Source organism: Methanoregula sp. (genome assembly GCF_050010295.1).
Classification (GTDB): Archaea; Halobacteriota; Methanomicrobia; order Methanomicrobiales; family Methanospirillaceae; genus Methanoregula.
The window spans coordinates 340417-398087 of sequence record NZ_JBEKLH010000002.1; the positions used below are offsets into that span (position 1 = coordinate 340417).

A 57671-nucleotide genomic window follows, 5' to 3' on the forward strand; every position below is an offset into this window, starting at 1 on the left:
ACTGGGCCACGCATCCCGTGACGTACCGATCATCAGGGAACTGCTCTCCCACGGGCATGATGTCACCATTGGAACCAGCGGGAACGCCCTTGCGTTTCTGAAAAAAGAATGCCCTGAATGCGGGTTTATCCCGTTCGAGGATTACCCCATTCCCCACAACAACGGCAGGATCTTCCTCCCGACGTATACGGCGTATATACCCCGTCTTATCGAAGCGTACCTGTCGGAACGGAAAAGAGCAGAGAAGATATTCTCGGAAAATGCGTTCGATCTCATTATCAGTGATTCCCGTTCCGGCGTCTTTTCGCGGCAGGTGCCTTCGATCCAGATCACCCACCAGTTGCAGCAGAGCCTTCCCCTGATCGCGTGGCCGCTCGAACTCCTCGGCGTCTGCGTTCAGGCCGATGCCTTTTCCCGGTTCACTACGATTGTCGTGCCTGACAACACCCCGGACCGGGGCGCTCTTGCAGGAAAACTTTCCCGGACCTGTGTTCCTGCACTCAGCGATCGGATGTATTATTGTGGAATCCTCGCCAGCGTCCGGAAAGAACCGGTGAAAAAAGATATCGATTACCTGATCATCATATCGGGGATGGAACCCCAGCGTACGGCCCTTGAGAAGATCCTCCTTCCTCAGATCCCGCACCTTCCCGGCAGGAAAGTTGTTTTGCTAGGTAAACCCGCAACCGACCGGGTTACCACGCTGGATGACGGAACCGTACTGTACTCCTATATTTCCAGCCGGGAAAAATCGTCGCTCATGTCGCGGGCGCGGTTCATCATCAGCCGTTCCGGGTATACAACCATGATGGATGTTGCTGAAGCCGGACTGGGAAGCGGGCTCTTTATTCCGACGCCGGGGCAGTGGGAACAGGAATATCTCTCAAGGTATTACCGGAACGAAGGATGGTTTCTCTCCCAGAGCCAGTACCGTCTCCGGCTTCTCCGGGATATCCGTCGGGCTGCCAATTTCTCCGGGTTTCCTTCGATGACAACGACTGAAGAGAATGTCCACCGGCTCTATCAGGACGTGTTATCAGAGCATCTCTGATCAGGATGTGCAGGAACTATGCAGAAAAGGTTCGGAAAGAGCAGCATCCAGGATCCGAGCGGGGAAGAACCCGTGGCGCTGGGCTGTCATACCATGGACAGGCTCGCGGTCACGTGGTGCATCGGGATTGGCATCGGGTACGCTTTCCTTGTCTCTTTTATTGTCTGGATCGCGTACCGGTGTCTCCTCGTCTATGGTGCATACCGTGCCGGCAACTACCCGTTCATCCTGACCGAAATGAAAACCGATCTTCTCATCAGTGCAGGATATTTCGGTATTGCGGCAATTCTCCGGAAAGCAGGATACATCTGAAGGCATGGGAAAATCTGTGAATTTGTGTGAAGGAAATCATACCCTGATGTGCGATTGTTGTGGATTATAACGTGCGGATAAGTATACCGGATCCCCCCTACGCGGATCCTGACCGTTGGCGGCTGACAAGGATATGGTAATGAGCTGAAAGATCAGTCGCCCGCTGCTACCTTAACAAAACCAAAATCCCCAGCATTTATCAGGTACCGCCGCCCGATGTACGTGTATGAAGTGGCCGGCATGGCTGAACCGGACGGTCTTTGGCGCCGGGATAGCGAGTTTCTTTGGCGATCTCGGGTACGAGTCGGTGACCGTCCTCCTCCCCTCGTTCCTGATCATCCTCGGTGCGCCGGTCTTTGCCCTCGGTATCATCGAGGGCCTGAGTGACGGGGCATCCAGTTTCGTCAAGCTCTTCTCGGGATATTTCGCCGACAAGCTGGGCAGGCGGCGGGAGTTTGCCCTCGGAGGTTCGGTCGCGACCGCCGTCTTCCCCGCGATCATTGCTATCGCCGGCTCGTGGTACGTCGTGCTCGCGGGGAGGCTCGTCGGGTGGATCGGCAAAGGGATCCGCAGCCCTTCCCGGGACGCGATCCTCTCGAAATCGGTGGAGAAGAAGGATCTCGGCAAGGCCTTCGGGTTTCACCGGGCCGGGGACACGCTCGGGGCGGTCGCCGGGCCGGCCATCGCCCTTGTCCTCGTCTCATCGATAGGTGTCCGGGAGATCCTCTGGCTGGCGGTCATTCCCGGGATCCTTGCGTTCGTCGCAATCTGGCTCTTCCTGCGCGAGCGGGACACTGCCCCGCACCCGCGGCCCCTTCCCCTTGTTGCCTCCCTGAAGGGACTCCCGTCACGGTTCAGGGCGTTCCTCTCCGCGGTGCTGGTCTTCGGGATTGCGGACTTCTCCCAGACCCTGCTCATCGCATTTGCCATCGTCAGTCTCACCCCCTCGCTCGGGTTCATGACGGCGACCGCGGCGGGTGCAGGCCTGTACCTCGTCCGGAATATCGTCTATGCCGGGGCATCGTACCCCCTCGGATCGCTTGGCGATCGGGTTGGGCGGAGGCCGATGCTCATCCTCGGGTATGCCATCGCAGTCGCGACCTTCATCGGTTTCGTTCTCGCCCCGGTGAATCTGGTTGCGTACGGGGTTCTCTTCGCGATGTGCGGGCTCTTCATAGCGGCCGAGGACACCCTCGAAAGCGCCCTCGCCGGCGAGATGGTGGAGGAAGATTCCCGGGCTCTCGGTTTCGGGGCGCTCGCCACCATGAACGGGGTCGGCGATCTCGTATCCAGCGTGATGATCGGGTTCATCTGGACCTTCGTGGGGTACAGCGCCGGGTTCATGGTCGCCGCTGTCATCGCTGCGGCGGGAACGCTCCTCCTTGTCTGGACCACCAGGAACCCGCACGGCAGCGGGCCATCGGGTCACTGACGCGGAGGTCCTGAGAAGGTGATGGTTGACAGGCACGTTTTACTGAGGTGAAACTTTACTGAGGTGAAACTGGAGTCACCAGCCGTAATCCCGGCAGCACCGTTTTTCGATACGACGCTTTTTCCGGTAAAAAAGTGGAAATGATCCGGAATCCGGATCCTGCGAACGGTTACCCTGCCGTCACGTTCTTCTGCTCACCCCTCACCATTAGCCCGATGACGATGCTCAGGATGCCGTAGATGATCGCAAATATACCGAGATAGACGGCAACAAGCACCAGCGCCCCGAGCACTGGCAGGAAGAAGAATACCCCCCCGAGAATTACTGAAAGCGCCCCGGAAAAGCCGAGCATCAGCCGGTGCTTCGTGAATACGGGATGGAAGATTGCGATCGAGAGATCGATAAACCCGAAGAAGAGCATAAGGAGGGCAATGATAACTGTAAGCCCCGCAGCAGCAACCCACGGGTACAGGACGGCCGCGATTCCGACGAGCAGGCCCAGGACTCCCACCACGAGGAGCACGGTCGATTGCGAAGCACCGGCCGGCGTCTTGAGGGCAAGGACCAGCGCGAGGATCGCAGCAATGACGATCAGGATCCCGATGAGGGTTACCACAGCCTGTACCGCAACACCGGTCCAGATCAGGACAAAAACCCCGATGATGAGGGCAATCAGTCCACGGACAATGAAAGAACCCCATTTCACCGGGTGGAATGTGGTTTCAACAATGACGACTTCCTCTGGCATACATTACACCACAAATGTTTCTTTTTTCCTTCCCGGATACATATAACCAGTGCATATGTCTCCAGGCAGGGATAACCGACAGACCCGGTCTCATGCGGATCCCCTTCCCACGGCTTTCCCGACAAGGGCGAGCAGCTCCTCGTCAACGAACGGTTTGTTGAGAACCCCGTCCGGTGCAACTTCGCGTATCCGTTCGAGCATACGCTCCGAGGTATAGGCAGTGACGAAGATCAGGGGGATCGAAAACCGCTTCCGGATCTGCCGGGCAGTCTCGATCCCGTCGAGTGTTCCAGCAAGCCCGATATCCATGAGGATGAGATCGGGTACCGGGGACGTTTCGAGCGCCCGGAGCGCCATCTCCCCGGAGTAAGCCGGGTCGGTGACCCGGTATCCCGCTTTTTCCAGTACTTCAGTCATGTGGAGGGCGATCAGCCCTTCGTCTTCCACTACCAGAATGGTCTCTCCGCTCATGGGTTACCTTCCGTATTGTCCAGCCGGAAAATAAACTCAGTACATTTGTCTGCCCGTATACCGATCTCTGCCCGGAACGGGTGGCGGGCGAAGAAGTTCACCGGATTGAAGCCGGGCGATTGCAGAGTGCCGGTGTCGAATGGTGCCGGGAGCCTGAGACTGCTGTCTGGAATCGTGGGAAGATGGTATCCGTCACTGAGCGTAAGGAAATTCCAGAAAGTATCGTCTTTGTTCCAGGCTGCCACAAGGTTCTCTCGTCGAGGGGCGGATCCCAGTATCGTACCGATATCGGGAAATTCCCCCACCGCAGAACCGGGCTGTTTGTGTTGCACGGGTACTGGACAACCGGAAACAAATCCCCTGTCCGATACCCTCGATGGGGACGAGAATCCGGTGAATTCTGCTCATCCCGCTGCGGGATCCCGGAATGCCCCGGCCGGCACCATGATCTCGAACCGTGCACCGCTGCCAAACGTGCCAGTCTCCCGGATCGTAATGCCGGTCAGGCTGAGGATCTCCCGGGCAAGGAAGAGACCGAGACCGGTATTTTTCCCATAGCCCCTTTCGAAGATCCTCTCCTTCTCCGCATCGGGAACCCCGGTGCCATCATCCTCCCATCGGATCACAAGGCCGGTGGGCGCTGTCCCGGCTGCCACCGTGATCGTCTTCACATGCTCTCCATGGCGAAAAGCATTGTCCAGCAGGTTGTTGAAGACCCGTTCGAGGAGCGGGTCGGCATAGAGCTCCAGATCCCCCAGCCGGAGATCGAGCGCAACACCCGGGAGATTTGCGGTTTTTGCCAGCTGGCGGATGATCGCCTCCACCCGGTGCCAGCCGGGCCGCTGCTGCCCGATCTCCTCGTAATCCTTCGTGAAACTGATCATACGCCGGATCGCTTCTGCAGCCTTCTTCTCTTTCTTCACATACTCTTCCAACCGGGTGCCGGCAACGTCGGGCCCGGACAGTTCGAGGAACCCGTACAGCACGGTGAGCTGGTTGAGGATATCGTGACGGGTGACACTCGAAAGGAGGTTGAGTTTCCGGTGCGCTTCCCGCAGCGCTGCTTCCGAACGTTTCAGGTCCGTTACATCGTGGGCCATTATGCAGGATAACTCAGGGGCTCCCTCCCGGCGGATGATACGGGAGGTGAGTTCAACGTCCCGCAGCGAGCCGTCCCGGCACCGCAACTGCACCTCTCCCGACCAGATTTCCTGCCTGCAGACGGACTCCTCCCATACTCCGGCCCGTTCGTCACGGGTCGCGACGAGTTCGCCAACGGTCATGCCAGAGAGTTCCCCGGGGGTATACCCGAGCAGCCGGATAGACGCCGGGTTGGCTTCGAGGATCGCCCCGGTCCCGCAGGTGACCAGGAGGATGCCCTCCGCAGCACTGTCGACGATGGCCCGATAGTGCTGCATGCTCTCCCGGAACTGCTGGTCGACCTTATGCCGGTGGATCGCCATGTCCACCGCGGCGAGCAGCTCCCGGTCTTTGAACGGCTTAACAATATACCCGTACGACACGGTATCCTTTACCCGGGCGAGCCGCTGGTTGTCGGAATACGCAGTCAGATAAATGATCGGGATATCGGAGTACTCGTGGATCTTCCGGGCTGCCTCAATCCCGTCGATCTTTCCCATCAACTCGATGTCCATGCAGACGAGATCCGGGGGGTCCTTCTCTGTCAGCACCACGGCGTCCTCCCCGTACGCGAGGGTACCGGAAACCCGGTACCCGTTCTTCTCCAGCAGTTCCTTGATCTGGAGCGCGATGAATCCTTCATCTTCTACAATCAGAATCGATTCCCCGGTCATAACGATCTCCACAGGATCCGGGATATGTGTCCACCCGTGCTGCCGGGTCCGAAGCAGTCCTTTCTGCACAAGGTGGAACCATCCGGTGCCGGATTTATGGCCATGCGCGGTTTTTTGATATAAACTTTTCACGAGTTTTCAAATTTTATTACGTAATGCGAGGAGGAAGGATGCGAAAAGAAGGCTGCAGAAAAACGCGGTGCGAACGTCATACCGGTAGCCAACGGCGACGAGGTACTGGCCAGTTATGAGAGGATCCTCCCATCAATGCCGGAGTCAAGAGCGTTACTCGGCAGCACTCATCGGGATAGGATCCGGGGAGTACGTTGCAGGATGAAAGACCGGATGGAAACTCCTGCATGCTGAAATCAATGCTGAAATTGATCCGGCAAAGTGGACGGAGTTGCGCAGGAAATCCGTCCTGCTGATATGGTATCATGGGCGCAGACACAATCGCCAGGACCGGTGAGATAGTCGCATGTGACGCGGAAGTCGCGCCGGCCATGGTCTTTTATAGGCGGGAGCCATGGAAGAAGATGACACGGGCGGATGAAATCCTGAGGCATCCCATGGACCGGGTGCGGCAGGGAGACTTGGTGTCCCGAACTGTATTCTCCCCGCTTCATCCGAGACGGAGGAGCTGGTAGCGATACATATTTTCTTTGGTACCACCGGTTCCAGTGCATATTTGGAGCATCATAGTTTCTGAAAAACGTCAGGTCCGGAGCTGGCAATAAAAAATAATTGCCGGGTCCGGATGTGATAATAAATAATAATTGCCGGGTCGGTTAGTGGGAATTTTGAAAAATTGCCGGGTTGGTCTGGATGAATTGTGCCGGAAAAACCCGGAAATTTCTGTCATTTTATGACGATGGAATGGTCAGACCGTACTGCGGACTTTCAAAAATTGTCAGATCCGGAGCTGGCAATAGATAATAATTGCCAGATCGGTTAGTGGCAATTTTAAAAAATTGCCGGGTCCGGAAGCGGCAATAAAACATAATTGCCGGATCGGTTTGTGGAAATTTTTAAAATTGCTAGGTCCGGAAAAAATTTGTGCGATTTCCTGCGTATAAAACAACTCGAAGCCTGATGACTTCTCTGCTTCGTGGTTCTGGCAGACCACTCAGCTCCCGAAGGTTTGACCTTCCCGGATCAGTTCCCGCTGATGCGACGACTGGTACCTGTCGGGTTTTGCGTAACCCGGTACGTTGTCCGGGAAAATTTCGCGGAAACATTCTGAAATCTGATTTTTGAGAATGATCGCAATGAATATATAGAGTATGCTCGTGTTATTGGCAATCAAATACCATCATGACCCTCAAGACCATTCTGGATTGCACGCGATGCCGGCATATGACCCGATGTGACGCTCATATTACGGGAGGCATTCACAAACACAGGGAAGGACCTGAATCCTGTGAACTGGATCTTCGTCAAAAGCAACGGACTTTGTGAGGCTGTAAAAGTTCCGGCATCTGGTGGTGATGCTGCCGGCCTAGGGGCTGAGGATTGAATTATTTTTTTAAATCCAATAAAAAATGATATTCGGATCCTGCCATCACCCCACCTTTGCGATCTTTCCGCATCCCGGTATTACTTTCCCAGCCACTTCAGGAAATTATCAAGACCGGGCACCAGCGGATGCCCGCCAGTACTTGGCGCCCGCTGGGTCTCGATGATGTAGTTGAGTTCGTTTCCGGGAGTCGTATTGACCGTCTGGTTCGTGTACACAAGATCGGGGACATGCTGGAGTCCCTCGTAATCATAGACCCGCGGGCCGTACTGGTACCTGGTCTCGTTGAGCCACCAGTCCGGGTAGCCGGGGGTCTGGCTGGATCCATTTACAGCATCAGTTACCATCTGGTTGCTGTACTTGACCACAAGGCTGTCAGAGAACTGCCACCACGCGTTCACGGTGTCATCTGCGTTCGTGGTACTATAGCCGGTCAGGTACTTCCGGGCGGCAGCATCGCCATCCGTTGCGAGGATCGCGAGCGCTTTGCTCTCTGTTGCCCGCTGGCTGCCCAGTTCCTTCAGTTCGATCTGCTGCTGCTGTGCACGGATATCCCCGCTCATCAGGTTGTAGTTGATCGTAGCCCAGTTGGCGACAAAATTGAACGCCCAGTATGCCGAATTATGGTCAAACACCGACCGGTTGGTGTTCGAGAACTCTTCCGGTACCGAGGTCACTCCCGCATAGAACGGCATGTAGACGGTCTCTGACGGCGGTGCAAACCCGAACCATGCAAGACCGCCAACCGGGTCCGGCAGCCAGCTGCGGCCCTGCACGATGTAACTGTACCCGCAGAACATCTCCGAGACAGCCCGTGGCCATGCACCGGGTTTTATCTCGCCGGGAGTAAGGAGATCGTGCTTGTCGAACGGGCCTCTCCAGCGGTACGGGTTGCCGAACGGCCCTGCAGCCGGACCGGTCGTCAGGTCAAAGACCGTTCCCTCATAGTGGTCGCGGAAGAGGGCGAATGTGTCGGCTGTGCTGAGTTTCTGGTCGGGTCTGACCGAAAACGGGTAGTCCCGCGAGTAGGTATCATTGACAAACGGGCTGAAATTTTCTGAAGGGGCGATCCGGTGGTACAGGCTCCAGACCCTGGCCAGCGAATAATACGGGTGCGAATATTCGCCGCCGCTGACGGTCTTTAACCAGTCCAGTTTTCCCTGCGAGGGATCCCACCAGCCGTTTGCCTGTGCCGCAGAGAAGAGATTCTTTGAGTACAGAATATTGGGATCGTTCGGGTCGATATCCCGGATACGGAACGTGTTGGCAGCTACGAAGACTTCGCCATCGGGCACTTTCTCCGCAACCCAGAGCCCTCCCGTGCCATCGGGGGTACCTCCCGCCATCTCGATCACCCAGGATTCGTTCGGGTCGGAGACCGGAAGCGTCTCGCCTGTCCCATAGTAGCCGTATTTGTCGATGAGGCTCCCGATAAGCTCGACCGCTTCCCGTGCAGTCGTGGTCCGCTCAAGGGCGATGTTGGAGAGTTCCGAGCTGTACATGATGCGTTTTTTGGCATCGAATGAAGGCTGGACTTTGGTATAATCCGTGCATTCGCCGAACATCAGCTGGTGTTCGTTGATGATGCCGTACGCACCCGTCAGGTACCCGTAGGTATGGTTTACCTGGGGTATGTAGGCGACTGCAGCGTCAGCGTCGGTCTTTGCAGCAGCAGGTTCATCCGATCCGGAGTTCGGGTCGAAACGGACCGCACGCAGTGCGCCGGGCGGGTGATCCGCGGGCGGCACGTAGATGAGCTGGCTCATCTCGTTCTGCACGGAGGGTCCGACGACAGCGGCACCAAAGCCATCGTTGGTGTGCCCCACGTATGCCGAACCGTCCGCCGACGCTCCTTTGGTCACAATGAACGTAGTGCATGCGAAGACCGGCGGGCAGATCATCAGCAGCACGAAGAGGACCGCAGCACCGGTCCACATCTTTTTCTGCACCATGCAACGGGAATTGGAGGGAACTCTGATAACTCTTCTGATCTTTCATCGCAGCCGGAAGCCCGGTACAATCCTGCGAAAACGGGATTATGGTGGCTCACTGGTTTTTTAAAAAACAGCCGGGTCCGGATGTGGCAATAAAAAATAATTACCGGATCGGATTGTGGGAATTCTCACGCGAGCTCTGGCTGCGCTTTAGGCACGGCATCTGGAGGTTCTTCCGGGTGACTGCTGCTCGTCTCGCTGAACCGGGCCGGAACGGGCAGGGGCTTCGGGGAGCCGCAGACACCCATCCGGTGCTTTTGAAAGCGGGACATACATCATGTCACTATTGAGGACAGAAACTTTGGCAAGGAACAGCTCGTCGGACACGCTCGATCCGTCAAACACAAAATATAAGCATAGTAAAACACTATGAGGGGGTAACGGCATTCAATGCCAGTAGGAAGGGGAGGAAGACGATGGTGACACTCACTGCGGAGATGAAAGAAGTATTTGCGAAGAACAAGCCCTATGCCATTGCCACGGCATCCAAGAACGGAATCCCCAATGTTACGCCGATGAGCACGGTGCAGGTTGTGGCTGACGACACGATCTGGATCGGGGACAACTACATGGTAAAGACGCTCGCAAATGTGAGGGAAAATCCCCATCTGGCACTCTATATATGGGACCCTGAAAAGAAGCGTTGTTTCCAGATCAAGGGAACCGTAACGGTGAAAACCAGCGGTCCGGAGTATGAAAAGATCAAGGCGCAGATAAAAGCAAAAGGCCCACAGTACCCTGCAAAGGGATTGCTGATCCTGAAGATCACGGAAGTATTCGATTGTACGCCCGGACCAGATGCCGGGAAAAAAGTTGAATAATTTTTTTATTTTTCAGTTGTACTTATTCAGCCAGATCCTAGCCTCACCAGTTTACATCATCGAAGGCAATATTCAACTCGAACAGGGAATAAGCTTTAATAAAATTTTCGTTTAATGTCCATTAATGGAAGAATGTGGTTCTGTTGCGTCTGTGGTTGACAGGTAAATTTCTTTCGAAATGAAAAATCCGCCACCTGCCGCCAACGCATCAGCACCTCGTGTCCTTACATTTAATAAGGTGATCCACAAAGGGAATTGTAATCGACAGACCTGCGTGTCAGGAAAGAGCATCCACATGATCCCCTTGGAGCCTATAAATCCCAAAAAAGGAGGAGGATTCAGCCTGGTGCTGTGCCTCGTCCCCCTCGTTATAATCGCTCTTATTCTCGGCACCGTTGCTGTCACAGGCTGCGTGCGCCAAACAGTTCCCTCATCCCAACCGGTTAGTGCGGTCACGCCAGAACCTAAGGGTACACCGGCACCAGTCCCAGCATTGTACCAAGGGATGTATGACAGCCTCAAAACTGACATGGACAAGTACGACACAACCCTCGCAACGCGAGACACAGGCGTTAGCTACCCGGTAGTCTTTGGGGCGGAACTCTTGCAGGCGAATGTCAACCGGGGCGACGCCCTCCTCCAGCCGCAAGTGATGGATAGCGTGAGGCTGATGCTGGACCGGTATAAGGCAATGGGGATACAGGGAGTAACCATCCCGATTCATTACCCGGTTTACACTCCCGGCTATCCGCGCTATAATGAATACGCTGAGTTTTACCGGCAAGTCGCAACCGAAGTCCACAAACGCGGGATGGTCCTCGATGTTGAGAACCACATCCTCTTCGCCAACACGGAGTTCTCTCCGGTAAAATGGGACTATTCCGGGGTTACGGCCGACCAGTACAAAGCCGAGAAGCGGGCGATGGTGGAGGCGATCATCAACGACACGCATCCGGAATTCCTTGACATCAGCGCAGAACCCGATACCGAGTATGCCCTCACGCGGTGGAGCTTTATGCAGGGGCCAGCACAGCATACCGAGCTTGTAAATTACGTTCTTGCCGGCCTCGACCGTAAAGGGACGAAGATCGGCGCTGGTGTCGGGACATGGGATTCGGTTGATTACGCGAGAAGCTATGCCGCAAACACGGATCTCGATTTCATCACCATCCACGTGTACCCTGTCTACGGAACCGGGCTTTCCAATATCGACACTATCAGCGCCATCGCCAGGCAGTACAACAAATCGATCGTGATCGATGAGGCATGGCTTCACAAGCAGGCCGCTCCAGTGTCAACTTTCAACGGGATGACCACCTCATCGCAGGCATTCGGCCTCGATATCTTCAGCTTCTGGTCCCCGCTCGACCAACAGTTCCTGTCGACACTCGCCCAATCAGCCAGGGTGAATCACATCGAGTATATCTCACCATTCTGGGGTACGTACTTCTTTGGATATGCCGATTATTCACCGGCTCTCGATGTTATGAGCTACAGTGACAGGGCAAACGCAGTAAATACGATCGCATCGGCAAATATCCGCGACGGCATTCTCTCGCCGACTGGGACATTTTACCATAATCTGATTGAAAATACTACATGAACCGCGATTCTGATACGTTGATGATTGGTAGGGAATTTTAAAAAATTGCCGGTCTCCGGAAAAAATTTGTTGCGATTCCTTACGTGCCAAACGCTTTGAAAAGGTTAACCTTCCCGAATCAGTTCCTGCTGATGCGACGACTTATACACGTCGGGTCTTGCTTCCGTACTTTCGTAGTCTTGCTAAAAAAAATGCTGAGGTTTCTGAGGGTGCCTGAACGTGTTCTGATAAGTTGATGGCAGGTCGGGATTTTTAACGAGGTGAAAAACCGGTAACCGGCCGCTACCTTATCAGAACCGTTTATGAAAAAAATCAATGCCAACAAGACCAGAAAACCTATTAAAAGCGGACAAAAACCCTGTCAACAAAACGGACAATAATCGTGCCACTCTGCAGATACCTAATGAATCACCACCTGAGACCGATCACCGGAACGGTAAAAAAAGGGACATGAAAACCTGATCCGGCCCGGAGAGAAATATCGGCAATCCCCTGTCATCACTCGTGAAGACAACACGGTATAATTCCAACTGGCCGCTCCCCGGTTTATCCCTCCGCATCCACATCGATGACCTGATCCACAAAGGTCGTCAGTTGGATGAGCAGGTCCGGGTCAAGCCCTTTCTCTACGGCAAGAAAGATCCCGGAAAAATTCATCAACCGCAGTTTATTCGTCACAAAGTGGATGAACCGGGTCGTATTCTGCGATGAGATATAGATCAGCATGGCATTGATCGAATCAAAGAGCAGGGAGATCTTCTTCTCCTTGTTACTGCTTAAGAGATCCGTTATTGCAATCCCCAGATCCGTAAGATCTGAAGGGTTGCTGACGAACCGGCAGTTTGGCACCGGCTCGTGATCGTGCCCCATCGCGTATTTCGTGACAGTATCCACCACAAATATCTTTTCCATCGGGATCCCCTTCCGCTCATAATTCTGTTTGAGGATCTCGTAGGGCTGGTTTGCCGAGACCACAAGAATGTAATAATCCCGTGCCTGCAGCATCCGGATCAGCTCGATATTCTCCTCCCGCAGCTGGGCAGCAGAGGCCATGATCAGATACAGGGCATTGTCCTTTAGTTCAATCCGGGAAATCACCACGTATAGTCCCCCTATTCCGTCAAAAATTTCTTGGAGGCATTCGAGATCTCGCCGGAACGATCAACAATCGCCGTGTTCAACTCGATGATATTATTCCGGATCTGCTCCAGGTTCTTTATCTGGAGCCTGAGCTGGAGGGCAATATTCGGGCCGACCACCTCGCCCCGATCGATATCGCTCACCACAGACCCAAGATTTCCTTCCACTATCTCTAGGGGATTTTTCAGCCGCATTGCCGCCTCCTTGATAAACGCGAGGAACCGTGCCTCGCTTTCCTTGAGGGCCTCTTCTGCTTTCTTTAATTCGGTTATTTCCACAACGATAATCCCGATCCCGATGATGGTTCCATCCCCGGTGCGGACCGGGTACAGGTTCGAAAGCCAGTGGCGGATGACCCCGGGACGATCAGGGGATGGGCCCTGCCGTTCGATACCGGCGACCGGTTGTCCGGTCTCGAGCACGCTGGTATACTTGGAACTGACCTTTGACCAGAGAGACGGGACTATCTCTTCGAGGGTCTTTCCCGTACTTCCGTTGAGCGGGATATCGCGAAACTCCGAAAACGGCCTGTTTATAAGGACGACGCGGAAGTCCGTGTCGACAAAACCAAATCCGACCGGTATATTCTCATACAGTGTCGTAAACAACGCATTGGACTTCTCGGCTGCTCTCCTGGCCTCGTCAAGGGCGATCTCTGCCTGCCGGCGCTCGGTGATATCCTGGTTTGCACCGTTGCACCGGCTCGTGCGACCCGTTTCGTCCCGGACTATGCGGATACAGACATTGATGTACCGGATCTCCCCGTCCCTTCGGATAATCCGGTGCTCCAGTTCAGAATGTGTTCCCGGACCCTGGGTCCCCCCGGAAACACCAGCGATCACTGCCTGCACACGCCCGATATCTTCCATGTAAACAAAATTTTTGATATAGTATAGGCATCCCCGGGCATGCGGTATCCTCCTTCCCTCTCTGCGGTTGTTCCATAGAGGGCATAGAACCGATCATTGAAGGTGAACATGTCCGAGGCAACGTCATATTCCCAGTACGCCATATGCGCCAGTTCCATCGAATCTTCCAGCAGGAACCGGTTCGCCTCAAGGGCCGCTTCAATACGCTTGCGCCCGGTCACATCCATCAATGTCTCAACCGCCCCGAGAAGAACGCCGTTGTCATCCCGTACGGGTATTGCGGTAACGTGGAACCAGGTACCGTTTTTTCCGGTATCCGGAAAAAAGTCGACCGCTTCATACGATTCATCCATTATCTGCGATCTGCTGTACCGCCCTTTGTACAATTCAGGATGTTTTTCAATCATCCCGTCTACGAGAAGATCTGCAAGGGTGGGGTGTGATGCGGCATAGAATGCACGCCAGGGTTCCGTGGTGCCGTGCACCTCTGATGCCTTGATCCCGCTTGAGATCTCCAGAGCCCGGTTCCAGAAGATGATCCGGTGATCCGCATCGATCACAAACTGCGGGGTCGGGGAACCATTCAGGAGGGTATCCAGCTGGGCTCTCGTGGTTCTGAGAGTCCGGATCGGGAAAAACGCGATGAACGCTGCGCTGGCACTCACCACCATGATCGTGAGAAGCGATGTCTGCCATAGCCCCCCATAGGGGAAGAAAAGATCCCGGCCAAGTTCAAACGCACCGGTTATGGCGAACATTCCCATAAAGACGAGAATCAGATCCAGGCGGGGATCAAGCCCCGGGGCTTTCCTCCATATACTCTTGCCGTCCATCATTCACACTACCGTTGTACCACGGATACTGCTACAGGTGATACAAATTTCATGGGGAACCTCTGTGTAGCCAAACAGAATCCGGAAGTACTGAACAGAGTCTGCACAGCAGGATATGATAAAATTATGGTTTTACCACCTCACTACCGATGAAGATGCAAGAGGCAGTACGTTTTCCTCCCATTCCCCTCATCCGGGCATGGCTCCGGGCTCCCCTCCGGACCGGCTTGAACCTTCCGGCACCAGGCTCCCGAACCGTGCGCCTTTTCCGGGTTCACCGGTCTCACGACCGTGATTCCGGTGATCGCGGGGATCTCCTGTACCAAAAACAGGCCGGGACCAGTTTGTTTTCCTGCATCCCGTTCGAAGATACACTCGTTATCCTGCGCCGGCACGCCGATGCCGTCGTCTTCCGGTACGATGGGGCAGCCATCGTTTGAAAACAGGCCAGTGACGTAGATCCCGGTAACCTGCTCACCGTGCCGGATCGGATTGTCGTACAGGCTGAAGACCATGTTTTCAAAGAGGGGCCGCTTTACAAAAAATTGGGGCAAAAATAAATACTATTACTAAAATCAATTCGATACCCAATTATTTCATATCGTGCAAGATCATTTTTCATCCCCAAATTTTGTTTTTACTCTCTTTATTCATAGTTCATTTTGTATTCACATTAGAAAATTTTCGAATTAGGTACAATCCCCCCTCTCACCAACAGTTTTCACGTCTTCCTCCTCCCCCACACCCGCTCCGCCAGCTCCACCAGCTCCCCGTACCCTTCCAGATCATGAACCCACCGGGAAGGTATAGCCGGCAATCCCCACCACGCCCCGGCCAGCGCTCCAGTACAGGCACCGACGGTATCCGCATCCCCGCCTAAGTTAATAGCAGACAGCACCGCTTGCTCGAACGTCCGGGCGTTCATGAAGCACGAGAGGGCTGCATGCGAGCACTCGACCGCGTCAAGCCCGGGTACTCTACTATAATGATCGTAACTGCCCAGCACGGTGCGGACCTCAGGATTCGTACAGAGTGAACGGGCGTGCCGGAACGCCTTCGTCCGCGAGACCCCCCGGCACATATCGCTCACCATCACGTTCAGGAATGCAGAGCAGTGGCCGGCCACGGGATCGAAATGCGTGAGCCGCGAGCAGGCGACGCTCACCCAGTACACTTCCGGGGTGGGGTAGAAGATCCCGAGGGGGAACCCCCGCATCACGCTCCCGTTGGTCCGGCTGCCGCCACGGCGCCAGTGGACCAGCCATGCGGCCTGGTGCGGCAGGGTTCCGGATCGCACCAGATTAAAGAACAAAGTTGATGTAGGACCGAACCATTCCGGCCGTACTATATAGCTCTCAGATAATTTTCTGACAAGGTCATTTTCCGAATAGCCCCCGCATGCAACCAGCGATTCCGCGACCGCGATTGCCTGCAGGGTGTCGTCCGTGACTTCCCCTTTTTTCCGGGAATGACGCCCGCCGGGACGCATTAATGTCACCCACGCTTCAGGCTGGGGAGATCCTTCAAGGGGCGCACCCAACGCGTCCCCAATTGCGAGCGCAACAAGGGATCCCACGTGCCGCATCGTTCCTGATATAAATCTCACCAATAAGGTATATGTGTGCAATAAAAAATAGGATCATCTTGGAAAAGGTGATTGTGTGCAAAAGGAAGAGCTGCTTCATTTACATATGCTGATGATTCACATCAAGAAGTACTACGAAGGCGTCACCAACGACGAGATCCAGACCGATCGCTACAACTCCCTGGAGATCTCTCCTGTCCACATCCACAAGGACAAGAAAGCCCACAAGGATGCCCTCCTTACGCTTGGTGACGAGATCGTTTCCCATATCCACCACCGCCCCCTGCCCGTGGTGAACTATTCTCATGAGACTGCATCCCAGACCGTTGCAGCCGAACATTAATTGTCATGGATGAGGTGCTGGCGCTCCGGGAGATGATCTCCCGCATCCTCACCCTGCAGCCCGGTGACGAAGCGGTCGTTGCGGCAAAGATCGCTGTCTGCCGGAAATATGCGCTCGCCGCGGTACCGAAAAATTCCGCCATCCTTGCGGCTGCCCGGCCGGATGAACGGGAGGCCCTGCGGAGGATCCTGCTCGTGAAGCCCACCCGCACCCTCTCGGGGGTTGCGCCGGTCGCGGTGATGACCTCGCCCTGGCCCTGCCCGCACGGGAAATGTCTCCCCTGCCCGGGAGGGCCGGAGCACCCGTTCAGGTCCCCGCAGAGCTACACGGGGGAAGAACCGGCGGCGAAACGGGCGAGGGAGCACGGCTACGACCCGTTCCGGCAGGTCCACGCCCGGCTGGAGCAGTTCGAGATCCTCGGCCACCGGGTGGACAAGGTGGAACTGATCGTGATGGGCGGCACGATGACCGCCCGCCCGGTGGAGTACCAGGAGGAGTTCGTCTCCCGCTGCATCGAGGCGATGAACACCTATCCCCGGGGGACGCCGGCGGAGCTCCCCCCGGATATCCGAACCGTCCAGGCAGGGAACGAGACCTCTGCCACCCGCTGCGTTGCCATCACGTTCGAGACCCGCCCGGACTGGTGCCGGCGGGAGCACATCGGGCGGATGCTGGAGCTCGGGGTGACGAAAGTAGAGCTCGGCGTCCAGCACACGGACGATTCTGTCCTCGCCTTCAACCGGCGGGGCTGCACGGTGGAGGACACCGTGCTCGCCAACACGCTTCTCCGGGACGCCGGGCTCAAGGTGGGGTTCCACATGATGCCGAACCTCCCCGGCTCCACGATCGATGCCGACAAAAAGATGTTCGACACGATCTTTGCCGACCCCAGATTCCGCCCGGACTTCCTCAAGATCTACCCCACGCTGGTCACCCCGGGCTCCGAGATCGAGGACCTCTGGAGGAGGGGGGGGTATGCCCCCTACCCCGAGCCGGAGCTCATCGGGCTGATCGCGTACGCCAAGTCCGTCATCCCCGAGTACACCCGGATCCAGCGGATCCAGCGGGACATCCCGGCAAAACTGATTGTCGCCGGTTCACGGCACTCCAACTTCCGCCAGCTGGCCCAGGACCACCTGAGGGCAACGGGAATGCGCTGCCGCTGCATCCGCTGCCGGGAGATCGGGAGGCTCCCCTCGCTCGCTGAAGCGGAGGTACAGGTGCTGGAGTACGAGGTGTGCGGCGGGAAGGAGCACTTCATCTCCGCGGTCTCCGGTGACTCCCTCATCGGGTTTGCCCGCCTCCGCTTCCCGTCCACGGTCTTCCGCCCGGAGCTGGACGGGGCCGCACTTATGCGGGAGCTCCACGTCTACGGCCCCCTCGTGCCGGTGGGAAAAGACGCCGAGGCCGAGGAGTGGCAGCACCGCAGGTACGGGAAGGAGCTCCTCGCACGGGCCGAGGGGATCGCCTCCGCCGCCGGTTTTTGCTCCCTCGCCATCATGAGCGGGATCGGCGTCCGCCCGTATTACCGGAGACAGGGCTATGAGCGGTCAGGACCATACATGGTTAAGGAGCTGCGATGAACCCGGCCACAACAGAATTCCTGAGACAGCGGTTCACCGAGTATTACAAGAAGACCGTGCTCGTCTCCCCGCCATCGCTGGAGCAGCGGGAGTGGGGGTTCGTGCTCTTCAACCCCGGCGGGGCCGAGATGCGGATGCGCAGGCACGTGGGCTTCTCCGGCAAAGAGGAACTCGACCAGTACATCCGGAACCTCGTCCCCCAGCACACGTACTACTCGACGGCGTACTACGAGAAACCGGACGCGGGCACCATGGCGGAGAAAGGCTGGTGCGGGGCCGACCTGATCTTCGACCTCGACGCCGACCATCTCATGCGGGGCCCCTACGACCAGATGCTGGCAAGGGTCAAAGAGGAGACTGAGAAACTCCTCGCGATCCTCATCGAGGAGTTCGGCATGGACAGGAAGGCCATCGCCCTTGTCTTCTCCGGGGGGAGGGGCTACCACGTCCACGTCCGGGACATCGCGTTCCGCGGGTGGGGGAGCAGCGAGCGCAGGGAGCTGATCGACTATGTCTGTGGGATCGGGATCGACCCGGCGGCGATGCTCTCGGGAAAGACCCCGGCCGTGCCCGGCTGGCCCCGGCGCTATCGCGAGACACTGGCCGGGTACATCCGGTGGATCGGCACGCTTCCGGAGGGGGAGGCGATGGCCCACCTCACGGCACTTGAAGGTGTAGGAAAGGAATCGGCGGCTGCATTCCTGAAAAAATATGAAGAGACCATCGCCGCCATCGAAAGGCACCCGACGAGCATGCTTCTCAAAAACCGGGTCCTCCACGCTGTAGTCAGCCAGGAAGAGGGCGAGTTCAGAAAACGTCTCCTCTCCCGGGCTGCCCTCGCCGACGAACCGGTCACCACCGACACGAAACGGCTGATCCGGATGCCGACCTCGCTCCACGGCGGGAGCGGCATGCGGGTCCAGCCGCTCGAGCTCCGCGAACTCCACGACTTCGACCCCCTCACGGACGCCGTGGTGTTCGGTATGAGGGACGTCAAGGTAGACCAGAAGTTCCCGCTCAGGATGCCTATGCTCGGAAGTACTTATGAGCTCCAAAAAGGCATCACTACAGTACCCGAAGCGGTGGCGGTCTTCCTCTGCTGCCGCGGCATGGCGGAGATCGCCTGAGGAGACGAGATGAAGCTTGACGACCTGCGCAGCACCCTGCTGTCCGAACGCGAGACAGGGAGACTTACAGCAGTAGTCCCGGACATTTTTGAGAAAGGGCACGCGGAACTGGCGGCCATCACCCGGAAGGTGTACGCGTTCGAGGATCCGTTCTCGGACGAGGCCCGTTCCCTCATCGACGAGACCCTCGCGATCCGGGAGACGCTGCAGGACCTCTTTGCGATCCGCTCGCGCAAGATCCTCGCGCTCACCGTCATGCACGCGGAAGGGAGCTATTACGACCGCGAGGAAGTGAAGCGGATGATCCCGTCCGAGAAGGAGATGTTCGAGCAGATCACGGCAAGCATCGAACAGTGCCAGGGCGTCCTCCTGCACAACGTGCCCCACACGCTCCATGCGCTCCGCCATGCGGTGGCTGCCGAAGACGAGGGCAGCGAGCCCGGACCGCAGCAGGAAGAGGAACCGGAGGACCTGCCGCTGGCCGCACCGAAAGGGGCCCTGCCCATCTCCCACCCGTGCGCCCTCGTCCGGGTGCTCGAGGACATGGAGTCGTTCATGGGCGTGGATGGGAGGATTTATACTCTCTCAAAGGGAGATATAGTGACGCTTCCCGAGCGGAATGCTGCGGTCCTGAGCGAGCGCAACATAGTCTTAAATATCAACCTCTGTAAATAATATAAGGTATTCGATTCAGGATTATCGGTGAAATTTTCATGAAAATGCCAGCAAAATTCAACACCTACTGTCCTTTCTGCAGGAGCCACCAGGTTCACGAGGTCGAGAAGGTAAAGAAAGGCAAGACGACCGGCCTCCACTGGATTGACCGCCAGAAGGCGCGGAGAGGTAAAGTAGGCAACATGGGCAAGTTCTCCAAGGTGCCTGGCGGAGATAAGCCGACGAAGAAGATCAATGTACGGTACCGCTGTGTCACCTGCAAGAAGGCGCACCTGCGCAAGGGTTACCGTGTCGCAAAGTTTGAACTGACGGAGTGAGCAGGATGGTAAGCCAGATACGGGAAAACCGGAGTAAATTCTACAAAGTAAAGTGTCCTGACTGCGAGAACGAGCAGACCGTCTTTGAGAAGGCGAGCACGGTTGTCAAGTGCGTTGTCTGCGGGCGCGATCTCGCAATCCCCGCCGGAGGACGCGCAATCCTCAAGGCCGAGATCGTCCAAGAGCTCAAGTGATACCTCCCATGCTCGACAGGGAATGGCCACAGGAATCGGAACTGGTCGTCTGCACCGTAGAGAACGTCAAGGACTTCGTGGCATTCGTCTCCCTTGACGAGTACGGTGGCCGCCAGGGGCTCATCCCCATCTCTGAGATCGCAACGGGCTGGATCAAGTACATCCGTGACCACATCCGGGAGGGCCAGAAGATCGTCTGCAAGGTCCTCAACGTCGACCGGAACCGCGGCCACATCGACCTCTCCTTAAAAGACGTCAACGAGCACCAGCGGCGCGAGAAGATCCGCGAGTGGAAGAACGAGTCCAAGGCCCAGAAATGGCTCGGGTTCGTGGCAGAGCAGACAGGCGAGCCACTCGCCCCGATCGAGGACCTGATCTTCAGGAAGTACGGGGCTTTCTATCCGGTCTTTGAAGATATTGTGATCGACCCCGAGACCACGCTCAAAAAACTCGGCCTCCCGAAGAAGGTCTCCGAGGTCCTCCAGCGGGTGGCAGAGGAGAGCGTGAAAGTGCCCCGGGTCGAAGTGACCGGGCACCTGATCCTCGAGTCCACGAAACCCGACGGGGTCGATGTCATCCGGAAGGCGCTCGAGAAGGCGAACGCCTCGAAGAGTTCAGGGGCGGATATCGAGCTCCTCTACCTTGGGGCCCCGACCTACCGGATCAAGGTGACCGCGCCGGACTACAAGTCTGCCGAGAAGGCGATCGAGAAAGCGGCCAACGCCGCGATCGCGGTCGTGGAAAAAGCCGGTGGCGAGGGCAAGCTCGTCAAGAAACCGAAGTCCGGGAAGAGCCAATGAGCGGGCGTATCCGGCAGTGCATGGCAGACCATATCTATACCCTTTCCCCAACCTGTCCTGCCTGCGGCAGGCCGACATCCGTCGCCCACCCCGCCCGTTTTTCCCCGGAAGACAAGTACGGGAGATACCGGAGGATGGCGAAGCATGATTGAGGACATCTCGGTCCGGTACCTGGAAAGTTTCAAAGATAAGAGACCCGTCGACCCGATCCTGATCGAAGGGCTCCCCGGCATCGGCCAGGTCGGAAAACTCGTGGCCGAGTACATGATCCACATGCTCGTGGCCGAGAAAATCGGGGAGATCCACTCTATCTACCTGCCCCCCCAGGTCATCCTCGACGAGAGCGGGCTCGTCCGCCTGGCCCGGAACGAGCTCTACCTCTGCCAGAGCGCGGAAAAGGATATCGTCTTCCTCGTTGGTGACCACCAGAGCACCTCCAACGAGGGACATTACCTCCTCGCCGACACCTACTGCGAGATAGCAGAGGAGCTCAAAGTGAAACGGATCTACACGCTCGGGGGCTTCGGCGTCGGCCACCTCGTGAACGAGCCCCGGGTCCTCGGGGCCGTGAACCGGGCGGAGCTCCGGGAGGAGCTCGAGACCGCCGGTGTCATCTTCAACCGGGACGAGCCGGGCGGCGGGATCATCGGCGCGGCAGGCCTCATGCTCGGCCTCTCCGCCCTGCGGGGCATTGAAGCGGTCTGCCTGATGGGCGAGACGAGCGGGTACCTCGTGGACCCGATGGCCGCGGCAAGCGTCCTTGCCATCCTCTCGAACCTGATCGGTGTGCCGGTCGATCCCACGAAGCTCAACGACCGGGCGAGCGAGATGGAGAAGGTCATCGAGGGCCTTGTCGAAGGCGAGAAAATGAAAAACGAAGAGCTGAGTTACATCGGGTGAAACGAAGACTGGATACGTGAACCTTAAAAAAAGCAGCTGATGAGACAATCATCTTTAAAACTGAGATCTCTTAAAAAAGGTTGAAAAAATTTTAGGGGCATAATCTTATTTTCTGTTTCCCGGCACAACCCACATCGCCCCGATCCCAGCAAATGCCGTCTTGAATCGTCTCGATCGCGTCCCAACATAGAACAAGGCCGGCAAACCGGATTCCTCACCGAAGGAAAACATGCCCGGCATGATATTGCCGTCAGCGTCTTCTACGCGGCTGTCTCGGGCTCTGACTTCCACAGATCAATCGCTTTCATGGTCCGGCCTGCGGACAGTTCCTGGTATTCCTTCGAAAACCGCTGCTCGACTCGCGTGCGAACGAGCCGAGGAGGCCGACTGTTGCGGCACATTCACACCGCATTCCCGACGGTTTCAAAAATGTGCTCATCACCAGAATGGCTGTCCATCTTTCCTCCCTCCCGCGGTATTCTATCCCGGATCGTGTGAACGGGGATTTTTCGATCTTTTAGCATAATTGACACCCGATTAAAGGATCCCCTGCTCTTAACAATACGCTGGAACGGTCAGGCTGGACAGAGTGAGCAGCTCGTGATCCCGCAGGCCTGAAAAATTGAGGAGGGATCTTTCTGTCAGGATTTTCCTGTCAGACTTAACCTCTGGCCGATCTCACACAGCACATCCGAAACTATCTCCTCGCGGAGAGTGATGTCACTGATCCAGAACCGGATCGAGACCGTATAACCCGAGGGTTCAAGGCCAGAGAGGAGGACCCGTGATGAGAAGTTTCCGGGAAATATCTTCTGCAACGACAACTCGTATTGACGGGACTTCATCACTAGTCCCGGGATTTGTGCCATATTTTCCGGTATGATATTCGGGAGGATCTTCGGATGGGCAGTCAACACTGCAAGGATAGTATCCCGCGCCCGGACAAAGGGAAGAGCCGGTGGAAGTGTGATAGTCACGGGGATCTCGATATACCCTGATTGGGAGTAATTGACAATTTTTGAGGATAGCAAAGAAGCATTGGGCACGATAAACACCCTGCCATCCCGATCTTTTACAATCGTGCGTGTGAATGTCATGTCCCGGACCTGCGCAATACCGGTCTCGGGTTCATTACCGATCTCTATCCAGTTATCAAGCTCAATGGTCCGGTTAACCGCGATGATGATACCGGCGAGCAGGTTTGAGATGATCTGCTGGGACGCAAATGCGAGGGCAATACTGAGGATTCCCAGTGAGGCGAATGTGGCGCTGATATCAAACCCGAGAATGGTGAGGTCGAGGTAGTACAGTCCGATTCCAAAAATTATGTATCCCACCAATCTGGCTGTCCAGCGGGCGACCGAGCGGCTGGATAATCGTGTCAGCGCGATATAGACTGCCTTGTAGCAAAGGTAGGACAGAAAGATAAGTGCGATGGTGGCCGCTGTAAAGAGGATGAAGCTCTCGATGGTGACATTGCCAACGAGGATGTGCGTATCGCTCATACGTATCATTCCACCGTGAAGGGTCAAATAGCTGAGTGAGGGGGTGGGATCGAATTCAGACAGAAATGTTCTGGTGACGAATTCCCCGAACACCGGACCGCTTTTTTAAGACCGGTTCGTGTTCCCGGAGCAGGGCAAGTGCGTTCATCTCTCCTTTCCTGAATGATCGTACCCTCTTAACGTTGTGGTTTTCCCGGGGATACAGTTTTTCTGGGGATTTTTTCCCCGGTCCTTTTTTAGAACAGTCCTTTTCAGCTGACCGCCCGGGTCCCCCGGCTTTAGTCGGGAGAGGAAGTCCTTATCTTACTCCATAGCATAAGCCGGTGCTGCGCATTTTGGATTTGCAACGGAAATTCTGTCATTTAACCTGACCTTTAGTATGTCGGCTATTACAAAGAACGTTATTGACATGGCAACTATCCAGAGGATCACCGGAAGGCTTATGCTGTTCATGAATATGCCATAGTAAGCAAAGGCTATTCCAGCCAGTACTCCTCCCAGTGAGGCGGTTATGACTGCAATGCTTGGCATAAATTTGAAGGCCCATCCCCGCTCCCTGACGTTAAATACGGTCACTTTGTCTGATATATTGAGCATCAGGAACGCTGCAGTCGCGAGACCAGGTATTGACAACCTGAACACGCCAAGGCCAACCGGCACTAAAACCCGCACGGCAGGCTGCGATAACCATGAATATTCTGCCGGCACATACGTATCCTGCGATGCCTGCACCAAAAGCCCTCAGGTTCCCTCCGGGAAAGACGCTCCCTGAAGAGCTCTGCACCGCCATGAAACGGATCGAAGCCTACGGTGTCGTCTATCCCGCGGGGTATTACCGGGCGCTCCTCGAGAAGTACACCCGGGAGGGGGTCCGCTATCCCCACATCCTCATGATTCTCGGGCAACCGCGGATCAGCAACCACTTCTTCTATTCCCGTGCGCTCAAAAGGACCGGCAGGCTCCTCGATTACGGCTGCGGCACCGGAGACAATGTCCGGCAGCTGATCCGGGACGGTTTTCCCCGGGAGCGGATCACCGCGTTCGATATCAACCGGGCGAGCATCGATCTCGGGTTTGACCTGTACCGTGACAAAGAGGAGATCGGCGACCTCTTCATCGTTTCAGAAGCGTTCCCGTTCGGGCCGGCGGAGTTCGATCTGGTGTATTCAGCCTCCGTTCTTCACGTGATCGCCGACGAGGGGGAACTCGGAACGTATCTTGTGAATGCGTACTCTGCCCTCAGGCCCGGTGGCGTCCTCTTTGGTTCCACGCTCGGGCTGGTGGAGGGGGCGGCCAGGTCTCCTGATGAACGGGGGCCGCCACGCGTCATGCCGAGAGAAGAGCTGACCGCTCACCTGAACGGCGCCGGCTTCATCCGCCCTGAGATAGTCCAGCGTTATCATGTCCCGCATCATGTCGCTGACAACAGTGACACCATGTGCGTCTTTGAATTCTGCACGAAAAAGCCGGCATAACCTCGGCAGAGAGCGGCACAGTTCCGGGCAACCCTCCCGCGTGAGAACAGCATGGATTGTCGTCTGCTGACGTTCCGCTTAGGGCAATCCGCCTGGGAGGGAAAAGGGGTCAGGGAAGACCCGTCGCCCCCTCTGGTTTTCCCATCCTAAGCTGTCAGCAGCTCTTCGCATCTTTCCTGCAGCCTGTCGTACAGAATCAGAACCCTATCATGTACCCATACCGCGAGTATACTTCCTTTACGAGGTCGCCGACCTTCGGGTTCCCCCAGTCGTGCATCCATTCCGAGACGAGCGACTCGACCGTGATCGGGATGACGCCTGCCTGGAGCATCCGTTTCACCCCGTACTTATGGGCATCGTGCGTGGAATCGCCTGCAGCATCGATGAGACCGTACACCTCGTAGCCTTCTTTGATGGCATGAATGGCTGTGTAGGCAAAGCACATGCTCGTCCAGAGGCCCGAGACGACCATCTTCTTCCTTGCGGTCTTCTTTGCTGCGTTCCATGTCCGCTCGTCCTCGAAGGCGTCGAAGCTCAGCACCTTCCGGGAGTACACTTCCTGCCCGGGGAAAAGTCTCGTGATCTCGGGCATGAACTCCCCGTTCCCCGACGGGTTTATAGCCGACAATACCACCGGGATGCTCAGGATGCTTGCTGCCTTCGCCGCACAGTACGCGGCATTCCTGATGATCGTCTTGTCACCGGACGCTACACCCTTGAACATCGTGGACTGGTAGTCCACGAGCACCAGCATGCTGTTCTTGTCGTTCAGCAGTTCCAGACAGCCTTTCGGAGCATGTTCCATGGTTTTTTCTCCTCCTTTTGATAAAGTTCTCATCAACAAGAGTCATGATAAACATTGTGAACGGGGCATTTCATATCTCAGCTGTGACAGAATCCCGGCCTGAGGGAACTTCCGGACCGGGGCAGCCCGCTCAACCTGAATGAGTTCGCGGATTATATCGATCCTCCCGGTTCCGGATGGCTCACATTATATCCCGCGGAGGACAACCGGTAGGTAGCCATGTTCGCGAACGCCGACCTCCACATCCATTCCCCGTACTCAATGGCGGTATCCCGGTCCATGCAGCCGGAAAGTCTGATCCGGGTCTGTGTCACCAAGGGCATCAACGTGCTCGGCACCGGGGACGCACTCCACCCGGGATGGATGAAGGCATGGGAACCGTTCCGGGAAAACGCTGCCGGGATCGTCATCGTCCCGCAGGGCGAGGTTGAGGACGAGCGGCGGGTCCACCACGTCATCCTCGCAGAAGACCCGGCACAGTTTGGACAGCTCCGGGACCTGATGGCCGGGAAATGCAGGAGTTTCGAGACGAGCGGCAGGCCCCACGTGTACCTGAGCGGCGGGGAGATTGCCGCCGCAGCCCACGAAGTTGGTGCGATGATCGGGCCGGCCCACGCCTTCACGCCGTGGACTGCGATGTACGCCTACTTCGACCGCGTGGCCGACTGCTACGGGACGCAGCCCATCGACTTTGTGGAGCTCGGGCTCTCGGCGGACAGCTCGTACGGTGCTGCGATCCCTGACCTGTACAATGTCCCGTTTCTCACCAACTCGGATGCCCACAGCCCCCAGCCGGAGAAGATAGGGCGCGAGTTCAACCGCCTTCTCCCAAAAGCGCTCTCGGTAAAGGGGGTGCTTGCCTGCGTGAAGGAAGGGGGCATCGCGATGAATGCCGGGTTCTTCCCGGAAGAAGGGAAGTACAACCGCACCGCGTGTGTCCGCTGCTTCACCCAGTATTCCTATGAAGAGGCCGTACGGTACGGATGGCGCTGCCCGGACGACGGCGGGATCATAAAAAAGGGGGTGTCCGACCGGGCCCGCGAGCTCTCGAAGGGCGGCACGTCCCGCCCCCGCCCTCCTTACCTCCACATCGTCCCGCTCGGGCAGATCATCCAGACCGTGGAGGGTGCCTCGTCGCCGCACACGAAGAAGTGCACGGAGATCTATACATCGTTCATCGGCTCGTTCGGTAACGAGATTGCCGTGCTGATCGATGCACCGGTCGCGGAGATCCGTACCATTCACCCGAAAGTTGCAGATGCGGTTGAAGCCCTCCGGAGCGGCAGCGTGGTCCTCCACCCGGGCGGTGGCGGGAAGTACGGGACATTCTCCCTTTAGGTGAAACTGAATTCTGATACCAGCACCAGAAAGACCGGAATCCAGACAGGATCCGGTCCGGAATGTCATCACAATTCACGACGGAAACTGCGAACGGTACCCGAACCAAATCTTTATCGTCCATTCACCGCAATGTCTGGCTTGTGAAAACCATGGCCAAGAAAACTCTCACGACCGGCCAAGGAGTCCCGGTCGCTGACAACCAGAACTCCCTCATGGCCGGGCAGCGGGGCCCGGTCCTCCTGCAGGACGTCACCCTGATCGAGAAACTCGCCCACTTCAACCGGGAGCGGATTCCCGAACGTGTGGTGCATGCCAAAGGTGCCGGGGCGCACGGGTATTTCCAGGTCTTCACGAGCATGGTGGAATACACGAAGGCAAAATTCCTTCAGGACCCGAAGAAGAATACCCCGGTCTTGCAGCAGACGGCGGTGTTGGAAGGTCTCCTTGCTCAAACACCTTAACCATAGCCCGCTGCTGAGGCAACCGTTAGCTGGGTGGGCAAAGGATTATTCAAAGCACCACAGTGGATGAAATCATCCAACGATAGGAAGTGACCTTATGACTGACGACAGCAAGCGCCCGGTAAAGGGCGGGGTAAACAAACAAGCAACCGGCCCAGGCAGGTCCAACCGGGACTGGTGGCCGAACCAGTTGAACCTGAAGGTTCTTCACCAGCACTCTCCCCTGGCGAGTCCGATGGGCGAGGAGTTCAACTACGCTCGTGAATTCAAAAAAATCGACTTGGCGGCCGTGAAGAATGATCTGCAGGCGCTGATGACCGGCTCGCAGGACTGGTGGCCGGCGGACTTCGGCCACTACGGGCCCTTGTTCATTCGCATGGCATGGCACAGCGCCGGCACGTACCGCACCGGTGATGGTCGCGGCGGCGCCGGTGCCGGCCAGCAGCGCTTCGCGCCCCTCAACAGTTGGCCCGACAACGCGAACCTCGACAAGGCGCGCCGGCTGCTTTGGCCGATCAAGCAGAAGTATGGCAAGAAAATCTCATGGGCCGACCTCATGATTCTTGCTGGCAATGTCGCCCTGGAGTCGATGGGATTTGCGACCTTCGGCTTCGCTGGCGGTCGTGAGGATGTCTGGGAGCCGGAAGAAGACGTCTACTGGGGTTCTGAGAACACGTGGCTGGATGACAAACGCTACTCCGGCGACCGGAACCTCGAAAATCCGCTCGCTGCCGTACAGATGGGGCTGATCTACGTCAATCCGGAAGGCCCGAACGGCAACCCGGATCCGATCGCGGCGGCCAAGGATATCCGCGAGACGTTCGCCCGCATGGCCATGAACGACGAGGAGACCGTTGCGCTCATCGCCGGTGGTCACTCCTTTGGCAAAACCCACGGTGCCGGCCCCGCGTCCCATGTGGGGCCTGAGCCCGAAGCGGCGGGCATCGAGGAGCAGGGCCTCGGCTGGAAGAGCAGCTTCGGCACCGGCAAAGGCGGGGACACGATCACCAGCGGCCTGGAGGTCACCTGGACCCCCACGCCAACGAAGTGGAGCAACAACTTCTTCCGGACCCTGTTCCGCTACGAATGGGAACTGACGAAGAGCCCGGCCGGTGCACACCAGTGGAAGCCCAAGGGTGACGCAGGCGCCGGCACGGTGCCGGATGCCCACGACAAAACGAAGCGTCATGCGCCGTCCATGCTGACCACGGACCTCTCCCTGCGGTTCGACCCGGTCTACGAAAAGATTTCACGGCGCTTCATGGGGAATCCGGATCAGTTCGCGGACGCGTTCGCCCGGGCGTGGTTCAAGCTGACCCACCGCGACATGGGCCCACGCGCACGCTATCTCGGCCCGGAGGTTCCGGCGGAAGAGCTCATCTGGCAAGACCCCATCCCTGCCGTCAATCACAAACTGATTGATGCACTGGACATCCCCTCCCTCAAGGGCAAGATCCTAGCTTCCGGCCTGTCTGTGTCGGAGATGGTTTCGACTGCCTGGGCGTCGGCGTCCACCTTCCGTGGCTCCGACAAGCGCGGCGGTGCTAACGGTGCCCGCATTCGTCTGGCGCCGCAGAAGGACTGGGAAGTCAACCAGCCGGACCGGCTGGCCAGGGTTCTCAAGACGCTGGAGGGCATCCAGGGCGCGTTCAACAGAGCGCAGTCGGGCGGCAAGAAGGTATCGCTGGCTGACCTGATTGTTCTGGCCGGTTGCGCGGGCGTCGAGCAGGCTGCGAAGAAGGCTGGTTACGAGGTGACGGTCCCCTTCACGCCGGGACGCATGGACGCCTCGCAGGAGCAGACCGATGTGGCCTCCTTTTCCGTGCTCGAGCCGAAGGCGGACGGCTTCCGCAACTACCAGAAAACCCGCTATGCCGTATCGGCCGAGGAGTTGCTGGTCGACAAGGCGCACCTGCTGACCCTGACCGCACCCGAAATGACGGTGCTCGTTGGCGGCATGCGCGTGCTGGACACAAATTTCGGACAGACCCGGCACGGCGTTTTTACGAAGACGCCGGAAGCGCTCACCAACGACTTCTTCACAAACCTGCTCGACATGGGCACGGAGTGGAAGGCGGTATCGGACGACGGGGACCTGTTTGAAGGGCGCGATCGCAGGACGGGCGAAGTCAAGTGGACCGGCACGCGTGTCGATCTCATCTTCGGTTCGAACTCCCAGCTCCGGGCCTTGGCCGAGGTCTACGGAAGCGCGGACGGGCAGTTGAAGTTTGTCCAGGACTTCGTGGCAGCCTGGGCCAAAGTGATGAACCTTGACCGCTTCGATCTTGCCGGATCGTAGCATAAACATCTTCAATGGTGGAGAACCTCATGAAGGTGAATAAGGAACCTGGGCAGTGTGTGGCAAAAGGAAGGGATTGCAAACTTTGAACAGTGCAGTGAATGCGCCGCGTATCATCTCGTGGAATATCACGCTCAGGTGCCCCCTGAAGTGTTCCCACTGCTACGTGGATGCAGGAGAACACGAATCAGACGGCGTCCTCTCCACGCAGGAGGCATTTGCCGTCATCGACCAGATCCGGGCTACCGGAACACCGGTCGTTGTGCTGAGCGGAGGCGAGCCCCTCCTCCGGGAGGACATTTATGATATTGCACGGTACGGCACGGGGCAGGGTCTCCGGATGGTCATGGGTACCAGCGGGTATCTCATCGACAGCGGCACCGCGGCAAACCTTAAAGACGCGGGGATCCGGGCTGTGGCCATCAGCCTGGATTCCGACAACCCGGAAGTTCATGACTCGTTCCGTGGCCTTGATGGTGTGTGGGAGAGGGCCGTGGGAGCCTTAGGACACTGCCGCGATGCAGGGATCGCAGTCCAGATCAACATGTCCGTGATGCGGTCTGCCATCAGCGATGTCGAAGGGGTGATCGGGCTTGGGACTTCGCTCGGTGTCCGGGATTACCAGCTCTTCTTTCCCATCCCTACCGGGCGGGCACGGCAGATCGAGCCCCGCAGCCCGGAGGAGTACGAGGAGCTGATCCGGCAGGTCCTCATCCGTTACCGGGACGCCGGTCTCACTATCCGCCCGACCTGCGCCCCGCAGTTCCGCAGGATTGCGGACGGCCTTGGCATCACCAGCCCCGGGTGGGGACGGGGCTGCCTCGCCGGTATCACCTACTGCCGGATCTTTGCCAACGGTGACGTAACCCCCTGCCCCTACCTGCCTGTGAGCGCCGGCAACGTGCGGATCACGCCGTTTTATGAGATCTGGAATAATTCCGTTCTCTTTGCCGCGCTCCGCGATCCGGACCGGCTCACGGGAAAGTGCGGGCGTTGCAGCTTCAGGACGATCTGCGGCGGGTGCAGGGCCCGGGCATACCGACGCGTGGATGCTGCCTCTTCTCTCTGGTGCGACGGCCTGGCCACGCCGGATATACTCAAAGGGGAGATCTGCGGTGAAGATCCGTGGTGCACCTACCAGCCCGGGAGCGTGTCATGAGCGGATCCATCCAGCCGGACCTGACCGACCTTGCCATACTCAACGCCCTTCAGGATGACCTTCCGCTCGTACCCCGGCCATGGAAAGCGATTGCGGAACGCCTGGGAATGACGGAGACCGGGATGCTCGGGCGGATGAAAAAACTGGAGGAAGCAGGAATTATCCGGGGCATATCCCCGGTGCTTGAGTCCCGATCCCTAGGCCTGCATGCCGCGACCCTGGTGGCCCTCCATGTACCGGAAGAACGGGTTGACGAGATCGCGTCCCTGATCAGCAGCTATCCGGAAGTATCGCACAATTTCCAGCGTGCCCATTATTATTCCCTCTGGTTCACGATCGCTGCACAGAACGGGAAGGGCGTCCGGGGCGTGCTGGATGATATTCTCCGGAGGACCGGGATCCCGGCATCGGATGTCCTTGACCTGCCGACGGCTAAAAAGATAAAGATCGATGTGCGGTTCTCCCTGATACCCGCACGGGAGATGACTGATGGACCAGACTGATGTCCGCCTCCTCCGGGAACTGGAAAGCGGCCTCCCGCTCGTCCCGGCCCCCTTCGAGGAGACCGGAAGACGGCTGGGCCTGAGCGGTGATGAAGTGGTGGAACGGATCCGGCTCCTCAAGTCTGCCGGCGTAATCCGCAAACTCCGGGTCCGCATTGACCAGCGGAAGGTTGGCATCACCGCGAACGCCCTTGTGGCGTGGAAACCGGGGGGTGCAGGTGACTGCGACATGGGAAACCTGCTCGCAGCGTTTCCCTCCGTTACCCATTGCTATGAACGCCGCCCGGTACCGGGGCGGTGGGAGTATACCCATTATACCGTGCACCACGGGTACAGCAGGGAGCAGGTGCTGGAAGAGGTCGGGGCCATTGCAGGACAGACCGGTTGTCAGGATTATACCGTCCTCTTCAGCACCCGCGAGTTCAAGCGTGTGCCGAATGTGAGGCTGCGGGAGAACGGGGGGGATCTCCCGTGAACCGGATTACCCAGTGCCTGCACGGACGGGGAACGGTGAGTTCCGTCATCCGGCACCGGCATACACAGGAGACTGATGTGCCCAGTTCCTATCTTGCATTCTCGGGAATGTACCGCCCGGTGGTCTTCTGGAACCTGACGGACCGCTGCAACCTGAGCTGCACCCACTGCTACAACCGATCGGGACCCGGACGCGAGACGGCAGGGGAACTCACGACCGGAGAAGCAGTACAGGTCATCGATGACCTCGCCGGTATAGGCGTCCCGCTCATCCTGTTCTCGGGCGGGGAACCGCTCCTGAGGGAGGATATCTGGGAACTGGCCCGTCATGCCAGGGACCGCGGTCTCAAAATGGCACTCAGCACCAACGGGACGCTGATCACCTCTGACGTCGCTGTCAGGATCCGGGAAAGCGGGATAGAGTACGCCGGGATCTCGCTTGACGGTGCTACGGCAGAGACCCATGACCGGTTCCGGAATTCACCCGGTGCGTTTGGACAGACCGTCGCAGCATTTGCAGCCTGCCATGAAGCCGGGCTCCGGTGCGGGGTGCGGGTCACGCTCACCAGGGAGAACCACCGGGAACTTGAAGCCCTTATCGATCGTGCCCTGGAGCTTGGCGCCTCGCGCTTCTGCCTGTACTGGCTCGTACCCGCAGGACGGGGGATCGATTCCTATTCCCGGTTGCAGCTGGGCCAGAGCGAAGTGACAGAGGCCCTCACCCTCCTCTACCGGAAAGCAAAGCAGACCGAATCCGCACGTATGGAGTTTCTTACGGTCGATGCTCCCCAGGACTGCATCCACCTGCTCGGGTCCATGGAGCAGGACAGGTCTGAAGATCTTGCCGATGCCCGCGGGTTGCTGGCATCCTTGAAGGGCGGATGCAGTGCCGGTACCCGCGTGGCAAATATCGATGCACGGGGAAACGTGTTTCCGTGCCAGTTTGCCCGTTCACCGGAATTTCTCGTGGGGAACATCAGGGACCGCCCGTTCAGCGGGCTCTGGACGGACACGGCCAATCCTGTCCTCGCCCGGTTCCGGGAAAAGGAGGCCCGGTTCGGCGGCAGGTGCAGGGCGTGCCGCTATCGGGAGCTCTGCGGGGGGGGATGCCGGGTTCGGGCACATGCAGCGGGGGGGGATTTCCTGGCGGAAGATCCCTTCTGTTACGTAACCGATGAGAATCTGCACATCCAACCATAGTTCCGACCCTTCCGGGCAGCGCGTTCAAAAGCGGGATCGCGGTACTTACCAATGCGCCAGGTGCGGAGATACGCAGTCCATCCGAAGGTGAAGGATGCAATTGAAGACCTCCGGACCGGCGCGGTAATCCTCCACTCGTACGGCGGGGACGTACTGTTGGTTCCGCCTGTCTACCGTATTCGGAATATGCGCCCTGCGCATCCTTCCGGGCAGAGCATATCTGTCGTGAAAAAAAGAGAATTATCGTTACATATCGAAGTACAGCTGGAACTCCCACGGGTGGGGGCGGAGCCTGACCGCGTCTATCTCAGAGCGTTTGTACTCGATCCAGACATCGATCACATCTTGGGTGAAGACGCCTCCCTCAAGCAGGAACTTGTGATCTGCCTCGAGCGCGTCAATGGCCTGTTCAAGTGAACCGGGGACGGTCGGGAGTTTCTTGGCGGCCTTCCCTTCGAGCTCGTAGGTATTGCCCTCGAACGGCTTGCCAGGGTTGATCTTCTTTTTGACACCGTCGATGCCTGCCATGAGGAGCGCAGAGAAGGAGAGGTACGGGTTGCACATCGGATCGGGCGGGCGGAACTCGATCCGTTTTGATTTGGGATTCTCCGAGTACATCGGGATCCTGACGGCAGCAGAACGGTTCCTGAGCGAGTACACGAGATTGACGGGGGCCTCGTAACCCGGCACGAGCCGCTTGTAGGAGTTGGTGGACGGTGCGCAGAACGCCATGAGAGCGTTGGCATGTTTCAGGAGACCGCCGACATAATATTTCGCTGTCTCACTGATCATGCCGTATCCCTTCGCATCGAAGAAGAGGTTCTTTCCGTTCTTCCAGAGCGACTGGTGGGTGTGCATCCCCGAGCCGTTGTCCCCGAAGAGGGGCTTGGGCATGAAGGTCGCGACCATGCCAAAGTCGCGGGCCATATTCTTGACGATATACTTGTACATCATGCAGTGGTCCGCCATCCTGACCAGCGGACTGTATCGTATGTCGATCTCGTTCTGGCCGGCAGTTGCCACCTCGTGGTGGTGGACTTCGATAGGAATTCCCGTCTCAATCATCTTGAGGATCATCTGGCTCCGGACATCCTGGAGCGAGTCGTGCGGCGGTACCGGGAAGTACCCTTCCTTGTGGCGGGGTTTGTACCCGAGGTTGGGCTGTTCGTCCCGCCCGGAGTTCCAGATACCTTCTACCGAATCCACCGAGTAGAACCCCTGGTTGACGGTCTGGGAGTACCTGACATCATCGAAGAGGAAGAACTCGTACTCCGGCCCCCAGAAACTCTGGTCGGCAATGCCGGTGGACCTGAGATACTCCTCCGCCTTCTGGGCAATAAACCTCGGGTCCCTCGTGTAGGCTTCCTTGGTCACCGGATCAAAAACGTTGCAGATGATCGAGAGCGTGGGTACTTCGCAGACCGGGTCAGTCACAGCGGTAGCAGCGTCCAGGTACAGGACCATGTCCGACTCCTGGATCTTCTGGAACCCGCGGATGGAGGAGCCGTCGAAGCCTATCCCTTCCGACCAGATTCCCGACTTGGGATCGGGAGAGTCGCTCAATTCCGATGCAGGGATTGAGAAATGCTGCCAGAGGCCGGGCAGGTCGTTGAATTTCAGGTCAACGATCTGGATATTCTTCTTTTTTATAAGAGAAGTCACACCGCTGATCTGCTCTTTTGTCACTTCTGTCATTTTTTTTGGTTTATTCGCTTGTGCCATTCTAACACCATCCATAGAGGAACACACTGAAACGGTGCCCAATGCATGTGCAAAATAACCAGGCATGCTAGGTATGCCGTGTCTGCACTAGGAAATATATTTCTATGTATCTGTATTTAAAAACTGTTTATTGAAGAGAAGTGGTCAAATCTTTTTTATGGAAGAAACAATGCCGAAAAAATCTAATTTTCAGACGCTTAATCATGTCCTGCATATGGGAAGCCCGGTGATGTATGGTCAACAGACGCCGGGCTTCCAATAGAAACATCCTTCCCCCAATGTTATAAATATATTTCCCCCTTACTCTTTTGGATCGTTTCCTTCCAGCCGGGGGAGGATGAACCTCACGGTCCCGGCAGTATTTTCCGGATCTGTGCGATGACAGGATATCCGGAACAGTTTCCGTAAATATTAATGAAACAGGAAACCAATATGCTTAGTCAATGCTCAAAGTACATCGGGATATTTGTGGATATTGCGGTTGCTGCGTCTCTGTCTGTTCTGAAGGTGCCCTCGAACTGATCGACGCCTACCTTTCCGTTGAGAAGAACTGCACGAGCTGCGGTGTCTGTGCGAAAGTATGCCCCCTCGGTGCCCTGGAGGTAGTGCATGAGAAATAAGTACGACGTGCTCGTCATCGGAGGAGGCCCGGCAGGAGCGCTTGCGGCAAAGACCGCTGTCGAGAAAGGGCTGACCGCGTGTATCGTCGAGAAACGCCCGGCCATCGGCGCCCCGGTCCGGTGTGCGGAAGGTATCGGGAAGGAAGCCCTCCTCGAGTTCATCGAGGCCGATCCCCGCTGGATCTCTGCCGAAATGACGGGTGCAGGTATTGTTGCGCCCGATGGCTTTTTCATGAAACTTGAGTCAGCGATCGCGGGAAGCAAGGTTGGGTACGTGCTCGACCGCAAGATCTTCGACCGCGAGCTGGTGTGGAGGGCGGCAGAGGCAGGAGCCGACGTAGCCGTCAAGTCCCGGGCAGCAGCCCCGATCCTGGAGGACGGGGTTGTCAAAGGCGCAAAAGTCGAATACTGCGGCAAGGTCATGAAGGTGAGCGCCGATGTGGTCGTTGCCGCGGACGGCGTGGAGTCGAAGTTCTCGAAATGGTGCGGTATCGATACGACTGTCCCGGTCCGCGAGATCATGTCCTCGGTCCAGTACGTCATGGCCGACATCGATATCGACCCCCACTCCACCATCTTTTACCTCGGGAGCGATGTCGCACCGGAGGGGTACCTCTGGGTATTCCCCAAGGGAGCGCGTTCAGCAAATGTCGGGATCGGTATCTCCGGCAGGAAGAGCGGGACAGGACACCGGGCAAAGGACTACCTTGACAGGTTCGTGAAAAAGACCTTCCCAAAGGGAAAGACCATCGAGTATATCCCCGGGGGGGTCTCGGTCTGCCGACCGCTTGACTGTACAGTGGGCGACGGTCTCCTCATTGCCGGAGATGCCGCACGGGTCGTCGACCCCCTGACCGGCGGAGGTATCTACAACGCGATGGTCACCGGCAGGCTTGCGGCAGAAGTGGCTGCAGACTGTATCGGCAAGGGCGATCTCTCGAAAAAAGCCCTCATGGTATATGACAAGACCTGGAGGACGTCCAGGATGGGCAAGGCGATCGAGCGGAATTACCACATCAAGGAATACCTGATAAAACAGCCCGATGAAAAACTCAACGAGATCATCCACTCCGTCTCGAAACTGAACCTCCAGGAGTTCTCCACCCTTACCCTGATAAAAGAGTTAATCCGGATCAACCCGAGACTGGTGCTCGAGCTGGGCGCGCTCGCGGCATCAATCCGCTGATCTTTTGAGTTGTCTGTTCAGGAGCCGCAGGCTCCACTGCCAGTTTTGCGGGGCTCCGCCCTATCCCGCCGAGCCCAACGACGATGATGTACATGACTACCTGTCTCCATCACCGGCATTGAAATAATTTGCGCATCAATTCCTGATCGTGATCTGCGGGGTCGACGAAGCGGGGAAGGGCTCGGTGCTGGGCCCGATGGTGATAGCCGCCGTCGGTGTAGCATCGGAGGACACACTGGCTGACCTCGGGGTGAAAGACTCAAAACTCCTTGCGCAGAAAGAGCGTGAACGTCTCTATTCCCTGATCCGGAAACGGTGCAGGATCACCACGGTGAAGCTCGATGCGGAGGAGATCGATTCTGTCCGCACCCAGATGACCCTGAACTCGGCGGTCGCGAGGGCCCACGCCCGGGCGATCAGCAGGCTCTCGCCGTCCTGTGCCTATGTCGACGCCTGCGATGTCAATACTTTCCGTTATGCCGAGATGGTGAAGAATAATCTCGATCTCGAGTGCGAGATCGTCTCCGAGCACCATGCCGACGAGAAATTCCCTGTTGTCTCAGCCGCGAGTATTGTCGCAAAAGTCACGCGTGACCGGGCGATCTCAGTTCTCGCAAAAAAATACGGGGAGATAGGCAGCGGCTACCCGTCAGACCCGGTCACTATCCGGTACCTGACCGCATACATCGAAGATCACCGCCACCCCCCGCCCATCGCCAGGAAGAGCTGGAAGACGGTCAGCGCGATCCTTGCAAAAAGATCGCAGAGCCAGCTCTTCGATTTCTAAGAGGTCTTCAGAATGTCGAAGGTCGGCTTTTGCCTCCCTTCTCCTTCTCGGGGTTTGATACCCCCTCGAACCTCTAAGAGGAGAAGATTTACGAAGTAAATCTTCGACTGCCGTTGTTCGCACGACCGGTGTAACCGTCGATCCGTTACTGCGGGCAATTCTTTTATTGCTCCGAAAATGCCATAGTTGCTGATGGACTGGATCCTTCCTGCAGTTCTTCTTGTCGCAGCCTATGCCCTCGCTGCGTATTCTATTCACAGGAAAAAACTGTGGCAGGACCATATCACCTTCTATGGGCCGTTCATGGCTGTAAAGACCGACAAGGTCGGGTTTTTTGACGCGTTTATCCGGTTCCGTACTTTCCTGCGGATCTACGGCACGCTTGGCGTCTTCATGGTGGCGCTCGTCTCGGTCCTGATGACCGTGATGCTGGTGTACTCCGTCCAGCATATCGTGGTCCAGCGGCCCCCGCTGACAGCAGCCAACGAACCGAAGAACGTCCTTGCCATCCCCGGGATAAATGACTTCATCCCCTTTACCTTCGCCGTCTGGTTCGGCCTAATCGCCACGATGGTTGTCCACGAGTTCGGGCATGCCGTCCTCTGCCGCGTCGAAGGGATCCGCGTACGGGCACTGGGGGTCCTGCTCGCGGTGATCCCTGTCGGCGCCTATGTCGAGCCCGATGAAGAGGACCAGGAGAAGGCGAAGGGCCTGTCCAAGATGAGGATGTTCGGGGCCGGTATCACCAACAATATCCTCTTGGGGCTGGTCTGTTTTGTCCTCCTGGTCATCCTGCTGGGTTTTGCTGTCCCGCTCTCCACCCCACTCGTCCACGGTGTCTACGTAGACTCCCCTGCCTATACCGCCGGCATACCCCCGAATTCGGTGATCCGGGAAGTGAACGGCATCAGCGTATCGACGACGGACGATGTCGCCCGTATGCTCAACTCGACCCGGCCCGGTGATCCGGTCAGGCTCCTTGTCGAAAACAACGGACAACTAAAGCCCTATACCCTGACGGTTACATCATGGCCAGCAGAGCTCGGGCCGCGGCAGAGCGGGTTCATGGGGGTCTCGTATTATGATGCCCCGCTGGTAAAATCACAGTTCGATCTCCTCCATGGGCCCATCGGTCCCGTCATCCTGCTGGCAGTCCCGATCTATACCATCACGGACCCCGGGCAGTGGAGCCAGTTCAGCCTCCTGACCATCGACACTACGGATGCGGTGATGTGGCAGGTGCCCTTTTCCCAGTTCTGGTTCGTTATCCAGCTCCTCTTCTGGTGCGGCTGGTTCAACGTTGTGGTCGGGACCTTCAACGCTCTCCCGCTCATCCCGCTCGACGGGGGATATATCCTGAAAGAGGGTGTCGACCGGGCGTTCGACCGGCGGGGGTGGTCCCGGTACTCAGGCTACGTGGTCAACGCAGTAAGTTATCTCATGCTTATCGTCCTGCTGGCCGTGGTGATCCTGCCGTACATGCTGAACATGTAGACGGATTCCGGCGGATCGTCGATCCCCGCGGCTTTCCTTTACCCCCGGATTACGGCTCCCGGAACAGGTGCCCGAACTCCTCAGGCCGGTTCAGGAACGCCAAGATCGGCGAGCGCTTTTCAATCAGTTCGTAGAGAGGATCAGTAATTGTGCCAGACTCTCCGGCTATCCTCCCGGCTTTCCGCATTCTTATGGCGATGTGGTCCGGGTAGGCCGGGTTCTTCCTGATCTCGCCGTTCCTCATCTCGAAAAATGCAGCACCGCGCCGTTCCTCGTATCCCTGGTATTCCCCGGCAAACACCGATGAGACGATGTTTGCCATCTGCAGTATTGCAGTATGGGACGGATTGATGGTCACGTGGCCATATCCCGGCGGGACGATCACCATTTCCCCGGCACAGGCGGAGATCAGCACGACGTCGGAACAGTCCATGGTCTGGATCAGGTAGTGTGCCTCGCCGGCAAGTACTTCATAGATCTCAGGATAGCCCGTCCCTGAAGAATTGAGCGGGTGGAAATGCCCTTTTGTCTTGATATATTCCCCGCAGAGATCCCCGGGAGGGATTACGGTGATGTCGAAGCGGATCCGCTGCTCTTCGATCCACCTGCGGTCTTCGGCTGACCGGGCAACATTGCGGTACATATAATAGGCCGGCCCCCTGCAAGGGCAGCCCGGCCGTGCAAGCACCTTTCTGAGCTCGTCCATGTCCCGGACGGCCGGCTCCGGCAGTAGCCCTTTCCAGTACACGGGGACCGGCCGCCCGTGCAGTACTTTCTTTTCAGGGACGTTATCTGCCATTCATTTCCTCCCGCCGATTACGGTCCTGGCCAGTTCGTAGAATTCCGGATCGACCGTCTTCAGGCGTGAGACTGCGGCCTCAAGCGGGACGCCGATGACCCGGTTTCCCTCCAGCCCGACCATCCTGCCGAATTCCCCGTCCTTCACCAGCTTGACGGCAGCGGCCCCGAAGCGGGTCGCGAGCACGCGGTCATAGGCAGTCGGTGAACCGCCCCGCTGGATGTACCCGAGGATCGTGACGCGGGTCTCGACTCCCGTCCTGCGTTCGATCTCCCTGCCGAGAAGGTTTCCGACGCCCACGAATTTCTCATGCCCGCACTCGTCCCTTGCGTCCTCCGGAACCGGCAGGAGACCGATGTCCTCGCGGTGCGCTCCTTCGGCAATCACGACAATGGAAAACTTCTTTCCCGCCTCGTACCGCGCCGTGAGGTTTTTGCAGACCTCGTCCATCGTGAAGTGCACCTCGGGTATGAGGATCTCGTCTGCCCCGCCGGCGATTCCAGCCGTGATCGCGATCCAGCCCACGTTCCGTCCCATCACTTCGACCACGATGATCCGATGATGGGACTCGGCAGTGGTATGGAGCCGGTCTATGGCCTCTGTTACGGTCGTTATCGCGGTGTCGAACCCGATTGAGACATCGGTTCCCAGAATATCGTTGTCTATGGTTTTTGGGATGCCCACAATCGGGATCCCCTGCTTCGCGACATCCCGTGCAGCCGAGAGGGTGCCGTCGCCTCCAATGACAACAAGGGCGTGAATGCCGTATTTTTTCAGGTTATTTTTGATCTTCTGGAAGTCCGATGTGTTTTTAAGCGGGTTGGTGCGCGAGGTGCCGAGAATAGTTCCCCCTTTTGGCAGGATCCCGGACACGGAGAAATCGGTGAGCGGCTCCACATCGCCTTCGATGAGTCCCATCCACCCGTTGCGGATCCCGAGTGTCTCGAAGTCATGTCGTATTCCCGACCGTACGACTGCCCGGATCGCCGCGTCGAGCCCGGGGCAGTCGCCCCCTCCCGTCAGAACGCCAATTGTTTTCATGGTCCGATCTCCCTATTGTTTCCTGCCGTCATATACCCTCATTGTCGTGCCCGGTATTCCCCGCCGCTCCCGCACTGCCTGCTTCTTCCCTTATCATAGACGATCCCTCACCGTTCCTTTCCGTTCAGAGGCAAAGACCTTTTCGGGCTCATCCGTCCCCCCCGTGAGGTCAGCGGCTCGTCTCCATGAAGATGCGGCGGTGAATGATCCGCCAGCAGAGGATCAGCTGGGCCAGGTCGCCTGCCGTGACGTACTTCCGGTTCCTGAAGATGGAGATGGGGTGGACCCGCGTCTGTTCCTCGATGCTGTGCTCGAGTTTTTTCACGACATGGGCACTCAGTTCGCCGTCCATGATCATCCGCCCCATCCGGTGGCCGTTCCGTTCACTCGTGACAAATTCGAGGGAGAAGTTCCGCTCGGACAACGAGAGGATCGAGTACAGGTCAAGCGAGAGGTCGATGTTCCCTATGGTGTGCAGCATTCTGTTCTGGGAGAGCGTGACCCGGTACACATTGTGCTTCCTGCCGAGGTGACGGCCGTAGCCGGAATAATCGATCCCGATCACCGCATCCGCATATTCCTTCTGGGGGGCGATATACCGCTCGTAGTCCGGTTCCCGCTCTGCTATCTCCTTCTCGACCACCTCGCGCGAGTAGCCCCGCTTGACCATGTCCCTGCGGATCTTCCAGTCGTACTTGACCTGTTTTGCCGGGTCCACGAAGAGGGTGAAGTCAAGGTATTTGCGGAGCGTGGGCGTGAAGAATGTGTGCAGCCCTTCAAGGATGAGAATCCTGCGGGGCCGGAAGATGGCGGGCGAGTCGAACGTCCCGGTCGCATGGTTATAGACCGGCTTCTCGATCGGTACGCCGCGTTTGAGCATGATGAGGTCCTGTTCGAGCTGCCCGATCCGGTTGGCCCGCGGGTTTAGTGCGGTGATCCCCTGCTCCTGCCGCCCCGCCCGGTCAAGGCTGTGGTAATCGTCAAGGGTTATCGTGGAGACAAGGTCACTGCCGAAGATGTTCCGCACGCCCCGGGTGAATGAGGTCTTCCCCGACCCGCTGTCGCCCGCGACACCGATCGTGAAGATATAGGGGGATGCTGCGATCGTGTCCTTGAAATTCGGGCGGTGCATGTATGATCATAGATGAATATCAGGGAAAAACCATACGGCAGGCCCGGGCGATCTCTGCCACGCTCCAGGCCTGGGCTATGCAGCCCTGCGGGCGGAAGGGGGGGTCGCCGTCAAAGATCTCGGAGATGTAACCTGCCCCGCCCTCCCGTATGTGTGCCAGAATGGGTGAGAGGAGCGGTGCGATCCGTGCACGGTCCGTGCCGTTCCGGATGAGCGCTTCGACATAGAACCCGGTGAGCCAGGGCCAGACACACCCGTTATGGTAACTGATGTCACCCGCAAAATGCCCGTGATAATGCGGGTCAGCAGGTGCGAGCGTGCGCAGGCCGTACGGGGTCAGGAGGGTCCGTGTGACGGTTTCAAGCGCAGCGGACGCTTGTTCAGGATCGGCAAGCCCGTACGCGAGTGCAATGACCTGGTTCGGGCGGATGGAAGGGTCGGCCGGGTCGATGCGGTCATAGAAGCAGCGATCCTTCTCATTCCAGAACTTCCTGAACGCCTCCTTTGCCGATTCAACAGAAACAGGGGGAATGATCCCCATGGACTCCGCTTCGTCGAGCGCCTGGATCCAGAGGGCGTTTATCTCCACGGCTTTTCCTTCGCGGGAGGTAAAAGCCGTGTCCATCCACGTGCTCTGCGGTATGACCGAGATCAGGTCGTGGTCGAGCGTTGCTACCTTGGAGGAAGGGTAGTTCCCGAGGATCTCTGCGACGACCGGGCGCATGTCCGCGATGAAACGGTCATCGCCCCAGCGGCGGCGGTAGCGTCCAAGTGCATGGATGAACCAGAGCGAGGCATCGCTCGAGCGGTAGTTGTCCGGGAAACGGTTCGGGACGACCCCGCCCTCGGTCTTCTGGGCAAGCCGCCTGAGCACGGCCTGGGCAGCCTCCTTCTTTTCGCGTTCGATCAGGAGCCCGGTCACGCTGATCGCAGAATCGCGGCCCCAGGACTCCCGGAACCAGTGAAAACCGGCAAAGATCTCATCGCGGTGGCAGAAGATATCCGGTGCGGAATCGAGCCATTCGCGAAGGCTGCAGGGAGTACGCACCGGCCCGGCCTTGAGCGGGGACTGGTTGTTCCGGAAGCAGTGCAGGGTGACCGAACCGTCTTTTACCGCGCCCGAAAAATATCCCGGGGAAAAGAGGTCTTCCACCGCCTCGTAGCCCCGTTCCCGTTCCCGCCCGTACCAGACATTCCAGTAAGTGGCCGGGTCATAGGTAAAGGGAATATCCCCTTCGAGGACGGTCTCGCTCCACCGTACACCGCCGTGGCCGGATTCGCAGACCGGGTGGGGATCGCGGACGAGCTGGTCGACCGGTCGGTCGGTGACAAGCGGCCGGACCCGGATCTCAGCTTCACCGGTGACAGCGTAGGTTATGGCGATCCCCTGGCCGAAGGTGATGGTCTTCCTGACCACGGTACCGCCCAGATAGTAGACCCAGCACGGCGGGTACAAGGAAAACGCAAAGAGATGCGCAAGGCCGGAATCACCATCTGTTCCCTGGTACTGCTGCGCCGATATCCGTATGCCGTTCACCAGTTCATCAAAGCCGGAGAGATATACCCTGCCCCGGTGGACAAGGAGCCCGTGATATCTCCGGGTGTTACCGCCGACAGAAGCCGAACAGTAGTCATGTTCCCCTGCCATGAGAAACTCGAGGCTGCGGGCATAGTCCGGTACCTGCAGCTCCCTGCCGTACGAAAGTGTCATTTCCCCGGACCCGTTGTGGCACTGCCGCTGTCAATGACTTCCTGGTACACCCGGAGGGTCTGTTCGGCGATGTGGTTCCAGGTAAAATGTTCGAGTACGCGTGCCCTGCCGTTTTTGCCCATCTTTGCTCCAAGTTCCGGGTTTTTCAGGATCCTCACGACATAGCGGGCAATATCAGACGGGTCGTTGGGGTTGACATGGTACCCGCAGATGTCGTCCCCGGATGGGATGATCTGTTCCCGGAAACCACTCGTCCCCCGCGCACCCACGACTACCGGCTTGGCCATCGACATCGCTTCGGTGCAGACGATGCCGAACGGCTCGTATTTCGACGGGAATACGCAGACATCGCTTGCCGCGTAGTAGAGAATGCGCTCCTCCTCCGGTACCATCCTGAAATGGAGGATTACGTTCCTGCCAAGGTGGAGGTCCCTCACCAGCTGGCTGAGCATCTGCTCCTGGTCGCCAACCCCGAGCAGCACCAGTTTCACGTCGGGGACTTCCTTGATGATCTGCGGCATGGCGAGGATGAGCGGGTCTGCCCCTTTCACCCATGTCAGCCGTCCTATGAAAAAGAGCATGGGGGACGTCCCGACGCCTATTCGTTCGCGGAACTCCTCCACCTCTTTCTGCGGAATCCGGGCAGGGTCGTACTTCTCCGCGTCCACGCCATTGTGGATCACCCGTATCTTCGACTCCGGGTACCCGAACTTCACGAGTTCGTCACGCATGGCGAAGCTGACGGTCACGATCCGGTCGGCGGTCATTGCCGAAAGCCGCTCGATATCCTTGATCGTGACCGACCCGGAAGGGTTCCTGCCCTGCTCGGTGGAATGGAAATGAAAGATCAGCGGTATCTTGAGGTTTCGCTTGGCAATGATGCCGGCAAGGGAGGCTATCCAGTCATGCGAAACGAGCAGGTCGTACTGGCGCTGTTCGTTCCGGACAAGATAGTTCACCAGCTTCGATGCGGATAGGAGGTTGTACAGGACGGTCTCGGCAAAAAAATTCTGGCCGTTCAGGTCCCAGGTCTTGACTTCAGCAGGGTTGACGATGGCAAGGATATCCGAGAACGTCATCAGGCGGGGACGGTGGACTTCCACACCGGCCCACGTGTCGAAGGTCGGGTCGCTTCCGGTGTTCCGGGAAAAGACCGAGATGGAATGCCCCTTTGCAATGAACTGGCGGGTGATCTCGGTAGCATAGGTCCCAAGCCCCCCTCGGAAAAACGGGGGAAATTCGTCCACAAAATAGGCAAGTTTCATGCTACAACCCGCGAATAGGCACCAGTAAGTCTCTGGACTATCGGCCCCCAGAGGAATAGCCGGTCCACTTTGTTCCTGCCGCGTATCCCCAGTGCGCCCGCGTTCCAGGGTTCATCCACCATGGTGCTGATCCCCCATGCGATCGAATCAGGGTCCACGCCGACCTTGATCCCGTTCACGAAGGCATCGATGTTCTCCGAGAGCCCGCCGACATTGGAGGCGACGACGCATTTTTCAGCGCTCCACGCCTCGAGGAGGACGAGGCCGAACGGCTCGTTCCTGCTGGGAATGACGACGACATCCGCGGCGTTCAGCAGGCGGATGTACTCGGAATCCGGGATATACCCGACAAAGTTGACCGGCAGGTCTTTTGCCCGGTCCTGCAGGAACTGCCGCATGTCCCCAGTCCCTGCGACGACGACTTTTGCATCCCCCCGGTGCTGGCAGACTTTCCGGATCGCCTCGATGAGCAGGTCGGGCCCTTTCTGGTACACGAGCCGGCCGATGAAGAGGATGAGCGGTGCGTAGGGGTGGATCCCGTACGAGGCCTTGACTTCGCCGGGATCGATGCTGGCCCGGTACGCACGCGGCACGATCCCGTTGGGGATCACCTCGCACTTCTCCTCCGGCACATTATAGAGGGTCATCACCTCATTTCTGAGGGTGGCCGAGACAGCTGTCACCCGCTTCGCGATGAGCCCGCCGTACCACTCCTTGCCTGAAATCTCCCGGAACTCCCACCAGTCGCCGAACTGGTTGCCGTTCCTCCCGTACTCCGTCGAGTGGTAGGTGAGGATGGTGTTCCGGTCCTGCAGGTAATGGAGGGCCTGGACCGGATGCCAGTCATGGAAATGGAGGAAATCAAACTTCCCCGGGCTGTCATGTGTCCTGAACTGGCTCACCATGGCTTTGCTCATGTCATTGCAGTACTCGACGATGTTCTGGCCGTACGGGCGGCAATAGTGGTACTGGACCCCGTTGATGGTCTGATCGGGGATGGATCCCCGGGTAAAGTAATGGACCTCGTGGTTCTGTTTGACCAGCGTCTCTGCCAGGTTCGTCGCGGCGTTGGCAAGCCCGCCGACGCGTTCCGCGTACAGGGACTCCCAGCAGAAAAACGCTACCTTACATGACTCCATAGCAGTTCTCTCCGCTCTTTTATGACCTCGGTCAGTTCGTGGCGTTCCGTCAGCTCTTTGATGCTCTCCGCGAGCCGGGGGTCTTCCAGCACGTCGTTGATCCACCGGAAGAAGTCCCCGCGTTCCTGGTGGAACGTAATCGAATCTTTCGGTACTACGTAGAGCTGCTCCTCGAACTGGTCGAGGTTATACGCACTGTGCCCGATGAAACCGGTGGGTCCGGCAAAATGGAATGCGAGTTCCGGAGGCAGGGTCCGGAGCGTCTTTGCGGATTTCCTGTTTTTCATCACCCGCATGTTCCTTTCCTCATAATCGGCCAGAACCCGCATATAGGTCTTGAACGCATCTTCTGCCTCGTGGTGGCTGAAGTAGGTATGGACTTCCCCGCACGTGCCGAACTTCGATGCCATGTAATAGAAGTGATCGCTCGTCTGGAGGTAACGCCAGATGGGCTTGTCCACCGCATAGGGCCGGGCTGACTGGACTGCGTGGAATGCTGTCCGCTGCCGGTCGTTTCCCATCCATGCCGATGTGTCCTTCTCGAGATCTGCCCAGGAAATGGTCTCATGCACGTCGATCTTCCCGACAGGGGGATGGTCTGCAATTACCTGCGACGGGAGGACCATCGGGATCCCGCGGGCGCTGAGTTCCTCCGGAAGACTGCGTAAGAAGTTGAATATGCCCGTTTCCTGCCAGAAGTGTTCACCGAACGTCTCGTAGTCCAAGAATACGTTGACCACATCACCGGACGATAACGCGATCCAGTTGGCATAGATATCAGCAGTCAGGGGGTACATGTCCCAGGTGCGGTTGCCAAAACGGAAGGCAATGTCATCGGACAACGTGGTGTTCCGGAGCATGACCGGGATATCCTGACAGCGGTAGACATAATTAGGGCTGCGCCAGCCGAGGACACGGTCTACACCTTCCGTGAATATCCCGGTAAAGTCCATATCCCGGATCGTGGCAGCAACATCGTTGTTGAACGTGAACTCGGTATTTTCAAAAATGGTCGGGCGGACCCTGAACTGGTCATACATGAGGTCGGAATGGAGTTTGACCTGCTCCCGGAACTCGGTCTTGTCGGAAAAACAACTGGCTATGCTGTGGTAGTACGTTTGGCCTATCATCTCGGTGTTCTTGTGCCGTGCGACATTGTCAAAGAGTGAAAGGGTATCTTTGCTCCACTTCTCCAGCTGCTCGATAAGAGTACCCGACAACGAGAATGAGCAGGAAAATCCCTCGTCGAGTTTTTCCAGGATAAGCGCTGTTGCCGGATTGTAGCATTTCTCCGCAACACGTAACAGGATCTCTTTATTAAGCCCGTCAAAATAATGATCGAAGAGATCCTTCTTTTTTATCTTGGGGACGGGCGAAAACAGCCTGTTCAGCCGGTAGGGCTGGTGGACTTCGAACCCTATACAAATTTGAGGCATGATCTTTGTACTCCCGACCGGTCAAGGTTCGCCCTCCGGAACAGCGTCGGGTCCTCCGGAAAACTTCATGGACCTGTATGCCTGAAGGACCGGCCGGCTGCAAAGGAATGCATGTTCCCTGGATAGTATCTGACCCGTGGCGGACTGCGACTTGGCCAAGTATACTAACATCCTGCATATGTAATTTAAACGTTTCGTGTATCTGCAAAAAATATAAACCCGGTCTTTTCAGAATTTTTGGTCAGACAATCAAATTATTTTAACAAATTTCTGCGTTGAATCAATATTTTGCGGCTCTGTAGAAATCCTATTTGATCGTGTGATTCGCTCATGTTCTTCAATGGTATGAGTGTGGCCCCCTCTCTCAAATCGAAGAACTCTAATGAGTTCTTCTTATCCTCGAGGTCCTGATGAACCTCCTCGGAAATCGGAGAGGTTTCTTAAAACCTCGATGAGGAGAATGGTGGCGTGAGCCGACCTTCGACCTGATCGAAGAACTCAGACGGGTTCTTCTTAAGCCTGCTCTTTCCTCCGGGAACAACAGACTCCCCCAAGAGCGCTGAGAGAATTTCTAATGAGTTCTCCAGAGCCGAAAGAACACTATTTTTCTTCCATGCTAGAACGGGTCAGCAACAAAAGCAGCTGAAGAGATCCTGTCCCCCATGCCTGCAGTCCGGGTTACACCTGCCGCGATCATGGCCGGGACCAGAATGATGAAAAAATCCCCGTCCCGGAAGAGGCCCGCTGACCGTTCCTGCCCGAATGCGTGAGGGACCTGCCTGATTGCCCGGATCCCGTCAGGTGAAATGACAGAGCCTTTTCCCTGTGCAGCTTTCGCTGCCTCGCGGGACGCGAAGAGCAGAGCGTTGCGTGACCCGGAAAGTTCCCCCGACTCTTTTCGGTGAATGAGGACATACCATCCAAAGGTATGGACGTGGAGCCGGGCGAGGCCCGTTGCCCTGCAGACTTCCAGTGCGCCTTTCACGAGCCGGGCGGGAGATACATCCCCTCCATCCACAGACCACATCCCGGACGGTTCCAGGTACTCCCCGAGAAGTGCGAGCTCATACTCGTTCAGCCCGAGGCTGTCGGTCTCCGGGATGATGAACCGTATGAACCTCCCGATGATGTCCCGGTCGCGTACGGTCACCCATTCCGTGTGGATCTTCAGGTCCGGGTTGTGGCGTTTCATCCTCCGCAGCTGGCGTGCAGCAGCGGCGAAATCCCGGTCGGATCGGAGGTACTGGTACCCGGAAAGGAACGCCCTGGTACAGCCGGCGATCGCCTCAAGGAACCGGTCCGTGGAACCTTCCGGGACAAGCGCCGATGCCGGTTCGTGGACCGGGGAGACAATAAAACGGTTGTTCCTGGGGACAACCCCTTCGAGGACAGGAATGAGCCCTGGCTGGTATTCAAAGACCAGGTGAACGGTATCCTGACCCCCGGACAGCCCCGTCCCGAGATCGGGGATGATGACCCCGGAACCCAGCAGGATCTCCCGTGTCATCCGGCCCATGGCCGGTGCGGCACAGAGGACCGCGGGCACACCGGCCGATGCGAGGTGGACTGCCGCAATTCCTGCCTGCCCCCCGATTGCAAGGGCACCGCTGCCGGAAAAGAGCCCGGCAAGGCGCTGATACTGTGCAGGGTCCTGTACAAAGAGCTCGTCAGCAGTACAGGTCTGCATGGAATGGAAAAGCCTGGCCCTGACCTCAGTCATGTCCTCACCTGAAAAGAGAGGAGACTGCAGAAGTTCCCGGCTTACCGGTATGATACGGTCGAGGTTGACGTTGAACCCGGTGACCGCACGGTGCAGCATGGGGGGCCTGAGGCTGGCATAGAGTTCCTGCCACGGTTCACCGGACATGGATGGTATCCCGAACCTCCATTTGGTATTCCGCTCATTTCAAATGTTCTCTTTGGGCTCCCCATGGCAACACCGGGCCTGGCCGGACCCAGGCGGGCCCGCTTAACCGGCAGCAATACTTTTAATGGAGATGCCCCTACACTCAATCACTGATGAAAGCCGAGGCAGACAAGTTCAGGAAAGATTTTTCGCATGTCCCGGAGAGGATCTCCGGGCTTGTCGACCTGGCGTACAACCTCTGGTGGAGCTGGAACCCGGCTGCAAAAATGGTATTCAAGCAGCTGAACCCGCAGGCATGGGTCGAGAGTATCCACAACCCGGTCAGGATGCTGACTGAGCTCCCGGCCGAGACTATGACGGTGGCATCAAAAAATCCTCTGTACCTCCGGCATTATGATATCGTGCTCTCCCGCTTCCGGCAGGAACTCGACCGGAAGAACAGCTGGTTCACCGAACATTTTTCCCGGGACCATGGTCTGACCATCGCGTATTTTTCCGCAGAATACGGGCTCCAGCACTCCCTGCCCTTTTACGCGGGGGGCCTCGGGTTTCTCGCCGGGGACCACCTGAAAGAGGCCAGCGATCTCGGCCTGCCCCTTGTTGGCGTCGGATTCATGTACTCGGAAGGATACCTCCACCAGCATATCGGGCCGGACGGATGGCAGGAGAACCGGAAGGAGCTCCTGAACCGGGACTCTGCTCCTATCAAACGGGTGATGTATAACCATGACACCCAGCTGGTGGCCCGGGTGCCGTTCATCGATCCCCCCATCTATATTGCCGTCTGGAGAGTGGATATCGGAAACATCCCCCTCTATCTTCTCGATACCGATATCCGGGAGAATGATCCCTCCAACCGGATGATATCGTACCGCCTCTATACCGGTGATCTCGAACAGCGGCTCAAACAGGAGATTGTTCTTGGGATCGGTGGGAGCTACGTCCTGGATATACTCGGGATCAGGCCTACCATCGTCCACCTGAATGAAGGCCACCCGGCATTTACCCTCCTTGAACGGATCCGGGAACATATCGCAGACAAAATGAATTTTGAAGACGCTTCAAAACGGGTGCGCGAGACCACTGTCTTCACGACCCACACGCCGGTCCCTGCAGGGCATGACGCATTCCCATACGCGCTGATGGACAAATATTTCAACCCGTATTATTCCCTGCTCGGGACCGATCGGCAGGCCGTCCTCCGGCTCGGCTATGCCCCGCAGGACCCCCCGGACATGTTCAACATGACGGCATTTGCCCTCAAAATGAGTACGTTCTGCAACGGCGTGAGCAAAAGGCATGGGGAGGTCGCCCGGGCGATGTGGGCACGGCTCTATCCCGGGACAGATGTCGATACCATTCCCATCCGCCATATCACCAACGGTGTCCACGTCCCGACCTGGCTCGATCCCCGCATGGAACTTTTACTGAACAAATATTTTTCGCCTTCCTGCCCTGACTGGCTGAACGAGCATGACAGTCCTCTCATCTGGGACATGATCAATGAACTACCGGATGAAGAGCTCTGGGCGGTCCATATCCAGCTGAAAAGGAAACTGGTCAACCGGATCAGGGAGCACAAGCGCAGGAAATGGGTGGGGGAAGGAACCGATCCTGTTAACGTCGTCTCGGGTGGTGCGCTCCTTGACCCGAACGCCCTCACTATCGGGTTTGCCCGTCGTTTTTCCACCTACAAGCGGGCGGATCTCATCTTTCAGGATCTGGAACGGCTCAAGCGGATAATAAACAACCGCTGGAGGCCCGTCCAGATCATCTTTGCGGGAAAAGCCCACCCTGCCGACGATGAAGGGAAACGGATCATCCAGAAGGTGTACCGGTATGCACACCAGCAGGAGTTCGGGGGGAGGGTCGCCTTTGTCGAGGATTACGATGAGCAGATGGCGCAATATCTTGTCCATGGCGTGGATGTCTGGCTCAACAACCCCCTCCCCCCCAATGAAGCCTGCGGCACGAGCGGGATGAAAGCCTCCTTAAACGGTGTCCTCCACCTGAGCGTCCTCGACGGCTGGTGGATAGAGGGATATAACGGGATGAACGGCTGGGCATTCGGTGACACCAATAATTCTAAGAACCGGGACTGGATCGATTCCCAGCAGTTGTACGAGATACTCGAACGCGAGGTGGTACCGCTGTACTACACGGTTGCCGATGACGGGATTCCTCACATGTGGGTGAAAAAGATGAAGGAAGCCATGAAGAGCACTGCTCCCGTGTTTTCCGCACGGAGGATGGTAAAAGAATATGTCCGCAAAGGATACGATCCTGCCCTTGCTTTTGCAGCGAAATATGAAAAATAGGGCTCTGTGGAAATAATTATGAATCATCCTGATTCATGTCAGAACCGCGAAAATCGTTCAAAATAGTTAAATTTTGAGAGGATTCCCCGCCTCAGGGCTTCTCCGAGGACTGAGTAGTTCGTCAGAACTACGAAGTCGAGAAGAACCATCAGGTTCTTCGAGCACGGCGGGGCAGGACGGTTTTTGGCAGGTTCAGTCACTGATCCGCCGCGGGGGTGAGTTGAAAATTCTCTTTCAGAGAATTTTTTCCAGCCCAGCCCTGACCACCTGGTCACGGCGAGTCTCCGTTGGAGGCAGCCGAAGGCTGTAGAAAAGTGATAACTTCGACTGATGAGTGGTTCATCAGAACCACGAATCTGAGAAGTTTTCAGACTTCGACTGCGGCGGCGTTCATCGTATCTGGAATATAGAGGTACCTTTGGGAAAGATGAGAAAATCGCCAGAGCTACCTGCGCAGAACAGCGATCTTCGAGCTCCGAGCGAAGCGAGGAGGAGAAGATAGCGGTTCTACCTTCGTAGAACCGCTATCTTCGAGCCGCGGGGGATGCCGGTATCGTCCGCGATCATCTCGCACTTGACGCACATCAGGTAGGCGACCGGCGGAAGGTCGTCATATCCCGTGAGCGATTCATAGTTGGCCATCCCTTTGGAGATGATGATGGTGCACTGGTCGATCGCCCGTGCAAGATCGGGGGGAATCTTCTCACGATCGAGGCCGATCTCTGCGCCGCCGCCCGTGGTCGTCAGGCAGTCGGCCACCCGGTTGAACCCGAAAGCGATAGCGTCCTCCATGGTTGCGTCGTTCAGGATAGGGGCGTCCCGGACCGCGACCGTGACATGCGAGCCGTGTGCCTTCAGGTAATCCACGAGGAGCCGATCGAAGACGATCTCCCCGCAGTTGTCCGTGAGGTATACCACGCGGGAAGAGAGGCCGAGGATCGCTCCGGTGTCATCCCGGTCAAGCCCTTTTGCAAACGCTTCGTCAAAAAACCGGGAAAAGTCAGACGTGACCTCATGGTCCCGGACCGCATAATCGAACGTGTTCCCGATCACTGCTGCCAGGACATGGTCATGGAACCCCGCAAGCCGGTGACGGATCTTCCTGCAGACCCCGAGGGCCTCCGCATTCCCCGCACGTTTCAGTTCCCGGAACGGGTCGGGGTTCCCGATCATCCGGCACACCTCGCGGTGCACGGCACTGGCAATCTGCGGGTGGAGGAGGGGGGAATCCCTCATGGATTCGAGCAACTCCCTGCAGGAAGCAACTGCTTTCTCCGTGCAGGCCGGGTCAGCCGACCCGAGTTCGCACTCAAAGACTACGCGCGACAGCAGGCAGTCGATGCACGTTTCGGTGAGTTTCATGCTATGATAACCACGTTGGTGTAATAATCAGAAAAAACAATGGGGCCACTGAGATTTGAACTCAGGTCAGAAGACCCCCAGTCTCCTAGGATGGCCAGGCTACCCTATGGCCCCGCTCTCGTACTATTGGAGCATATCACTTATGTATCTTATCGTATGCGATGGGGAACGATCCATCTCTGATCAGGTCGGGACAGCGTCAGATCTTCCCGCGCTTGAACTCCTCGACCCGGCCGATGAGGTTTTCCAGCTCGGTATCCGTGATCCTTATCTTTCCCGCAATAGAATCAACCTCGTTCAGCAGCTGGCGTATCCGCACATACATCAGGTAAATGATAAACTGCTGGACAACAATAACGCACCCGAACAGCACCAGCATGTATCCTTCGTATGCCATGGTATCACCTGGAGATGTGTCACCGGAAAACGGCCCGTGCAAGCCGATCGACAAACCCTTCCTGCCTGGAGCCGGGAGATTCGTCCTGGTACCCTACACCGCAGATCTGAGCGGCAATCCGCCGGAATGCCCGGCTCGCATCGGCATTGGGGTACTTTAGAACGCACGGGGTCTTGTACGCGGCAGCCCGCCGTACACTTGCGTCTTCGGGAACGACGTCGATGACCCGGACGCCCAGAACGTCCTCAACACTGTGGGAACGGAGCTCTGTGTGTTCCATGCCGGCCCGGTTCAGGATAGCCCCGTATACGCGCCCCCCCATCACTTCACAGAGGATCTTGGTCTTCAGGGCGTCAGCCATCGAGGCAAGTTCAGGGTTTACGACAAGGATGACCTCATCTGCCACTGACAGGGGTACAACGCCTTCCTTCGAGATCCCGCTCGGTGCGTCGATGAGGAGGTATTCACAGCGGTCGACAAGTTTGCGCATGACGTCCCGCAGCTTGTCCGGGTCGGCCTGCTGGAACCCCTGGAGGGAGATCCCGCTTGGCACCACTTTGACACCTGCCGGGCCTTCATAGATAGCGCTTTCGATATCGGCCTTTCCCGCAAGCACTTCATGAAGGGTGACCGGCACATCATCCATCCCGAGGATCAGTGCCATGTTGGCCATACCGATATCAGCATCAAGGATATAGGTCTCCCGGTTCAGCAGGGCAAGGGAGATACCGAGGTTGACCGTGATGGTGGTCTTGCCCACACCGCCTTTTCCGGATGTGATGGTATATGACCGGATCATCAGAATTCTTATTTTAACTTGTTGGGGAAAAAGGTATTTATTCATATTGAAAGCGTGGCGGGCCCCCACCGGTGGAAATCATCACGTTACCCGGCGGTAATAATTCACCAGATTCCGGAGAGCATCCGGCTGTCCGGGGGCTCCCATGGCCCGGCTGAACCAGCGGAAACGGGATATCCTGCATGTCTGTCATTCTGCAGCTCCCGGCGGGCCAGTAACTATTTTCAGGAATACTCCTATTATTATCCAAACGCATTCATATCAGGACCAAAGGCTCGAGATACCATGAGAAATTGTCCGATACCCAGTCAATCATACCGTTTTTCCCCGAACGGGCGCACCACGAAAAAACAAAAAAACAATATGTATATATGTTGCCATCTGGTATTATCAATTACACAGGGTAGTGCAGCAGGAGCTGAAGCATGTTAAAAGAGAAGATCTCTTCATTCATTGAGAGGATACGATCGATAGATGGGGTTGCAGCATGTGCCCTTGTTTCCCGGGATGGGATAATCGCAGGAAAAAATTTTGACCGTGACCTGAATGAACCCTGGTTCGGGGCCCTTTCCGCCACCATACTTGCATCCGCGGAATCCATCGGGAGCATCGTCAAGATGAAGTCCCTGATGTCGGTCACCGTACGGGCGCAGGACACCTCTATCCTTGTCATGGGGGCTGGCGAAAACTTTCTTATTGCAGCCATCATCAGTGATACTGCAGATCCTGACAAAGTCCATGCTCAGATGCTTGAAATTGCTCAGAAGATTGGGGAGGCGTTGTAATGTATACCATCCTTGTTGTTGACGACAGCCCTTTTATTGTCGATGTGTTCGTCACCATGCTCGAACGGGGCGGGTACAGGACCGTGGCTGCGTACGGGGGTGAGGAGTGCCTGGAAATTTTGAAGACCGTCACTCCTGATCTCATCCTGCTGGATATCATGATGGAACCGGTTGACGGGTGGGAGACCTTGGAGAGGATAAAAGAGAACCCCGAGACCAAGGAGATCCCGGTCCTGATGCTCACCGCAAAACAGCTGACACCGGCCGAAGCGCAGGAGTACGGAATCTATATCGAGGACTACGTCTTAAAACCCATCACGCACCGCGAGCTCTATGATGCAATCGAACATGTGCTCAACCGGCGACAGTCGATCAAGTCCGACATGGACATGGCGAAGCAGTCAGGATTTGATGCCGAGATCATCACCGAATACGCCCGCCTCAGCAAGAGTATTGACGTCAACAAACGCCTCATGAAAATTCTCGAGACCACGTATAATTTCAATGATGCGAAAGTCCGGGTCAGTGACGAGATCTCCCGCGCGATCAAAAGCATGGAAATGAATATCAAGTTCCAGGAAAGCCGCCTGCAGCAGATAAAAGGGGAACTCTCGGGCAGCTCATCTTCAAAATAAGTATCCTTTTCCGTAGTCCAGGCTGACTCCTGAAAACCATGCAAGATACCAGGTAACCGGATTATGAACGTTTATCTGCCGTCCTGTCCCTTCCTGACACAGATCCGGAATGCGTGAGGTACAAAAACCGTGGATGACACAATCCTCATCGTCGATGACAGTCCCTACATCGTGGATGGTCTTGTTGCCCTTCTGAAACGGAAAGGATACAAACCGATCCCGACCCATGGCGGGGACGAAGCGTTATCAGTCTTGACCACGGTCACGCCGGACCTGATCCTTCTCGATATCATGATGGAACCCATGGACGGGTGGGAGACGCTTGGTAAGATCAAGGCAAACCCGGTAACAAAAGACCTCCCAGTACTTATGTTCTCTGCAAAGAAGATTACCCCGGAGGAAGCAGCAGAGCACAGCGTGAATATCGAGGATTTCGTCTCAAAACCCGTCAACCCGGCACAGCTCCTCGAGTCGATCCAGGGTATTTTTACCCGCAGGAGCAATGTGAAGACCGAGGCGCTGGTGGCAAAGGATGCCGGCCTTGACACGAGTCTCATCGATGAGTATTCTGCGCTCAGGAAGAGCATCGATGTTGACAAAAACCTGCTTGTCGTCCTTAAAAATGCAAGCGGCATGCACCTTTCCGGGAAGGAAGTATCAGCGGAGGATATGGCTGCCATCAAAAAGCTCGAAGACAAGATCCATACCGGTGAACTCCGCGTGAAAGAGATCCATGACCGCTTTCCCCCGCCATCCTGAAAGGATCCGGTACTACTGTCTCGACCCTATCTGAAAGTAGACCGTGAGTGCAGAGAGAATCTTTATATAGTTTTCTGGCATTGTTATAATGCTGTACATCTTAGTCAGTACCTGGGGTTCGTAGCTCAGTTCGGTAGAGCGCCTGGCTTTTAACCAGGTGGTCGGGGGTTCAAATCCCTCCGGGCCCGCTGCCACGAGAAATCGTGGGTTTTTTGCGGTGATGCATCTGAGAGGAAATCTATTCATCTGTGAGGGGGTTTTTCATTGAGCACCAAACTGAATGTGTTGAAGCACGTGATGGTGCCAGACCACAAGATCATGAGCGAGGAGGAAGTATCGGAGCTGCTCTCCCGCTACAACATCACTACGGAACAATTACCGAAAATTTATCATGACGATCCTGCAGTGAAGGCTATCGGCGCAAATGCCGATGATGTAATACGAATTATCCGGACGAGTCATACGGCTGGCAGAGCCGAGGCGTACCGTCTCGCGATCAAGAGACCGAAGAAGTAATTCCGGGGTTGGTCAGTCTGATTGACAGAAGTATCTTATCGAGGGCATATTTTTCACGGGAGCATGTTGCGCGCCACCAGCTTGACTCCTTCAATTATTTCCTGAAGCACAATCTCCAGAAAGTGGTAAACGAGCAGCGGGTCATCGAGACCGACATCGAAAACAGGGGCAAGAACAATGAACCGGTCTGGGTTGAGCTCGGCACTATCGAGGTGAAAAAACCACTTGTTCGGGAAGCGGACGGTTCGCAGGGAGAACTCTATCCCAGCGAGGCCCGTCTTCGTAACCTTACCTATGCGGCGCCGATCCAGCTGGGCCTGACCCTCGTGCATGGCAGTGACCGGCAGGAACCGATCGTCACCACGATCGGGCAGCTCCCCATCATGGTCGGATCGCTGGCCTGTAACCTCTACGGCATGGACGATGCACAGCGCGTCGCCCATGGCGAGGATGCGTTCGACGCGGGCGGGTATTTCATCGTGAACGGGACAGAGCGCGTGCTCATGACGCTTGAGGACCTCGCGTCCAACAAGATCATGACCGAGTTCACC

56 protein-coding genes, 2 tRNA genes and 1 pseudogene (2 of these 59 only partly in view) are annotated in these 57671 nt (G+C 57.1%); 33 read left to right on the plus strand and 26 right to left on the minus strand.

What is annotated here, in order from left to right; translation table 11 throughout:
* The 3 genes from ABSB80_RS04655 to ABSB80_RS04665 form a co-directional block, all read left to right on the plus strand.
* Positions 1-1051, plus strand: partial view of a hypothetical protein gene (locus tag ABSB80_RS04655; protein ID WP_428368658.1) — the 3' portion only. Its footprint begins 35 nt before the window's first position; the window shows 1051 of its 1086 coding nt (coding positions 36-1086); the start codon falls outside the window, past its left edge; it ends in the stop codon at positions 1049-1051.
* 18 nt (positions 1052-1069) lie between these two features.
* Positions 1070-1363, plus strand: coding sequence for a hypothetical protein (locus ABSB80_RS04660; protein ID WP_428368660.1), 294 nt, complete (start codon positions 1070-1072; stop codon positions 1361-1363).
* A 226-nt stretch (positions 1364-1589) separates the two neighbouring features.
* Positions 1590-2795 carry an MFS transporter gene (locus tag ABSB80_RS04665; RefSeq protein ID WP_428368662.1) on the plus strand — a complete coding sequence of 402 codons (1206 nt, stop codon included), beginning with the start codon at positions 1590-1592 and terminating at the stop codon, positions 2793-2795.
* Between the two features lie 169 nt (positions 2796-2964).
* On the opposite strand, the gene ABSB80_RS04670 is transcribed toward ABSB80_RS04665, so the two are convergent.
* The 5 genes from ABSB80_RS04670 to ABSB80_RS04690 all read right to left on the minus strand — a co-directional run bounded on the left by ABSB80_RS04670 (position 2965) and on the right by ABSB80_RS04690 (position 9296).
* The gene (locus ABSB80_RS04670) at positions 2965-3543 is read right to left on the minus strand and encodes an HdeD family acid-resistance protein (RefSeq protein WP_428368664.1); all 579 of its coding nucleotides are present in this window, start codon (positions 3541-3543) and stop codon (positions 2965-2967) included.
* Between the two features lie 90 nt (positions 3544-3633).
* Positions 3634-4014: a response regulator gene (locus ABSB80_RS04675; RefSeq protein WP_428368666.1), complete on the minus strand. Its 381-nt coding sequence runs from the start codon at positions 4012-4014 to the stop codon at positions 3634-3636.
* Complete coding sequence (locus ABSB80_RS04680) at positions 4011-4259, minus strand: hypothetical protein (protein WP_428368668.1); 249 nt, start codon at positions 4257-4259, stop codon at positions 4011-4013. The genes ABSB80_RS04675 and ABSB80_RS04680 overlap by 4 nt, the downstream gene beginning before the upstream one ends.
* 159 nt (positions 4260-4418) lie before the next feature.
* On the minus strand, positions 4419-5828 hold the full coding sequence (locus tag ABSB80_RS04685) for an ATP-binding response regulator (protein ID WP_428368670.1): 1410 nt from the start codon (positions 5826-5828) through the stop codon (positions 4419-4421).
* 1596 nt (positions 5829-7424) lie between these two features.
* Positions 7425-9296, minus strand: coding sequence for a dipeptidase (locus ABSB80_RS04690; protein WP_428368672.1), 1872 nt, complete (start codon positions 9294-9296; stop codon positions 7425-7427).
* A 458-nt stretch (positions 9297-9754) separates the two neighbouring features.
* Here ABSB80_RS04690 and ABSB80_RS04695 point away from each other — a divergent pair, with 458 nt between their 5' ends.
* Both ABSB80_RS04695 and ABSB80_RS04700 read left to right on the plus strand, forming a co-directional pair.
* Positions 9755-10159, plus strand: coding sequence for a pyridoxamine 5'-phosphate oxidase family protein (locus ABSB80_RS04695; protein WP_428368674.1), 405 nt, complete (start codon positions 9755-9757; stop codon positions 10157-10159).
* Positions 10160-10664: 505 nt separating this feature from the next.
* Positions 10665-11762 carry a hypothetical protein gene (locus tag ABSB80_RS04700; protein WP_428368676.1) on the plus strand — a complete coding sequence of 366 codons (1098 nt, stop codon included), beginning with the start codon at positions 10665-10667 and terminating at the stop codon, positions 11760-11762.
* A 546-nt stretch (positions 11763-12308) separates the two neighbouring features.
* On the opposite strand, the gene ABSB80_RS04705 is transcribed toward ABSB80_RS04700, so the two are convergent.
* The 5 genes from ABSB80_RS04705 to ABSB80_RS04725 all read right to left on the minus strand — a co-directional run bounded on the left by ABSB80_RS04705 (position 12309) and on the right by ABSB80_RS04725 (position 16210).
* Complete coding sequence (locus tag ABSB80_RS04705; RefSeq protein ID WP_428368678.1) at positions 12309-12860, minus strand: DUF7504 family protein; 552 nt, start codon at positions 12858-12860, stop codon at positions 12309-12311.
* A gap of 14 nt (positions 12861-12874) precedes the next feature.
* Complete coding sequence (locus ABSB80_RS04710) at positions 12875-13771, minus strand: PAS domain-containing protein (RefSeq protein WP_428368680.1); 897 nt, start codon at positions 13769-13771, stop codon at positions 12875-12877.
* Positions 13741-14604: a PAS domain-containing protein gene (locus ABSB80_RS04715; RefSeq protein WP_428368682.1), complete on the minus strand. Its 864-nt coding sequence runs from the start codon at positions 14602-14604 to the stop codon at positions 13741-13743. The genes ABSB80_RS04710 and ABSB80_RS04715 overlap by 31 nt, the downstream gene beginning before the upstream one ends.
* A gap of 143 nt (positions 14605-14747) precedes the next feature.
* Positions 14748-15119 carry an ATP-binding protein gene (locus ABSB80_RS04720; RefSeq protein WP_428368684.1) on the minus strand — a complete coding sequence of 124 codons (372 nt, stop codon included), beginning with the start codon at positions 15117-15119 and terminating at the stop codon, positions 14748-14750.
* A 206-nt stretch (positions 15120-15325) separates the two neighbouring features.
* Positions 15326-16210, minus strand: coding sequence for an ADP-ribosylglycohydrolase family protein (locus ABSB80_RS04725; RefSeq protein ID WP_428368686.1), 885 nt, complete (start codon positions 16208-16210; stop codon positions 15326-15328).
* Positions 16211-16265: 55 nt separating this feature from the next.
* On the opposite strand from ABSB80_RS04725, the gene ABSB80_RS04730 reads away from it, so the two are divergent.
* The 9 genes from ABSB80_RS04730 to ABSB80_RS04770 are packed head-to-tail and all read left to right on the plus strand — an operon-like array spanning position 16266 to position 22128.
* Positions 16266-16532 (plus strand): UPF0058 family protein, encoded by a 267-nt coding sequence (locus ABSB80_RS04730; protein WP_428368688.1) that lies wholly within the window; start codon positions 16266-16268, stop codon positions 16530-16532.
* A gap of 5 nt (positions 16533-16537) precedes the next feature.
* Entirely contained in the window at positions 16538-18115 is a 1578-nt protein-coding gene (locus tag ABSB80_RS04735; RefSeq protein ID WP_428368690.1) for a tRNA uridine(34) 5-carboxymethylaminomethyl modification radical SAM/GNAT enzyme Elp3, read from the plus strand.
* Positions 18112-19242 (plus strand): DNA primase catalytic subunit PriS, encoded by a 1131-nt coding sequence (gene priS, locus ABSB80_RS04740; RefSeq protein WP_428368692.1) that lies wholly within the window; start codon positions 18112-18114, stop codon positions 19240-19242. The genes ABSB80_RS04735 and priS overlap by 4 nt, the downstream gene beginning before the upstream one ends.
* A 9-nt stretch (positions 19243-19251) precedes the next feature.
* Entirely contained in the window at positions 19252-19917 is a 666-nt protein-coding gene (locus ABSB80_RS04745) for a hypothetical protein (RefSeq protein WP_428368694.1), read from the plus strand.
* 38 nt (positions 19918-19955) lie between these two features.
* Positions 19956-20234 carry a 50S ribosomal protein L44e gene (locus tag ABSB80_RS04750; protein WP_428368696.1) on the plus strand — a complete coding sequence of 93 codons (279 nt, stop codon included), beginning with the start codon at positions 19956-19958 and terminating at the stop codon, positions 20232-20234.
* 5 nt (positions 20235-20239) lie between these two features.
* On the plus strand, positions 20240-20428 hold the full coding sequence (locus ABSB80_RS04755) for a 30S ribosomal protein S27e (RefSeq protein ID WP_428368698.1): 189 nt from the start codon (positions 20240-20242) through the stop codon (positions 20426-20428).
* Positions 20429-20436: 8 nt separating this feature from the next.
* Positions 20437-21228 carry a translation initiation factor IF-2 subunit alpha gene (locus tag ABSB80_RS04760; RefSeq protein ID WP_428368700.1) on the plus strand — a complete coding sequence of 264 codons (792 nt, stop codon included), beginning with the start codon at positions 20437-20439 and terminating at the stop codon, positions 21226-21228.
* Complete coding sequence (locus ABSB80_RS04765; RefSeq protein ID WP_428368702.1) at positions 21225-21380, plus strand: RNA-protein complex protein Nop10; 156 nt, start codon at positions 21225-21227, stop codon at positions 21378-21380. Before ABSB80_RS04760 ends, ABSB80_RS04765 begins: the two co-directional genes overlap by 4 nt.
* The gene (locus tag ABSB80_RS04770) at positions 21373-22128 is read left to right on the plus strand and encodes a proteasome assembly chaperone family protein (protein ID WP_428368704.1); all 756 of its coding nucleotides are present in this window, start codon (positions 21373-21375) and stop codon (positions 22126-22128) included. The genes ABSB80_RS04765 and ABSB80_RS04770 overlap by 8 nt, the downstream gene beginning before the upstream one ends.
* 641 nt (positions 22129-22769) lie before the next feature.
* On the opposite strand, the gene ABSB80_RS04775 is transcribed toward ABSB80_RS04770, so the two are convergent.
* Positions 22770-23633, minus strand: coding sequence for a mechanosensitive ion channel family protein (locus ABSB80_RS04775; RefSeq protein WP_428368706.1), 864 nt, complete (start codon positions 23631-23633; stop codon positions 22770-22772).
* A gap of 303 nt (positions 23634-23936) precedes the next feature.
* Positions 23937-24293, minus strand: a complete 357-nt coding sequence (locus ABSB80_RS04780; RefSeq protein WP_428368708.1) for a hypothetical protein — start codon at positions 24291-24293, stop codon at positions 23937-23939.
* 62 nt (positions 24294-24355) lie between these two features.
* Between ABSB80_RS04780 and ABSB80_RS04785 the strand changes: the two genes are divergently transcribed.
* Entirely contained in the window at positions 24356-25108 is a 753-nt protein-coding gene (locus ABSB80_RS04785; RefSeq protein WP_428368710.1) for a class I SAM-dependent methyltransferase, read from the plus strand.
* 196 nt (positions 25109-25304) lie between these two features.
* Here the strand turns inward: ABSB80_RS04785 and ABSB80_RS04790 are convergent, their stop codons facing one another.
* Complete coding sequence (locus ABSB80_RS04790; RefSeq protein WP_428368712.1) at positions 25305-25913, minus strand: isochorismatase family protein; 609 nt, start codon at positions 25911-25913, stop codon at positions 25305-25307.
* A 219-nt stretch (positions 25914-26132) separates the two neighbouring features.
* On the opposite strand from ABSB80_RS04790, the gene ABSB80_RS04795 reads away from it, so the two are divergent.
* From ABSB80_RS04795 to ABSB80_RS04825, 7 genes and pseudogenes are all read left to right on the plus strand, one after another.
* On the plus strand, positions 26133-27251 hold the full coding sequence (locus tag ABSB80_RS04795; protein WP_428368714.1) for an endonuclease Q family protein: 1119 nt from the start codon (positions 26133-26135) through the stop codon (positions 27249-27251).
* Positions 27252-27403: 152 nt separating this feature from the next.
* A pseudogene (locus tag ABSB80_RS04800) lies at positions 27404-27694 on the plus strand (catalase); the annotation flags it as partial.
* 118 nt (positions 27695-27812) lie between these two features.
* The gene (katG, locus tag ABSB80_RS04805) at positions 27813-30014 is read left to right on the plus strand and encodes a catalase/peroxidase HPI (RefSeq protein ID WP_428368716.1); all 2202 of its coding nucleotides are present in this window, start codon (positions 27813-27815) and stop codon (positions 30012-30014) included.
* Positions 30015-30099: 85 nt separating this feature from the next.
* Positions 30100-31173, plus strand: coding sequence for a radical SAM protein (locus ABSB80_RS04810; RefSeq protein WP_428368718.1), 1074 nt, complete (start codon positions 30100-30102; stop codon positions 31171-31173).
* On the plus strand, positions 31170-31676 hold the full coding sequence (locus ABSB80_RS04815; protein ID WP_428368720.1) for an Lrp/AsnC family transcriptional regulator: 507 nt from the start codon (positions 31170-31172) through the stop codon (positions 31674-31676). The genes ABSB80_RS04810 and ABSB80_RS04815 overlap by 4 nt, the downstream gene beginning before the upstream one ends.
* Positions 31663-32151: a siroheme decarboxylase subunit beta gene (ahbB, locus tag ABSB80_RS04820; protein WP_428368722.1), complete on the plus strand. Its 489-nt coding sequence runs from the start codon at positions 31663-31665 to the stop codon at positions 32149-32151. Before ABSB80_RS04815 ends, ahbB begins: the two co-directional genes overlap by 14 nt.
* Positions 32148-33350: a radical SAM protein gene (locus ABSB80_RS04825; RefSeq protein WP_428368724.1), complete on the plus strand. Its 1203-nt coding sequence runs from the start codon at positions 32148-32150 to the stop codon at positions 33348-33350. The genes ahbB and ABSB80_RS04825 overlap by 4 nt, the downstream gene beginning before the upstream one ends.
* Positions 33351-33596: 246 nt before the next feature.
* On the opposite strand, the gene glnA is transcribed toward ABSB80_RS04825, so the two are convergent.
* Positions 33597-35072, minus strand: a complete 1476-nt coding sequence (glnA, locus tag ABSB80_RS04830; RefSeq protein ID WP_428368726.1) for a type I glutamate--ammonia ligase — start codon at positions 35070-35072, stop codon at positions 33597-33599.
* Positions 35073-35515: 443 nt separating this feature from the next.
* On the opposite strand from glnA, the gene ABSB80_RS04835 reads away from it, so the two are divergent.
* From ABSB80_RS04835 to ABSB80_RS04850, 4 genes are all read left to right on the plus strand, one after another.
* On the plus strand, positions 35516-35692 hold the full coding sequence (locus tag ABSB80_RS04835) for a 4Fe-4S binding protein (RefSeq protein ID WP_424028739.1): 177 nt from the start codon (positions 35516-35518) through the stop codon (positions 35690-35692).
* Positions 35682-36878 carry an NAD(P)/FAD-dependent oxidoreductase gene (locus ABSB80_RS04840; RefSeq protein WP_428368728.1) on the plus strand — a complete coding sequence of 399 codons (1197 nt, stop codon included), beginning with the start codon at positions 35682-35684 and terminating at the stop codon, positions 36876-36878. The genes ABSB80_RS04835 and ABSB80_RS04840 overlap by 11 nt, the downstream gene beginning before the upstream one ends.
* A 148-nt stretch (positions 36879-37026) precedes the next feature.
* Positions 37027-37665, plus strand: a complete 639-nt coding sequence (gene rnhB / locus ABSB80_RS04845; RefSeq protein ID WP_428368730.1) for a ribonuclease HII — start codon at positions 37027-37029, stop codon at positions 37663-37665.
* 192 nt (positions 37666-37857) lie between these two features.
* Positions 37858-39159 carry a site-2 protease family protein gene (locus ABSB80_RS04850; RefSeq protein ID WP_428368732.1) on the plus strand — a complete coding sequence of 434 codons (1302 nt, stop codon included), beginning with the start codon at positions 37858-37860 and terminating at the stop codon, positions 39157-39159.
* Between the two features lie 49 nt (positions 39160-39208).
* Here ABSB80_RS04850 and ABSB80_RS04855 read toward each other — a convergent pair whose 3' ends face one another.
* From ABSB80_RS04855 to ABSB80_RS04890, 8 genes are all read right to left on the minus strand, one after another.
* Complete coding sequence (locus tag ABSB80_RS04855) at positions 39209-39958, minus strand: glucose-6-phosphate isomerase family protein (RefSeq protein ID WP_428368734.1); 750 nt, start codon at positions 39956-39958, stop codon at positions 39209-39211.
* On the minus strand, positions 39959-40999 hold the full coding sequence (locus ABSB80_RS04860) for a 6-phosphofructokinase (protein ID WP_428368736.1): 1041 nt from the start codon (positions 40997-40999) through the stop codon (positions 39959-39961). It abuts the gene before it with no gap.
* 169 nt (positions 41000-41168) lie between these two features.
* Positions 41169-42131, minus strand: a complete 963-nt coding sequence (locus tag ABSB80_RS04865) for a phosphoribulokinase (protein ID WP_428368738.1) — start codon at positions 42129-42131, stop codon at positions 41169-41171.
* A 19-nt stretch (positions 42132-42150) separates the two neighbouring features.
* Positions 42151-43842: an amylo-alpha-1,6-glucosidase gene (locus ABSB80_RS04870; protein ID WP_428368739.1), complete on the minus strand. Its 1692-nt coding sequence runs from the start codon at positions 43840-43842 to the stop codon at positions 42151-42153.
* Entirely contained in the window at positions 43839-45107 is a 1269-nt protein-coding gene (locus ABSB80_RS04875) for a glycosyltransferase family 4 protein (protein ID WP_428368741.1), read from the minus strand. The genes ABSB80_RS04870 and ABSB80_RS04875 overlap by 4 nt, the downstream gene beginning before the upstream one ends.
* On the minus strand, positions 45104-46246 hold the full coding sequence (locus ABSB80_RS04880; protein ID WP_428368743.1) for a glycosyltransferase family 4 protein: 1143 nt from the start codon (positions 46244-46246) through the stop codon (positions 45104-45106). Before ABSB80_RS04880 ends, ABSB80_RS04875 begins: the two co-directional genes overlap by 4 nt.
* A complete protein-coding gene (locus tag ABSB80_RS04885; RefSeq protein ID WP_428368745.1) occupies positions 46228-47682 on the minus strand; it encodes a glycoside hydrolase family 57 protein in 1455 nt (484 codons plus the stop codon). The genes ABSB80_RS04880 and ABSB80_RS04885 overlap by 19 nt, the downstream gene beginning before the upstream one ends.
* Positions 47683-48298: 616 nt before the next feature.
* Positions 48299-49549: an ADP-dependent glucokinase/phosphofructokinase gene (locus tag ABSB80_RS04890; protein ID WP_428368747.1), complete on the minus strand. Its 1251-nt coding sequence runs from the start codon at positions 49547-49549 to the stop codon at positions 48299-48301.
* A gap of 152 nt (positions 49550-49701) precedes the next feature.
* Between ABSB80_RS04890 and glgP the strand changes: the two genes are divergently transcribed.
* Positions 49702-51867, plus strand: coding sequence for an alpha-glucan family phosphorylase (glgP, locus tag ABSB80_RS04895; RefSeq protein ID WP_428368749.1), 2166 nt, complete (start codon positions 49702-49704; stop codon positions 51865-51867).
* Positions 51868-52374: 507 nt separating this feature from the next.
* On the opposite strand, the gene ABSB80_RS04900 is transcribed toward glgP, so the two are convergent.
* The 4 genes from ABSB80_RS04900 to minD form a co-directional block, all read right to left on the minus strand.
* The gene (locus ABSB80_RS04900; protein ID WP_428368751.1) at positions 52375-53229 is read right to left on the minus strand and encodes a damage-control phosphatase ARMT1 family protein; all 855 of its coding nucleotides are present in this window, start codon (positions 53227-53229) and stop codon (positions 52375-52377) included.
* A 40-nt stretch (positions 53230-53269) separates the two neighbouring features.
* Positions 53270-53343 (minus strand) — tRNA-Pro (locus tag ABSB80_RS04905).
* Between the two features lie 85 nt (positions 53344-53428).
* Positions 53429-53626: a hypothetical protein gene (locus ABSB80_RS04910; RefSeq protein WP_428368753.1), complete on the minus strand. Its 198-nt coding sequence runs from the start codon at positions 53624-53626 to the stop codon at positions 53429-53431.
* Positions 53627-53645: 19 nt separating this feature from the next.
* The gene (gene minD / locus ABSB80_RS04915; protein WP_428368755.1) at positions 53646-54425 is read right to left on the minus strand and encodes a cell division ATPase MinD; all 780 of its coding nucleotides are present in this window, start codon (positions 54423-54425) and stop codon (positions 53646-53648) included.
* A 425-nt stretch (positions 54426-54850) separates the two neighbouring features.
* Between minD and ABSB80_RS04920 the strand changes: the two genes are divergently transcribed.
* From ABSB80_RS04920 to ABSB80_RS04945, 6 genes are all read left to right on the plus strand, one after another.
* Positions 54851-55210 carry a roadblock/LC7 domain-containing protein gene (locus ABSB80_RS04920; protein ID WP_428368757.1) on the plus strand — a complete coding sequence of 120 codons (360 nt, stop codon included), beginning with the start codon at positions 54851-54853 and terminating at the stop codon, positions 55208-55210.
* Positions 55210-55845, plus strand: coding sequence for a response regulator (locus tag ABSB80_RS04925; protein WP_428368759.1), 636 nt, complete (start codon positions 55210-55212; stop codon positions 55843-55845). The genes ABSB80_RS04920 and ABSB80_RS04925 overlap by 1 nt, the downstream gene beginning before the upstream one ends.
* Positions 55846-55974: 129 nt before the next feature.
* Positions 55975-56604, plus strand: coding sequence for a response regulator (locus tag ABSB80_RS04930; protein WP_428368761.1), 630 nt, complete (start codon positions 55975-55977; stop codon positions 56602-56604).
* Between the two features lie 114 nt (positions 56605-56718).
* Positions 56719-56792 (plus strand) — tRNA-Lys (locus ABSB80_RS04935).
* Positions 56793-56868: 76 nt separating this feature from the next.
* A complete protein-coding gene (locus ABSB80_RS04940; RefSeq protein ID WP_428368763.1) occupies positions 56869-57120 on the plus strand; it encodes a DNA-directed RNA polymerase subunit H in 252 nt (83 codons plus the stop codon).
* Positions 57121-57137: 17 nt separating this feature from the next.
* Positions 57138-57671, plus strand: partial view of a DNA-directed RNA polymerase subunit B'' gene (locus ABSB80_RS04945; RefSeq protein ID WP_428368793.1) — the 5' portion only. 1023 nt of this gene lie beyond the right edge of the window; the window shows 534 of its 1557 coding nt (coding positions 1-534); the start codon lies at positions 57138-57140; the stop codon falls past the right edge of the window.

Bases quoted from the DNA above. Each gene is read 5' to 3' on its own strand.
- ahbB (WP_428368722.1), top strand. From the start codon at position 31,663: ATGGACCAGACTGATGTCCGCCTCCTCCGGGAACTGGAAAGCGGCCTC.
- ABSB80_RS04910 (WP_428368753.1), bottom strand. From the start codon at position 53,626: ATGGCATACGAAGGATACATGCTGGTGCTGTTCGGGTGCGTTATTGTT.
- ABSB80_RS04675 (WP_428368666.1), bottom strand. From the start codon at position 4,014: ATGAGCGGAGAGACCATTCTGGTAGTGGAAGACGAAGGGCTGATCGCC.
- ABSB80_RS04790 (WP_428368712.1), bottom strand. From the start codon at position 25,913: ATGGAACATGCTCCGAAAGGCTGTCTGGAACTGCTGAACGACAAGAAC.
- ABSB80_RS04920 (WP_428368757.1), top strand. From the start codon at position 54,851: ATGTTAAAAGAGAAGATCTCTTCATTCATTGAGAGGATACGATCGATA.
- ABSB80_RS04750 (WP_428368696.1), top strand. From the start codon at position 19,956: ATGAAAATGCCAGCAAAATTCAACACCTACTGTCCTTTCTGCAGGAGC.
- ABSB80_RS04775 (WP_428368706.1), bottom strand. From the start codon at position 23,633: ATGAGCGATACGCACATCCTCGTTGGCAATGTCACCATCGAGAGCTTC.
- ABSB80_RS04765 (WP_428368702.1), top strand. From the start codon at position 21,225: ATGAGCGGGCGTATCCGGCAGTGCATGGCAGACCATATCTATACCCTT.
- ABSB80_RS04850 (WP_428368732.1), top strand. From the start codon at position 37,858: ATGGACTGGATCCTTCCTGCAGTTCTTCTTGTCGCAGCCTATGCCCTC.
- ABSB80_RS04795 (WP_428368714.1), top strand. From the start codon at position 26,133: ATGTTCGCGAACGCCGACCTCCACATCCATTCCCCGTACTCAATGGCG.
- ABSB80_RS04925 (WP_428368759.1), top strand. From the start codon at position 55,210: ATGTATACCATCCTTGTTGTTGACGACAGCCCTTTTATTGTCGATGTG.
- glgP (WP_428368749.1), top strand. From the start codon at position 49,702: ATGAAAGCCGAGGCAGACAAGTTCAGGAAAGATTTTTCGCATGTCCCG.
- ABSB80_RS04745 (WP_428368694.1), top strand. From the start codon at position 19,252: ATGAAGCTTGACGACCTGCGCAGCACCCTGCTGTCCGAACGCGAGACA.
- ABSB80_RS04875 (WP_428368741.1), bottom strand. From the start codon at position 45,107: ATGAAACTTGCCTATTTTGTGGACGAATTTCCCCCGTTTTTCCGAGGG.
- ABSB80_RS04695 (WP_428368674.1), top strand. From the start codon at position 9,755: ATGGTGACACTCACTGCGGAGATGAAAGAAGTATTTGCGAAGAACAAG.
- ABSB80_RS04690 (WP_428368672.1), bottom strand. From the start codon at position 9,296: ATGGTGCAGAAAAAGATGTGGACCGGTGCTGCGGTCCTCTTCGTGCTG.
- glnA (WP_428368726.1), bottom strand. From the start codon at position 35,072: ATGGCACAAGCGAATAAACCAAAAAAAATGACAGAAGTGACAAAAGAG.
- ABSB80_RS04870 (WP_428368739.1), bottom strand. From the start codon at position 43,842: ATGACACTTTCGTACGGCAGGGAGCTGCAGGTACCGGACTATGCCCGC.
- ABSB80_RS04885 (WP_428368745.1), bottom strand. From the start codon at position 47,682: ATGCCTCAAATTTGTATAGGGTTCGAAGTCCACCAGCCCTACCGGCTG.
- ABSB80_RS04760 (WP_428368700.1), top strand. From the start codon at position 20,437: ATGCTCGACAGGGAATGGCCACAGGAATCGGAACTGGTCGTCTGCACC.
- ABSB80_RS04880 (WP_428368743.1), bottom strand. From the start codon at position 46,246: ATGGAGTCATGTAAGGTAGCGTTTTTCTGCTGGGAGTCCCTGTACGCG.
- ABSB80_RS04670 (WP_428368664.1), bottom strand. From the start codon at position 3,543: ATGCCAGAGGAAGTCGTCATTGTTGAAACCACATTCCACCCGGTGAAA.
- ABSB80_RS04860 (WP_428368736.1), bottom strand. From the start codon at position 40,999: ATGAAAACAATTGGCGTTCTGACGGGAGGGGGCGACTGCCCCGGGCTC.
- ABSB80_RS04715 (WP_428368682.1), bottom strand. From the start codon at position 14,604: ATGGACGGCAAGAGTATATGGAGGAAAGCCCCGGGGCTTGATCCCCGC.
- ABSB80_RS04900 (WP_428368751.1), bottom strand. From the start codon at position 53,229: ATGAAACTCACCGAAACGTGCATCGACTGCCTGCTGTCGCGCGTAGTC.
- ABSB80_RS04665 (WP_428368662.1), top strand. From the start codon at position 1,590: ATGAAGTGGCCGGCATGGCTGAACCGGACGGTCTTTGGCGCCGGGATA.
- ABSB80_RS04700 (WP_428368676.1), top strand. From the start codon at position 10,665: ATGTATGACAGCCTCAAAACTGACATGGACAAGTACGACACAACCCTC.
- ABSB80_RS04840 (WP_428368728.1), top strand. From the start codon at position 35,682: ATGAGAAATAAGTACGACGTGCTCGTCATCGGAGGAGGCCCGGCAGGA.
- ABSB80_RS04660 (WP_428368660.1), top strand. From the start codon at position 1,070: ATGCAGAAAAGGTTCGGAAAGAGCAGCATCCAGGATCCGAGCGGGGAA.
- ABSB80_RS04770 (WP_428368704.1), top strand. From the start codon at position 21,373: ATGATTGAGGACATCTCGGTCCGGTACCTGGAAAGTTTCAAAGATAAG.
- ABSB80_RS04720 (WP_428368684.1), bottom strand. From the start codon at position 15,119: ATGGTCTTCAGCCTGTACGACAATCCGATCCGGCACGGTGAGCAGGTT.
- ABSB80_RS04815 (WP_428368720.1), top strand. From the start codon at position 31,170: ATGAGCGGATCCATCCAGCCGGACCTGACCGACCTTGCCATACTCAAC.
- ABSB80_RS04685 (WP_428368670.1), bottom strand. From the start codon at position 5,828: ATGACCGGGGAATCGATTCTGATTGTAGAAGATGAAGGATTCATCGCG.
- ABSB80_RS04835 (WP_424028739.1), top strand. From the start codon at position 35,516: ATGCTCAAAGTACATCGGGATATTTGTGGATATTGCGGTTGCTGCGTC.
- ABSB80_RS04785 (WP_428368710.1), top strand. From the start codon at position 24,356: ATGCCTGCACCAAAAGCCCTCAGGTTCCCTCCGGGAAAGACGCTCCCT.
- ABSB80_RS04735 (WP_428368690.1), top strand. From the start codon at position 16,538: ATGGATGAGGTGCTGGCGCTCCGGGAGATGATCTCCCGCATCCTCACC.
- priS (WP_428368692.1), top strand. From the start codon at position 18,112: ATGAACCCGGCCACAACAGAATTCCTGAGACAGCGGTTCACCGAGTAT.
- ABSB80_RS04855 (WP_428368734.1), bottom strand. From the start codon at position 39,958: ATGGCAGATAACGTCCCTGAAAAGAAAGTACTGCACGGGCGGCCGGTC.
- ABSB80_RS04755 (WP_428368698.1), top strand. From the start codon at position 20,240: ATGGTAAGCCAGATACGGGAAAACCGGAGTAAATTCTACAAAGTAAAG.
- ABSB80_RS04890 (WP_428368747.1), bottom strand. From the start codon at position 49,549: ATGTCCGGTGAACCGTGGCAGGAACTCTATGCCAGCCTCAGGCCCCCC.
- minD (WP_428368755.1), bottom strand. From the start codon at position 54,425: ATGATCCGGTCATATACCATCACATCCGGAAAAGGCGGTGTGGGCAAG.
- ABSB80_RS04865 (WP_428368738.1), bottom strand. From the start codon at position 42,131: ATGCACCGCCCGAATTTCAAGGACACGATCGCAGCATCCCCCTATATC.
- ABSB80_RS04710 (WP_428368680.1), bottom strand. From the start codon at position 13,771: ATGGAAGATATCGGGCGTGTGCAGGCAGTGATCGCTGGTGTTTCCGGG.
- katG (WP_428368716.1), top strand. From the start codon at position 27,813: ATGACTGACGACAGCAAGCGCCCGGTAAAGGGCGGGGTAAACAAACAA.